Genomic DNA, 57,671 nt, shown 5'->3' on the forward strand with positions numbered 1-57,671 from the left:
ACCCGCTACGACAAACTCGCCATCGTCTACCGCGGCGCAGCCGTTCTCAACGCCATCGTCGCCTGGACCCGACGTTTGTCAGACATGCCCTAGTGGCGGCCTCGCCTCGCACGGTTCTGTGACCGTACGGCGCGCTTCGGGGAGCCGCGGCCGAATGGCTTCCGGCACGGCTGAGGCTTTCAGGTCCCGCCGAGTGCACTACGCGCCAATGCTGCTGCCGCTGGACTCACGACATCTCGCCGGGCTCGGGTGACGGGCTGGTCGGTCACGTTGCTCAGGACGTGGTGGACGGGGAGTTGGTGCAGGGGCGCCTCGGAGATAGTCCGACCGTCGGAGTAGCGCCAGCCGAATTCGGCCATCATCGCCGTTATTTTGTCGAATGGCAGTCTGGAACCGGCAGAAGCCGCCGCAAAGGCCAGCATCAGCAGGGTGGCTTGCTCCTCAAATTTCGCGTCGGATTTGGGAATCAACCGACCGGCTATATGCCCCCACAGTCTGTCGGCGTCACGCTCGGCCGTTACGCCGGCTTTGGTCAGCAAAAGCGTGCCCTTGTGCTTGCGCAGCAGCCCCAACCACTGCATGCCTTCGCGGAATCGCAGCAGTGGGTAGCATTGGACCTCGCGGTTGTGCTCGCCGATCCAATCATTCATTACAGGAACGACTTTCGACGCTTCCTCGACGTCAGCCGGCTTGAGGTATCCGGCGGCCGTCAACGGAATGCCGCCGTCTTTGGCGCGGTCCAGGAACCACTGATACGCCCGCAGGTTGTCGGCAATCGTGACCAGCGGTCGCGCACCGGTCAGCGTGAGCGCCGCCATCGTCAGGTCGTCGCCATACGGGGCGCGGGTGGGCCGATGAACCAGGTCGAGCAGGCGCGCGTCCATGCCTGCCTCACGCAGCACGAAGTACGCGCTGCCGAACCCCTTGTCGACCCGTTCCGGCTCGAACAGCGCGGGGGTCGGAGAGCACCTCGGAAAGGCTGTCGGCATCGACCAGATGCCCGCAGTCTTCTGGTGGCGCAGCTCGCTCACCGTCGACGACAACCGCTGCGGGACAGCTTGTCTGGGCGGGAATAACCTCTTCGAGACGTAACGTCAGCTCCCAGTTGTCCCCGTAATCGTAGAGGTAGTGCAGCACATCGCCGGGCTCACTGAGAGTTTCGTCGAGTCGAGTCTCGGCGGCGGGCAGGCCGCCGTCGTCTTCTGGCCACTCCTTGTTGTCCACGTCGTACGGGCAGAGGAACACCTGGCTTTGGTGGTCGAAGGCGCTACCGCCCAGTGAGAAGCGATGCAGGTGCGAATCGGTCCAGTCGAACGCCACCTGCAGGACCTGGTGCAGCAGGTCCAGAGTCAGGTCCGAGCGCAGGTCCAGCCGTCGCCAGATGGGGGATCGCTGTCATCGAGGTGCACCCGGACCCGGTAGACGACCACATCACGCCGTCGCGCGTGACGCAGATCGGGGCGCGACACCGACTCCGGCATCAGACGCAGGTACGGATCCTCGCTCGTACCGCCCACCTTCGAGCAGTCGCCGAGTCCATCGGGCACCATGTTGGTATGTCGTTGTCGGAGAGCGTGTTGCTTGAGGTGGCCGGTGACCGGAGCTACGCGCGAGGCGAGGACTACGTCCGCTACGTCCGAGGGCTCCGGATCACCGCCGAGAAGGCCTACGCGTCGGTCCAGGCCAAGCGGGTCTACGCCGTGGAGCTTGACTGGTCTGGTCCGCAACCTGACGGTTATTGCACGTGCCCGCACGCCGGCGATGGTAACTTCTGCAAGCACCTGGTCGCGGTCGGACTCGCCGTGATTGACGGCGGGGCCGTCGACGACGCCACGCCGGTGGAATCGGCGCTGAAAGCGACCGTGCAGGCGATGGATGTCGACGAGCTTCGCGAATTAGTCTTGAGCCTCGCCCACCGCGACGGCGAAGTGCGCCGCATGCTCGAGGTTCGTGCCACAGTCGTATCCGGTGATGACACGACCGCCAAGGCCGAGTTCGAAGTCTATGTGCGCAACGCCCTAGAGTTGCGCGGATTCGTCGACTATCGCGAGTCCTACGCGGTCGGGGAAGCGGCCAGTCAGGTACTCGATGAGCTTGAGCGCCACCTGAACGCGGGGTCCGCCGAGGTTGTGCGGCCGGCCCTGCTGTGCGCGTTGACCCTGCTGCGCACGATCACCGAGCAAGCTGACGACTCGTCGGGGGTGATCGGCGGTGAATGCGAGCGGGCCGCCGATTTGTACGTGCAGGCATGTCGCCTGGGTGCCCCAGACCCAGCCGAACTCGCGGAGTGGCTGGCGACGTTCCGCGCGACGTCGCCGGGATGGCCGACGCTGCTGCTCGCCGATTTCGTTGACGCATTCGACGACCATGCCCTCGAGATCTACCGCGCGGCGGTCGCGAAGTTGGACCGCCAGCACGCAGGTCGCGACCACTGGAGCCGGTTTGAAGTCGACAGCATGTTGCTGGAGCTCGCCGATCACGACGGCGACGTCGATCGAGCTATTGAGCTGCTGAACGAACGCGAGGATCCGCAGTACGGTGCGATCATCACCCGCTTGCGGGAAGCGGGACGTGACGGCGAAGTAGTGAGCTGGATCGATCGGGCGGTTGCCGAAGGCCGAATTAGCGGTCAGGGCGGCGGTAATGACTACTGGCTGAGCCCATTTGCCGTAGCCGAGACTTACCGGGGCCTCGGCCGCATCGACGACGCGATCGCCGTCCTGCGCAACGATTTCGTCAGGCGGCCTACGGTCCATGCCTTTCGATCGTTGCTGGACTTTGCCGCCACGATCGATCGCGCCGATACCGAACGCACCTGGGCGCTCGACCACGCGCGAGAACTCGCTTGTGGCTCTGGCTCGGGGTCGGTCCTGGTCCAGCTCGCCTTGAGCGAGGGAGACGTGGACGCCGCGTGGGAGGCTGCCGACCGTTACGGTCCCGGATGGGCATGGCAGGAACTCGCTACGCAAGGCGCGGAGGCTCGTCCGGTCGCCGCTGCCGATCTGTACCGCCCGCAGCTCGAGGATGACCTGCGACGTCCCAACACCAAGCTCTACCCGGGCATTGCAGCGACGCTCGCAACCATGGCCAAGTTGTATGAAAGAGGCGGTCGCAGTGCTGATTTCGCGTTGTACATCGCCAAGGTACGGCATGATTACGGCCGGCGCCCCTCGCTGATGAAAGCGCTCGAGGCGAAGGGGCTCTGCGCGACGTCACTCGACGGACGAGCGTGCGACCGCGAGCCGCGTCGATCGTAGGGACATCGTCAATCCCGTAATCGCCATTCTTGTTGCGCTACTGTTTGTCGCATTTACCGCCGCCAGCGTTTCGCCGAGCGCTCTCGCCGCCGTGGACACCTCCGTTGACGGGAGTGAAGTTCGGGGAGCAAGAACCGGTTGGGACTGAACTGCGCGCACAAGGGGCCAGGACGTGACAAGAGACGGATGGATGCCGAAACGGAGCCCGTGAAAACGCCCCACAAGCGAGCGCGGGCAGCCGTCGCCAAGCTCCTCGACATCATGCTGCTCTCGACGAAGCAGATGCGCTTCAGTGGCGGGGTGCTAATCGGATGTTGATGCGCGCGGGGTCCAGCGTCAGAGGCACCGGTTGGTGTGGGTGGAGTGTGGCATCGGTCGCCGCTGGACCCCGTTCGCTGAGCAGCGCCGTCAAAATAGCGGCGCCGAGTTGCAGCGCAAGGTCTGCTCCGGGACACCCTTGCGGGCCGTGACTGAAGAAGTTGAAAGACCACGAGGCGTGAGCGGCGCCCTCGGTCCAGGCGGTGGGATCGAAGTGATCGGCCTCGGGGAAGCGACTGGTGTCGCGGTGGTTGAAGGTGTTGACGATCATGACTTGCGTTCCTTGAGGAACTGTCTCGCCATCCCAGTCGGTGGCCTGGGTGAGGGTTCGCGCTAGCACGGGAGTACTGGGCCAGAGTCGCATCGCCTCGGACAGGCAGCCGACGAGGTAGTCGGAGCTATCCTGTTCGTCGATCCCGTTCTGTGCCTTGGCGACAACGGCGGGGTGGGTGGCCAGCAGCGCCAGACAACGCCAGAGGTTGATGGCCAGGGTGTCACCCATCGCGAACATCCAATGGATGACTTGATGGGTGGGATGAGTGATCTCGCTGGTGGGCGCCGCGGCGAAGAAGCCAACCAGGCTGTCTGCGTCTGCGGCTTGGACGTAGCGGTCCAGGGCGGCCAGGAAAGCGTCGAAGAGTTTGGGGTCGCCCTTACCGGGAGGGTTGGCCTTTCTCATCAGCGTCACTAGTTGAGTCGATAGTTGTGTGTCGTGTGTTGCGTTGTTGCCAAGGATGATTCGCCGAGCGACCCGTTGTATTGTGCGGTGGAATCCTGGCCAGTCAAGGTTGTCAGGCATAGACCTGGCTTCCTCGCGAGCGACCGCAAGGCAGCGCTCGGCGATCGCGCCGCTGCCGGTGGCGTGCGCTAGGACGGCGTTGGTGAATCGGCGGCGGTCCGACCAGTGGCTGCCCCGGGAGATGGTCAGCGCGTGTGGCTGAAACTTGTTCATCCCGGACAGTTTCGGTTCGGGGTCGGAGGCGAAAGGCTCTGGCGCGTGGGAGAGTACGAAGCGGATCTGATCGGGACCGAAGACGAGCAATGTCGGCTTGCCTGCCACGTTAACCCAAATCGGTCCGTCACCGTAACGACCGCGCAGTGCGATGAGCAGTCGGTGTACGCGGCCGGCGATCCCGGCGCGGTCTAGCGCGGCGGTCACACCGGGCCGGCGGCTAAAGAGGCCCTCGGCCAGATTGGGTAGCGCCACCAGCGTGGTGAAGCGCAGGCTCTCAGACGTGGTGGTGTGCGGGAAGGCGCGTGTGCGGCTCATCGACGGGTCGCTAGTAGAGGTGGCGGCGGTCGTCGTCGTGCCGCGGCGTGTTGAGGGCGGCGCTGATGTGGTCGAGCAGTGCGTGTCGTGCGGGCCTAGCCTCGGGGACTGGCAGTAGCGGGTAGACATGGATTGCCCCGGGCTGTTCGTGGTAGGTGATGCGGTCGGTGCCGATGCGCTCGCGTAACCGCCGGCAGTCGGCGAGGAAGATGTCGCGGTCGCCGACGTAGAGGTCGATCGGTGGAAGGTTGTGCAGGTCACCGAAGATGGGGCTGACTCGGTTGTCGTCCGTCGGTAGGTGTCGGGCCCATACCCGGCCGCACTCGCGCAGACCGGGAACCGCGAGCCAGGGGTCGCGCTTGGCGATGGTGGGTATGGCGGGATTGGTCAGTGCGATGTCGAGCCAGGGACTGATCAGGCTGAGTCCGAGGAGTGGGTTTGCACCTTCGTTGATGATCGTTTGGGTGGCTGCCAGCGCCAGTCCTGCTCCGGAGGAGTCACCGGCGATGTAGACAGGACCGTGTTGTGCGGCTCGGCCCGTCACCTCCTGCAGGAATTGGACCGCTTCCTCGGCGCAGTGTTGTGGCGCGAGACCGTAGAGTGGCACATGCACGGGGCGCCGTGTCGCGTCGGCGATCGCGCAGATGAGTCTCCAGTGCGCCGGCTTGATTTGGTTGACGTAGGCGCCGCCGTGGACGTACACCACTGATGGTCCGGCGGGGGGAATGGGCTGATTGCTGGTGGCTTGCACTGTATAGCAATCGAATCCATCGATGGTGTCGCGGTTCAGTTGGTAGCGGCCTGACGTGGCGAGTTGCGGGGGCGGTCCGCTGCTGGTCTTGGGCCGCTCGAGGTAGGCGCGCGCGCTTTGCGGCGTCGCATAAGTGCGGGGTCGGCGTATGAGGCGCCCGTAGGTCGCGATGGCGTGCATCTGCCAGGACATGAGTCTGGGTTACCGGGCGACGGCGATCTTGAACACGGCGCTGGTGATCGTTCCGAATGCGTTGTTGCCTCCGATGAATAGGCGTTTGGTGTCGTAGCCGGCGACGTCCTTCATGTTCTGGCCGCCGAAGCGGGCCGCGGCGCCGTCAGGCAGGACGACGTCGACGCCGAGCAGTCCGTGACGTACCGCGAGCCGTTCCGCACCGGAGGCGTTGGCGATCAGTTCTCCGACGGTGCGTTCAGGACGTTCGATGGGGATGGCAGGGCACGTCACACCTTGCTCGTCGAGTTTCCGCGAGAGTTCGCCCAGAGTGACTGCGGCGCCGACCACAAGGTTCAAGTTGCCGGTGTTGACCTCGACCGTGGTGTCGGCACCGTCGGCGGACGCGGCCGAACCAGGACGACGGTCTAGCGCGGCGCGCACCGCGGCCTCAAACGCGGGCAGCGCGGGTTCCTCTGGTGACAATTCGGGCAGCATGATGCCGGGGTTGAAGCGCTGTGTGGGGTCGAAGATCTGCTTGAGGGTGCGCTGGGCTGCGATCTCGATTGGGGTGAAGCGTTTGATCATGAACTGGATCTTCTCGGTACCGACACCGTGCTCACCGGTGATGGTGCCACCCAGTCTCAGTGCGGCTTCGATGATTTCGTTGTTGGCGGCCTCGAGAGCCGCGGCGGCTTTGGGGTTCTCCTTGTCGTAGAAGGTGGTCGGGTGTAGGTCGCCGTCGCCGGCATGTCCGGTGACGGCGATGAACAGCAGGGCATCGGAGTGCCGCTTGGCGGCATCCTGGATCGCCTGCTGCATCTCCGGGATGTGTTGGCGCGGGACGGTGACGTCGCCGATGAAAAAGCCTTTGCCGCTGCGCACGACGGCGTCCGGGGCATGCAGGCGCCCGTACCACAGCTTGGCGCGGGCATCGTCGTCATCGGCGCGGCGCACCTCAACAGCGTGTTCGCGTAGTACTTTTTCCACGATCTGGGCGTCGCGGTCGACCTCGTCGGCGGTGCCGTCGACGTCGATGAGCACGATGGCGTCGGCGTCGGTGGGATAGCCGGTGTCGGTGAACTGCTGCAGCCCGGCGATACCGGCGCGGTCGAGCCATTCGACCGCCGCGGGCACGGCCCCGGTCTGGATGATCGCGGCGATGGTTTCGGCCGCCTCCCGGGCGGTATCGAAGCTGCCCATCAGGCTGCGGGTGACCGGCGGGATGGGCCGCAGCGCAACGGTCGCCTCGGTCAAAATGCCCAGGGTGCCTTCCGACCCGATGAGCACACCCAGCAGGTCCGGGCCGTCGTCGTCGGCGCTGAACCGGACTACCGACCCGTCGGCGAGCACCGCCTCTACGGCCAGGACGTGGTTGTAAGTGACCCCATATTTGAGAGCGTGTGGCCCGCCGGCGTTCTCGATGATGTTTCCGCCGATTGTCGCCAGATGTGCTGATACCGGGTCCGGTGAGAACACCAGCTTGTGCGGGACCAACCGCTCCTGCAGATCGGAATTGATCACCCCGGGCTGCACCCGTGCGAAGCGCGCCTCCGGGTCGATGTCAAGGACTTGATTCATCCTCGTCAGGTCGATTACCACGCGATCGGAATCGGCAATGACTCCGGCGCTGCAATTCGACGCACCGCCGCGGGTCACCAATGAGACGTCGTGTTGGGCCGCGACTTTGACGATTGCGACGACTTCGTCGCGGGTGCGGGGGCGCAGCACCAAACCGGGCTGGCGACCGAACCCCCAGTAGTCTCTGGCATTTTCGGCCAGGGTGGCGGGGTCCGTGGCCACCGTGTCCCCGCCACCGAGTACTCCGGCGAACGCCGAGACGATCGTGTCGTCCATGAGAGTTCTCCTAGCTGCCGAATCCACCCGCGACGGGTGTGGTGCGCGCGTTGATGAGGGTGGGTCGGTCACGGTCGGCGATGCCGGCTCGGACCAACTCGTAGACTTCGTCGGAGCTGCCTGCTTCATGCGCATCGACGCCGTAGCTGGCGGCGGTTCCGACGATGTCGAGGCCCGGTATGTCGAGCCCGGGCACGTTCGGGGTCTTTTCCCAGACGCCGAATTCTTTGACCACCCCGTATTCGGCATTCGACGCCACCACCACGGTGAGCGGGACGTTGTAGCGCGCCGCACTCCACAGCGCGGTGATCGCGTAGTGGATTGAACCATCACCCATCAGCGACACGACCGGCCGATCCGGTGCCGCGATTTGCGCGCCCACTGACGCAGGAAGTCCCCAGCCGAGTCCGCCGCCCGCAGCAGACAGGTGCGACAGCGGCTGGTGCGGACGGATGCTTTCGGTCATGGGGATCTCGTTGCTGCCCGCTTCGCTGACCCACAGCGTGTCACCGGGGGCGGCGTGGCCGACGGCGGTCCACAGATCCTTTGGCTCGAGCGGCACCTGCGCCGATACCCGCTCTGGGACTGCGGCACGCGGTGTGGGCGCAGGGCGCTGGGTCGGTTTGACCGACGCGGCCAGAGCCCGCGCCGCGGTGCGGATGTCGGCGACGATCGCGTCCCCCATAGGGGCGCGGGCGGCTTCGTCGGGATCGTTGGTGATTTGGATCAAACTTGCGCCCTCGGGCAGGTACGGGCCGGGCACCAACGGGTAGTAGCGGAACACCGCAGTCCCGATCGTCAGGATGAGGTCATGGCCGGTCAGGATCTGCGAGATCCAGCCCGCACCCGGGGGCAGCGCTCCGTGATAAAGCCGGTGATTTTCGGGGAATCCGCTCCAGCCGGTCAATGGGGCGGTAAATACCGGCGATTCGGTGCGCTCAGCCAGTTGGATCATCGCGTCATAGGCGTCGTAGCGGTCGATGTCGCCGCCGACGATGATTGCTGGTGAGGTGGCGGCGTCTAGTCGCGCCGCGATTTGCTCGGCTAACTCGGTCGGGAAGCCGGTCGCGTGGGTGACGGTGCGGTCGCGCACCATGTTGATATCGGCGAGCTGGTCGTCGCTCAGTTCGATCGGCATGTCGTCCATCGGCAGCGAGACGAAAACGGGCCCCATTGGTGGGGTGGTGGCCAGGTGGATTGCGCGGGCCAGCACGGCGGGGGATTCGCTGGCGATCGCCGGCTCGGCAGCCCATTTGACGAAGGGCTTAGGGGTGGTGGTGGGTTCGTGGTTGGTCAGTAGGCAGTACTGGTTTTGCATGTTGCGGCGTTGGTTGCCCGCCGTGATGATCAGCGGCGTCTTGTTGACGTAAGCGTTGTAGATCTGGCCTTGCGCGTTACCCATGCCGGGCGCGGTGTGCAGGTTGACCACAGCGGGTCGGCGGGTGATTTGCGCGTACGCGTCGGCCATCCCGACCGGGATCATCTCCTGCAGACCCAGGAAGTAGCGGAAGTCGTCGGGGAAGTCTTGCAGCAGAGCCAATTCAGACGAGCCGGGGTTGCCGAACCAGGTGGTCAAGTTGTGTGAGCGGAACAGATCGAGGATGGCGTCGCGCACTGTGGTCATGGTTAATCATCGCTTTCAGGCCAAATTAGGGGAAGGATCAGTCGAGTTCGCCCGGCACGGGGTTCAGCGCCCAGTGCAAGGCGAAGTCGGCGACATCCTCCCACCCCGGTGCGCCGCAGGTGAAGTGGTCTCGCTGGGGGAACAGCTTGTACGCGGTGATTGCGGCCGAGTGTTTGGCGTTCTTGGTGTAGTTCTCGTGCTGCACTGCGGGCGGCAGGATGTGGTCGTGGCCGCCGGCGATGAAGAGTAGCGGCGCGCGATCGTCGTTGGCGAAGTTGTAGGTGGTGGCGGCGTTGTGCGTAACGTTGGCCAGGCCACCCTGGAACAGGATTCGCGCCGGCACCGGAACCGCGTAACGTTCGTAGGCGATCTCCGAATCAGCCGCGGTGAGTGTGTTGGTGAACGCGTAGTGGAATTGCTCTGCTGTGATGGGCACCGCCCGGTGCAGGTTGGCAGGGTTCTTCAACACCGGAAACGTAGCCCGGACCTCGGAGAACGGCAGCGCTTTGATGCCTTTGACCGCGGCACCGTCAATGCTCACCCCGGCTCGCCCGTAACCGGCGTCGAGCAAGAGCTGCACGAAGGTGCCGCCGAACGAGTGGCCCATCAAGATCGGCGGCTCGTCGAGCTCGTCAATCAGCGCCGCGAGGTGATCGAAGACCTCCCGCACCCCGAGGTCGGCCAGGGGTGCGGGATCCTCGCGCAGCGCGGCGACGCCGGCCGGACCGGGGGCCACACCGGGGTAGCCGGGGGTGAGCACGGTGAAGCCCTGAGCGCGGTAATGCGCAACCCAGTCTTCCCACGCCAGCGGCGTCATCCATAGGCCGTGGACCAGCACGATGGTCTGATCGGAGGTGGCGTTCACGAGAATTCATCTTGGTCACTGTGTGGGGGCTCGACAACGAACGGCAGCCCAAATTCGCGGTCGTGAAACCTGTGCTCGGGCACAGCGCCGCATGGCGTTCTACGATCCGGTACATGTTGCAGCAACGACCGCTGACTGCCCTCACTGATTGCGTTCGTCAACAGTCGGACATGATCGTGACGAAGGTCTTCACGCGTCTCCGCAAGGAAGTTCCCAACTACTTCCCCAGTGACGACGACAGCGGTAAGACCGTTCGGGACAACATCACCGATTACCTTGCCGAGATGCTGGATTGGATCGACCGTGGCACGGAACCAGGCCACGCCAGTTTTGATGCCGCAATTCGCTGGCGCGCCAGCCAAGGGCTGACGCTCGCCAATTTGTTGCACGCCTACCGTCTTGGGGCGGCGACCATCTGGGACGAGCTCGCCCATCTAGCAGACTCGGGCGAGATCGAAAGAGAAGCGCTGATCGGGGCAACACCGTCCATCTTCGCGTGGATGAACACGAATTCGCTTCGCGCGCATGCCGTTTTTCGTGAAATCGAGATCCGCGACGCGCGGCGTAACGAGCAAGTTCGAGCCGCCCTGCTCGACACGGTGCTGTTCAACGAATCCAGCATCGGAGCAGCGTTCTGGGACGCGGTCGCCGCCCTCGGTCTCCCACGGACAGGCCAGCTGACGGTAATCGCGGCCACCAGCGCCACGGCTTTATCAGTCGGGCACTCTCCGCCCGACATCGAGACGCTGATCTCCGCGCATCCTGCTGTTCAGGACTCGTGGTTTCGCCTCACACCGCAATCGCAACTGGGGATCGTATCGCTTCGCCGGAATCGCGCCGAAGCGCTGGACGGCATTGCCGGCACCATCTGTGCCAAGACGCCGGTCTTGATCGGGCTCAGCAGCCCCTTCACGAAAATCGCCGACTGCTCGAATGCCCGCGCCCAGGCACACGTCGCGTTGTCGGCATCATCGTCCAACCGCCCCACTACTCGTTACAACCGTGATGTCGTAGCCGTGTTGCTCGCTAGTGCGCCGGACGCCGCCACATCCGTAGTGACGGCCACCCTCGGACCAATCCTCGAGTTGCCAGACGACCGTCGTGAACCTCTTCTCACGACGGTCCACACCTGGCTACAGCTCGGTCAGTCCGTCTCGGCGACGGCCGACCAACTGCACTGTCACCGCAACACCGTCAACTACCGATTGCGCCGATTTGCCGAGCTCACCGGACGGCCTCTGTCCGACAATTTGTGGTTGGCGCAAGTCGCACTGGCGCTGGAAGCTGTCCGCACCTATCTCTGAAGATCAGGGGCGGGCACCGGCAACTTTCGTGTATTAGCGGGCGCCCCGGGCGGCTCGACCAAACAACCGGCGCATGTGTCGCGAGGGATGGCTCAGTGCCCGGCGGAGGTGAGCTGGTAATCCGCCTCGAGCAGCATCCATGCGCTGAGCTGTATCGAGAGATCGCGGCTCTCGTTCGGCCGGGACGGCCGTGACGTGTCCGCGGCCCGGGCCAAGGTTTCCAGACCTGCCGGCGCGGTGACCGGGCGGTTCCAATGCGCACCGAACAGCGGCAGACCGTTTACCTCGGCGCGGTTGCTCCAGGCCGCTCGCGCGGAGGCGTGCACGAGCTGCGCGGCGGTGGGGTCGCCCAGGGCCAGCGCGGTATGGGCGAGATAGCGGGCGAGGATGCCCATGAACAGGCCCGAGTCGTTCCCGGCGCGCCCGACGATCACGCCCCCGTCGGTGAGCCTATCCGCGGTAGCGGTGACCAGCGCCGCCGCGCGGTCGCGATGCTCTGAATTGGTTGTGCGCTGGGCTAACTCGGTCTCCAGCCCGATCGCCACGCCCTGACAGTAGGTCAGCAGGGTGTGGTTCACCAGCCCACTGCGCTCGTGTAAGCCATCGAAGATGAGGCCGCTTTCGCTGTCGCGCAGCCGGGTGTTCAGGAAATCGGCGAGTCGTTCGGCGTGCGCCAGCTCGCCGAGGCGGGCCATCGCGATGCCAGTCGGACCGATCCCGGAGGTGCTGTAGTAATCGTGCCCGATCTTCCAGGGGACCGCGCCGACGGCCGGGTTCCAGCCGTCGAGGAGGGCGGTCCGCAGCTTCGGAACGGCATTGCCGCACCGGACGCCGAGCAGCCTGTCGGCGCGTTCGAGCGCCAGCACCAGCCAGGACATGTCATCGCAGTACCCGTTCGTCCAGCTGGTGAGATTGCGGGTGTGAATGCCGCGCGCGATGGCGCTGATCCGGTCGATGCGTTCGGGCGTGCGTGCGCGGTACGCGGCATCCACCGTGCAGTCCAGCAGGTGGGCCTGCCACCAATAACACCAGCGCCCCAACAACAATCGATCGAATAGCGACGACGGCCAATGCAGCGTGCCCAGTTGCATCCCGGACTGCCACCAGAGCGTGCGCACGTGCCGCTCCATGATCGCCCGCTCTGCCAGGTCGGCCCGCTCGGCGAGCCTCGCGGGTCCGGGGGGCGACTTCTCGTTGATCGCCGCCGCCCGCGTCGGATGGGTCACCGAGGTGACCGCGACGGCGCCCGCGACCGCGAAGAACAGACCGCGTCGGCTGATCCCCTTGTTCGGGCGATCCATCCGCTCGGGCTCCCTTTGCTGGACCAGCGATGCCGGTCGGAGACGTGTCCCGGGATTCTATTCCGACACCAATGAAATTCCGAAGAGCCAGAAAACCCGGGCCGCACGTCGAGTCGATGAACGACGGTTCAACGGTGGGTCTGCGCGGTCGCCGGACCGGATCGCGCGGAGGTTCCCGACGCAGACGAGGGATAGCGACCGCCAGCCCGCCTTAGTGGCATAGACCCTGCTGCGACGCTAGCGAAAACGCCCGACGTCAGGGACTTTCGGCACTAGCCGGGCTGGGTTTTGGATGGATACCGTCGAAAGACCTTTCATGCTTTGTAGCAGGGTCAGCTGAGCGAACGGGCGGAAACCAATGTCTGTCAGCGAAACGGATTATGCCTTCGATCCCTTGAACGATCCGTACCCAGAGGAGTTCGAGTTCCTTCAGATCGGCTCGGCGATCAATGCAGATACCAATCAGCTCCTCGCCGGTGCCGAGGCATTTGATACTCAGCTTTTGCAAGACGCGCACCTGCTTGACCGTGCTCCGGGTAAGTCGGCGACCGATGTGTACGGCGACGGTTCGAGCACCGAGTCGCAAGACGCGTGGGCGTGGAGTGTATCGGGTTCCCTGACCCTGAACGCCGGGATTATTGATGCTTCGGCGAAGTTCTATATCCAGCAATCCCTCAACGCATGCCGGCGTTCATCGCAGATGAAGGTCTTCGGGCGGAGGGTTAATTCGACAATCACCACGATGAAAAAGGCCACGCACCAACAGCTGTTGGACTGCAGAACGAAACTGTTCGCCGAGAAGATGGACAGCGTCGTGAACACCGCCAAGGTTTTCAACGAGGCTGATCCCGCCAGCGTCGCAGCCCTGGTCGGTGCGCTGACCGACTTCTACGACACCTTCGGCACGGGTTACGTTGACGAGATCGATGAGGCCGCCGTGGGAATCTTCGAAGGCACCCTGAAAGGCAACAGTGTCGTCACCGAGGACACCTTCGGCATCGGCGGTGGCTTCTCGGTGTCGCTTCCGTTGGTCAGCGCCGGGATTGCGGCGGACTTCCTGAAGAAGCTGAAAAACGCCACCGCCGCGACGGATTTCACGGTGCGGGTTGCCGGCCGTCCGCTCGGCGGCAAGCCCCTGGTGTGGGCCCAGGACCAGGCCGACCTCTTTGCAAAGCTCGGCATCGACGGGTGCACCGATCCCAAGGTGTGGGAGGAGGTGTTCGAGAAGCCTTCCTTGTCGGGGATCCCGGATAATGCGCCAAAGGATCTGCCTTCGGGGCCGGGCATGCCGTCGGTCGGTTCCAAGGCAGGGGCGGCGGCAGCTCCGGAGACAGGCGCGATCAGGGATGCGATCAACACTGCGATCGAAATGATCCAGTACGACCGGTTAGATCCTGACATCCGGGAAAAGTACCCGGATCGCAAGCAGGCGCTGCAGGCCGAATTCGCCATGTTGCGAGGTCAGGCGCTGCTTACCGAGGAAATGATCAACGACCTGGCAGCCCGACCGCTGCGGTCGACCTCGGTGCCGCAGCAGGCGGGGGCTGAGGCGCGATCGCTACCGAATGTCGGTGCGGCCCCTTCCTCCCGCGCGACCGACGAGGGTGCGCCGGACGAACCGCCCGGATATGCCCCGCGAGCGTACGTCTACCAGCCCTGGTCGTATCGATTCCCGGAGCTTGCCGACATTGGCAAATTGTGCACCTCCGCCCAGGTCGTCTTCGGCCAAGCCCTGGTGTGGTTCTCGATCCGTGCCGTTTTCGCCCAGTACCTCGACTATTGCGCCCAGTACGAAAATATGCTTGGGCCAGCTATCACGGTTTCGGCCAACCAGTTCCGATACGCGTTGAAGAACGTCGGCGAATTTCTGACCGACAGGCTGAAAATCGATACGACGAAAAAAGACCTTTCCTTTGTCCAGCGTTTGGAAGAGCGACTGAAGCGCGAACTTAACGTCGATTCCCATGATCCAAACCGGTTCCCGATGTACAAACACTACGAGTTTTGGATCAAGAATTACGGATGGCTCAAAGAAATACCCTTCGGGGCGGTGGCCGTCGTCGAACACGACGGCAAATATATCTATCAGGAAAACCCGTATCCGGATTGCCCCTTGCGGCGCCGGCACGACGAGAACGAAACGACCAAAACGCTGGATACCTTCCCGTTGGCCGGGGAGTTGGTGCGGCTTAACGCTTATCGCCTCTATCCGATCATTTCCACCGACATCAACGGGGACCCCTACTTTATTTGGGTCGGGGAGCCGTCCCGGCTGACGGGCGATCATGACGACGCAGTCCTCAGGTTCAGCGGACTACTGTCTTTTTATCCGGAGCCGTGGAAACACCCATCCTACAAGCCGGGCAGCGCTGTCGGCGACTTCAATGAGACAACGTTGCCCATGCTGATCCAGCAGAGCAAAGAGGGGGCTGACGCCCTCGCCTGGGCTGAGAATGAATTTCCCAGATGCTTCCCCTGGCCCGCGGACGGCCAGCAGAAATTACAGGAGAGATGGGACAATCGCAAGGCGATGTACGGGATGAATCTGTACCCGGGCTTCGACACCGAGGATGGCTTTGGCACCCAACATCTGCTCGAGAAAGCCGCGCAGCTTGCCAAAGAAGCAAGCCGGTATGGGAAGGTCCTTCCCGACACAACGGGGGAATACGAAGACGGCTGGCCCTTACTCAAGTCCAATGAAGGGACGGTGACGAAGGCGGCATATTCGCAAGAGCACGGCGCGATCTTCTTTTGGGGACCAGGGCCACAGGGATGGGACCTCTTCGAACCACACGACATTCGCCTCGTCCCCATCAACTACGACGCGGTGAGAAACGCCAACGGCGTCAAACCCGGCGAAAACTCACCGTACAGCGTCAAGTCCGGCGGAGGCCCCATGTGGATGCAACCCAGGGCCGGCGAGCTAGTGACAAAGCTGAATGAACTCGCCGGCGATCAATCAGATTGACCGGGCCCTGAAGGCAACACCGGCATCCGCTCGGAGTTTTTCGGGACGGCTGAGTCGGGGCAATCGGCTTGCGCGAAATCTGGAAGTCGAACGAACCGTGGGGAATACAAGTCGAAATAGGAAATCGACTATAGCGACATAGGGATGGATTTACGGCCGCCGCTGCATCGGGTGTCTCGCGCTGAACAAGCAGAGTCACGCGAAGCTGTAGCTCACGCAGAATTAGCCTACGCGACTGTGGATTTGGTCTCTTCGTCTTCATTAATGCACGTGCCCCGGAGCTGAAGGGCTCAAGGCGATTATGAAAGGACTTTGGTCCCCGGCCCTAGGGTGCTAGTTCTCTATCGTCCGTAGTGCGCGAGATGTCCACTGGCACAAGGTGACAGATCGCGGTGGGTTTGTCGGCCGCCGAGTAGTTGGAACCGTTACTTACGAAAGGTCAACGAACATGCCATCGGAATCGCAGCGCAGTGCTTACGGCGACTTGGTGGAACAGGCTGGTGGGGAAGCTGACATCCCCGAACCAGTCAAACCCACGGGATCGGGATCGACTGGCGACTATGAAACAGAAACGTCCAGCGGTTCGGCCGCAGGTTATGAAACCGGGACGTCTACCGATACCGCCCAGGGGTACGAGACCGAGACATCGAGCGATACGACGAGCGGCGGGTCGGTCTCGACCGACGGCTGACTGTAACCCCGAGAACTGAGCTCCACTTTGGTTTGGCTCAAAGGTGAATAGTTGCCCGCAGCCTTGATGGATAGCAGTGCGCATGGGGTTAGGGCGATGGCGGTAAGGAAAAGGGAATGACATCGGAAGAGAACGCGGCCATGACGCCGATATCGGTAAAGCCCACGGGAGCGGCAGGAGATGACACAGATACGTCCTGCAGTAAGAGGAACGGAGGAACGGTCTCGGCCGGCAAGGCGATGAGCGTCGGCGCAAAGAGCGTTTCGAGGGGACAGCAGACGGTAGAGGAGTTGCTGCAACATGCGCGGCAACTCCGCGGTGCCGCCGCGACCTGCCGCAACAACATTGACAACCTAGGGTGGTCATGGTGCACCGTCACGATCGCGTTTGAAAACAGGACGGTCACGATAGAAGAAGCCGAAGCGTACGCCGCCGAACTCGAGCGCAGGGCATGGCAATTGGCGATGGCTCCGTTCAGCATCACCGTCGACAAGGAGACCGCCCGCCCGAACGACACCGTCACCTTCACCCTGGAAGGCAACCCCGTCGGCACCATGAGCTGGGACGGGGACGGCAACCCGGCGACCGGCACCGGTGACTCGTTCGCGACAACTTTCGCCACGCCTGGCGAGCACGTCGTCCAAGCGACGGTAACCACGGCATACGGAACCCGAACTAGCTCGAAACAGGTGTGGATCGAAGCTGTCATCAAAGAAGCCTCCGGACCGGCATGGGTAAGCCGCTTTCCGAGCAGCCAAAGTCTGGACGAGCTCATCGAGAAATCACCGAAGACGGGGCGTCCCTTTCGCAAGGACGTGGCCGATTTCATCGCGGCGCTGGAAAAAGGCGGTGCAAATGTGCCGGCAGGCGAAATATTCACCAAGCGCCCCCTCGAACGGCAGTACTTGATGTATCACGCATGGCGCGTCGCGCACGGCACCGAAAATCCTGCCGACGTGCCCCCGTGGCCCAGGGTCGACATCTGCTGGAACCACCTCAACGCGAACGGCGATTCGGACGAACCGGCCTCTCGCGCCGCGGCTGAGCGCATGGTGAAGGACTACCACATCAAGTCCATGCCTGCCGACCCAAGCGGAACGGGGGACAAGGTGCCCCGGCACGTGGAGGGACGGGCCGTCGACATGAACATCTCCTGGATCGGCGATCTCAGACTCGATGGCGAGGTAGTGCCGGGTGGGACCGGCGATCCCGAAAAGGACGTCATCAACGCCAAGCTGCTGGAAGTCGCGAGGCGGAAGTACGGGCTGATCAAAGGTGGCGGCAAGAGCGACTGGCCGCACTGGTCCGATGATGGTCGATGAACCGTTCGGCAGAAGTTTCAGGTGCCAACGAGCTGCACGACAGCAGGAATATCGCTGATATCAAACCACTGGGGCGAGACGGCGAAAGGTACGGAAGCTATTGCAACGCAGTCGCTTGCATATAATACCGACTAAGGGGATTTGATGAGCCAGCGTAGGGGTCTTCGCGTCGTTGTTGACGGCGACTTACCCAAGGAGGTGCTCGAGCGGATCAGCGTGGCGGTTCAACAAGCCGTACGCCATGAAGTCGCCAACATCGACCTGCTGCGGGAGTACACTGAATGTGCACCAAAGGGTGCCGAGCCCGATGGGACGAGCCCGCCCGATGAGCCGCCGGTCATGGGAATCGTTTTGGCCGAACCAACCTGAATACAAAGCATGACCAGGGAGCGAGCGGTCCCACCCCGTCAGGCCCAGGGCGAACTGACCTGTCCGAGTAGTAACTGCGTTGCGGGAAACCTTGCCATCGGAATCGTTGGGCCGGATCGCACGGTTATGCATATTCACCCGCCGCTAGAAGTGGACGACGACTTTGTCGTACGGGCCTTCGCCGCAAGTCCGCAAGCGCCTGAATCGCGCTTGAGGTTTGCGGGTCCATGCATCACTACGTCATGTCTGCAGTGGACCGGCAGCCGGTGCTCCGTGGGCGATGCAGTTGCCGCTGCATCGCATCCGGATTCGAACCCTCTGCCGGCATGCTCGATACGCTCGACGTGCAGGTGGTGGTCACAAAACGGCTCGGCCGCCTGCCGATCATGTTCACTAGTGATCCACACACCGCCTGTGATCGGCGCGGGGCGAGTCGCACGGACGAAAAGGTCGAATCTGCCGGCCTTTCCGGGGTCGGGTGCCGCCGTTACCGAGACCCCAGACCTGGCTGCAACGAGCCCGACTGCTCCTCTTGCTCCCGAGGTTCGTGGACGATCATTTGCTACCAATCAGCTGCGGAGTCAATGATTCCGGGATGTTCAGAAGTTCCAGCTGGACAACGCCGAAGGCAAAGGCGTCGGCGATCGATTTGCCGGCGCCGAGGGCCTGATAGAACCCTGCGGCGAATGCGACCGCCGCGGGATCTCCGATCGCCTTCTTCATGCCCACCACGTAGGGCACCGCCCGAGCTATTGCTTCAGCTTGCTCGGCCGAGAAGCACGCGTTGAGCAGTACGCACTCCACTCCTCCTGCGGTGCGGAACAGGGCCGCAAGCGCCTCGGGCGCGACCGCCTGCATCTCGCCGGTGAGGGATTCCAAACAAACCGCTCCCGCCGAGGTGCCGTGGCCGGAGAAATGCACAATCCTCGGGTTCTCCTCGAGTATCGCCTGGGTCAGATCGGCAACTCGAGCCGCGAAACGCTCCACGAGTCGGTATCGGTCTCGGTAACGGGCGGCTTGCAGCATTTGCTGAATACCGCGCAGCTCCTCCCCGAGCTGAAGATGAGATGCGTCGGTCGGTTCAGCGGCCACAAACAGTACGGTGATCTTCTCCTGATCCGGGGTGTAAGGAGCCGGTTCTGCTGTGTGCTTGGGTTCGAGCGCGGCGTTCGCTCGTGTCCGACGCAGCGCGATAATCGACCCCACCGATGTGATCAACGTTGCAATCGAACTTATCACCGCAGCAAATGTATTGACCCCAACGCCGCCGTTCTTGAACGCGTCAAAGGAACCAGCCTTATTGGCGCCTTCTTTGGCGTTGTGGGCGATTATGCTGACGGGGATTCGTCCGTCCAGGCCGACAAGGTCGACTGACTGGACGCCGATACTCATGCCATGGCCGCCCACGGCGTTGGCGGTTACCCGCCACGTCCAAGATTGCTTCGTCTGGGACCGCTCGATGTGAAAGGGGCCTGCTATGTCGATGTCGGGTGATTCGGAAGTCGCCTGGGCGGATACATCGTTTGGCAAGTCGCCGATTGGACACGGGGTGATGACGAGCTTGACTTCGGCCCCTTCGCCGACGACAAGCTCCGCCGGCGCTTTGAGGTCCCAGCAGGTGGGCAGATTGTAAGTGCCCCTTGAGTCCGGGGGTTCGCCCGGTGCCGGCGGGATTTTTAAGATGTTCGGTTCGATTACCCCACGCTGCTCGGCGACCGCGGGCGGTGGGTGTTCCCGGTGATTCAAGGTCAAGACGACGAGAAGATAGGTTCCAGCCCCAATAAGTATCGCGAACGCGATCACCAGGACACGGCGAAGCAAGGACAGTGGACCGCGCAATCTCGTACTCACCCCGCTCGTTCGTGGATCAGTGATTTGGGATTCGTGACAAATGGGTTGCGGCGGACACGCGTGGCGGGGGAGTTCGCGTCCGGCATCCTCATCGATTCGGGGGTCATCGGAGGCTCGGGTTCAAGTCGACGTTCCGGGCGGCTTGAGGCTCACTCGGCCAACGGTGTTGTGAGCAACATGTTTTCGACTCCGTCGCCGTAGGCGAACAGGTTTGGTTGCTGTGTGAAGGGCAGCCGCGCCTTGACCGCTATATGCAAGTCCTGATAGTTGCCGGTGAACGCGCCAGCTCCCCACGCATTCAGGAACGACTCGGTGAAGGCTCCGTTCGTGGTGCCATCCATCGACGTCTGCCAGTCTTGGCATCCCGACATGAGGATGACTTTCACATGCGATTTCGGCAGCGCCAGGCAGGCGCCCGACAAACTGCGCTTTTCGTACTGGTCACGGTGCGCTTTGAATTCGGCGAAAGTCACCGTGGTGGGTGCCCACTTCACCCTCGGCGCGCTAATCTCGGCGCCTCGCATGGTCGGCTGCGACTCGACCATTTCCCGGCGACCGACTAGGGCTTCTCTGGTTATCGTGCCGCTATGACAGCTGTCCGAAAGCACGAAGATTCGGACTCCGGGGGCGAACTCGCTTAGCGCACCGTAGATCTCGTCATCGAGAAGCTGGGTGTCATACAGCACCCAGGTCTCGTCCATGGTGTCCGGGACGTCGCCGCTCTGCGTGGCTTCATCGCCGTCGAGATCAGGCACTTGTCCACCATGACCGGAATAGGTCAAGAAGAAGAAGCCACCGCTGGGAAGTTCAGCCGCTGCCCGACGGATGCCCGCTTCTACAGCAGTGACTGTGGCTTCGCGGGTGAGTAGTACGGCCGGTTCGAAGCCCCTGCCTCGGGCGACGTCGGCCATCGCTTTAGCGTCGGCTTCGCACGCCCTCAGCTCTCCGCACCACCCTCCATAGCTCGCAGGGTCAACCTGGTTGAGGCCGATGTGCAGCGATCGGCGTTTCGTTGAGTCCACGTGACCTCCGTTCGAATGGTGAGTTCGGTTGGTTGAGAAGTGCGACCGCGACCGAATTACGCATCGCCTGAGCTCCCGGCCGCGCCGCGGTGCTGCCGGACTTCCCACCAGCGTTTCCTGGCCTCGTTCGCCTGCTTTTGTACAAAGATCGCGGCAGTCCCCGTTGCGATGGAGCCCAGCGCCACCACCATCGCAACGATGAGCTGGCTCCGGTCCGGATGTGCCGTCAGCCGCCAGATCGAGACCACCAACGAGACAGTGACTGCCGCAGTCAACGCAAGGACGAGCAGCTGAGATATCGCATAGATCGCGTACTGAGTGATTTGGATGATCGCGAGCTGGCTGTCTTGTTCCGGGCCAATGCCGACGCCTCGGAGCTTGACTTCGCCGGGTTGCCCCCCGGCGGGGTATGCCCGTGCCAAATGCTCACGGAACGACGCGTCCTGGTCCTCGACCATTGCTCACCTCAATCACGCAGCGTCGCATGGCAAAAAGCGTAACCGCGATGCGCGTCCGGCGACAGACCTCGATTCCAGCCAGAACAGGCACCTCGAATTTCGCCGAAAGTCTGGACAGCCTCCAATTGTCGCCGCGGGGTCTTTGGTCCCTAGTAGCGCAGCGTCAGGTATGACACGCTGAAAATGCCTGCAGTGTTCCTGAGGGGGTACAATGATGCGGCTCATCGACTTCTCCGCCAACAATATCCCACCGGAGCAGATAAAGGCTGCCGGCTATGACGGCGTAGTAGCCTACGTGTCGGAATCGCGACCGGGCGCTCACTTTGGCGCCAAGCCATTGTCCCGCGAGTATGCGGATGCGCTTCGCACGCAGGGCTTGGAGATCGTCAGCAATTTCCAATACGGCAAGCCCGGCGATCCGACGCCCTCGGACTTCACGCGAGGCTTCGACGGTGGTGTTGCCGACGCCGCAACGGCCATGCGCTTGCACGCCGCCGCAGGAGGTCCGGACACCGCGCCGATCATGTTCACCATCGATGAAGACATTGACCTCTCCACCTGGAATGCCGTTGCTGTCAAATGGTTCCGGGGGATCAATTCCGTTCTGGGCGTCGAGCGGACCGGCATCTACGGCCATGCGCGCGTCTGCGCATGGGCGATCCAGGACGGGGTGGTGGGCCACTCGACGACTCCCGGGCGGCATTGGGTATGGCAGACCAGGGCGTGGTCGTGCGGCGGTCGAGAACCGACTGCGGTGTTGTACCAGGACGTGATAGACACCGCGTCGAATCCGGGCCCCGTCGTGGGTGGGATGCGCGTCGATGTGAGTGAGGTACTGGCAGATGATTTCGGCCAATGGAGTCTCCATCGCGCAACGGCCCCTCGGTTCGAGGAGAGCAAAGAAATACAGAGCCCGTATCACGGTTCGCGCGACGGCGTGGGGGTGCGATGGTTCGTTTTGCATACCGAAGACGGGGACAGCAGGTCGGCGCGTAATCTCGCCCGATATCTCGCGCACAATGACAGCGAAGTCTCTTATCACTACACGGTCGACAATGAAGGTTGTCTGTACAACATCGTCGATACGGACGAATACGCCAACTCCGTCTTCCAGCCGGGAAATTCCAAGTCCATCAATTTGGCTTTCGCGGGTTCATGGGCGGGCTGGTCGCGGCAGGAGTGGTTCGACCGCATGCAACGCGGCATCGACGTAGCTGCCTACGTCGCGGTGCGCGACACGCGCCGCTACGGGTTGCAGACTCGCGTCATCAGCCCCGAAGAAGCGGTGCAGCAAACCGGAATCACTGATCACAACGGGGTGCGGATCGCGACTGGTACCGGAAACCATACTGACGTCGGTCCTGGTTTCCCGTGGGATTACTTCAGGGAGAAGCTCGCCGAGTACTCCGGAGAAGCCGCGGCCGCAAAGGGCGCTCCGACATTTGGCGTACCGGCCTTTCCCGGCACACCGGTCGTGGCGGGCGCGGCCGGCAGCCGCGTCATCGCGATCCAGGATCGGTTGAACACCGTGGCCGACGCCGGCCTGCTGGTCGACGGTGAGTTCTCGGCGTTGACGGGTCAGGCGGTTCGCGACTTCCAGAAGAATCGCGGGCTGCTTGTCGACGGCGAGGTGGGCCCGACGACCTGGACCGAACTGTTCACGGGTCGGGTCGCCCAGGTAGGGAGCGAGCGCGCGCTGCGGGCCTTCGCGCCGACCAAAGACGTTACGGGCCCGGGGATCACCAGCTCGGTCGCGATGGAGGTGGCCGACCTCGGCATCATGCGGTGGGATCCCGACCGGCAAGCGATCGCCGCGATGTTCGGTGATAACTTCGAGCGCCTGGGACCAGACGGGCGATGGCAGGGCGAGTGGCAGTCGCCCTCGATTGTGATGTACGACAGGGACTACAACGTCTTGGGGATACCCGAGGCGGGAAACTGCATCGGCACCGGCAGGCGTCGACAGCTGTGGCCTTACCAGCACGACAATCCGGAATACAGCACCATTCTGCCCTGCGACTTCATCAAGATCGGGGACTGGTGGCACGTCGCGGCCATGGTGACCAAAGGTCTCGGCAACGAGCTGCGCACGGAGTTCCATCGCAGCCGCGATCTGGTCACCTGGCAGGCATACCCCGAGCTGTCGCTGCCCCACCGCCCGCAGCCGATCCATCCCGGCAACGTCATGCTGACGTTCGACCGAATCGGGGACTGGGTCTACATTTTCGGCACCGGTGGGCTGGCTCGCAACAAACCGATCTGGATGTGGCGGAACCGGGCCAGCGACTTCCCGCTGGGCCTTTGGGAGCCATGGGGCTGGGACGGCTATCGCTGGGGCTGGGGCATCCGCAACGAGGACACCCCGATACTCGAGGGCGAGTTCGGGGAGCTGAGTTTCCGCCACCTGCAGGGCAACTGCGTGCTGTCCTTCTTCGATCGCGCAGGCTACAAGCAACAGGTCAGGACGGTGCAAAACCCCGAAGACGACTGGCGGTTCGGCGCCAACGTCGTCGACTACGTCAGGGGTGAACAGATCCCAAACCCGTACGGCGGCTATATCTCACCGCTGAGCCGCCTCAACGAACCCGACGGCATGCACTTCTTTGTCAGCCAGTGGGACGGCCAGCACGATTGGCCGTACCGGGTCTACCTGGTGAAGGACGCGTTGCACGCGAGAGGGCGGCTCGCCGAAGAGCCGGTCCGTGGCCCGCGCGCCAAGTCGATCCTGCCGCCGTCCGAAGCGGACCCGGACCGGTTCCCGCTGCCTGCCGGTTGCTACTGGGGCCCGGTGTACGGCCCGGAAGAGTCCTGGTCCAACGTGTCCGGCACTGAGTCGAAATCGTCCAAAGACGCCCTGACCCGCTGGCAGGAGGCCGTCGGGATTGCCGGGACGGGCGTCTACGACAACGCCACCAAGGAGGTCGCCGCGCGGCTGCAGGCCCTCAACGGATGGCGCCCGGTCACCGGCACCGTGTCCGAGCGTGAGTGGGACGAAGTCATCCGCACCGGCTGGCGGCCACCCACACCGGTCGCGGCGACGCCCGGCACCGTCCAAGCCCCGGCCGGCTACCAGATCAAGTGGCGGTCGGGGCCGGGCTACTCGGAAGGGCACGGAGCGTATCTGCGAATCTATCTGCACACCACCGAAAATCAGGATTGGATGGCCAGCGCCGAGGATGTGGCCGACTACCAGTCCGGGAGCCAGGACGGCAGCTACCACTTCCTGATCGACGACGACCACATCATCAACACCGTGGCCACCAAGGACACGGCGTGGGGGGTGCGCAAAGACAACGTGGTGAGCGTGCAGATCGCAATGGTGGCGACCTCGGGAACAGTCGGATGCTGGGGATCCGAAAGTCGGTCAGAGGAAAACCCCAATGTCGAACACCAGCCGAAGACAAGGGATCAGTGGTTGGCTCACGACAAGATGCTCGACATGGTCGCCTTCACGATCGCCACCGTCGCCGCGGGGTACGACATCCCGCTCGAGTGGCTCGACGTCGAGGCCGTGGGAGCCAACCGCAAAGGGGTCAGCAGCCACTTCAACTACTCCTACGGATCGGTTCTCCTGCATGGTGAGCAGGACAGCGATCACTGGGACGTCCCGCACACCTTCCCCCACGATGTGGTCCTGGACGCGGCCAACACCTATCTGGGACTGATCAGGGACCCCGATCGGTTCCCGCTGCCGCCCGGACACTATTGGGGACCGCTGGACGGGCCGGCCGAGTCGTGGTCGAACACCTATGGCGGCGAACCGCAGTCGTCGAAGGACGGGCTGACGCGATGGCAGCAGACCGTCGGTATCACGGCGTCGGGCATCTATGACTACGCCACTAAGCGCGCGGCAACCCGGTTGCAGGAGGAGCGCGGCTGGGCCGTCACCGGGCATGTGTCCGAACGTGAGTGGGAAGAAGCGATCCGCAACGGCTGGCGACTGGCGGCGACCAAGGGACTACGGGCCGTGCCACCGCCCGACGTCGACCCCGGACCGCCGGTGAGCCGCGCGGAGAAGATCAGAGACGTTACCGGACCGGGCTACACCGACGGTTTCGGTATCGGCGGAACGGATCTCGGCGTGCTCGCGCGGACTCCGTCGGGTCGGATCTTGGCGGTATTCGGCGACACCTTCATCGAGAACCGTGCCGGTGGCCCCGGGTGGCGCGCCCCCGTCGCGCTCTTCTCCGACACTAAGCGCCTCGACGAGGGCATCACCTGGAGTGACGCCGCCGGCGGCGACCGGAACTGGGCGTGCCAACTCTGGCCGTACTCGCACGACCCGTATTCGACCGTCCTGCCCTCCGACATCCTCACGCTGGGTGACGCCATGTACATGCATGTCATGGGCAATCTGGGTCGCTTCGGCAATGTCTGCTTCACCGAGATTTGGAAGTCCATCGACGACGGCCACACGTGGTTCCGCCCCGGCACCCAGCTGTGGGACCCCGGCCGGCACGGCGGACGCGCTCAGCTCTGGACGTGGGACGTCGGGGACGACGGCTGGGTCTACGTGATCTCCACCGGTTTCCAGCGCGACAAGCCGATCATCCTGCGCCGGGTCCCGGCGGAGCCCGACAAGATCATCGACTGGAACGCGTACCAGGGATGGGGTATCGGTCCCGACGGCAAATGGAATTGGGGCAACGAGCCGACGCCAGTGCTCGACGGACCGGGATTCGACCAGTTCGGTGAGATGTGTCTGCGGCGGATCAACGACCAGTGGGTCCTCGCCTCCTTCATCGACGGCATGCCGGGCAGAATCGATGTCCGGGTCTTTCCCAATTTCGACCACACCAACCTCTATGACGCGCCCAATATCAGCCCGATCCACGGATGTGACTGGGGCCAGGAGGGACCGGATGCGGTCGCTCAGCTGTATGGCCCCTCGATCATCCCCGGCTCGCGCTTGGACGGCGGCTTCCACATCCTGCTCAGCCAGTGGCACACCGATCCACCCGGATGGCCCTACCACGCCATGCAATTCAAGATCCCGCTACCAGGCACCCGTTCGCTAGGCAGCTCGACCCGCACCACCGCTGCTGCGCCGGCCGCGGGAACGACGCGGCCGCTGCGCGAGGGGAACGGCGAGGTCAAGTCGCGCTCGCGAAGCGTCGCCAAGGCCGCGGAGCATCGCGGTACGGGAAGGAAGACGCCCGCGCGGGGCAGCGGACGCGGATCGAAATAACGGCATCCGAACCCCCTGTGTTGCGCGATATCTCGAGATGTCCTGAAGAAGGCTCGACCGGCCGGCTCTCAGTTCTCGGTCCGGGCGCGCATGTCGGTAGCCGTTAGACGGCGCCAGCGGCGTATGTGTAGCCCTTCGGCGGGATGAGACTCGTAACCTGGTCGAACCAGCACCAATAGCCGAAAGGTTGAAAGCCCGAGTCGGCGATCCACACCGCCTCAGCTCCCGGAGTGTTGTCGTAGCCCATCGCGGCGACGTAGTGATAGATGGTGCCACCGTGGTACAGCGGCGATCTGCTGCCTTTCGCACCCTGCGGATAATTCGATGGCGGAGCGACCCAGTTCATGATCACACCCCAACCGGAGTCGATGCTGCGGACCAGGTCGCGCCATAACCGATCGCGCTGGGCCGCGGTCGGCGGGTCGCATGGCAAGTAGACGGACATGTATCCGGCGTCCGGTACCCTGCGGTCAAGGTCTTGTTCGATCAAGCCGACGTAATCTGTTCCGTTGGCGTTGGTGCCGATCGAGAGCGCCAGGTCTCGTTCCGCGACAATGATTCCGCGCGAGTTGAGCACGACCTGTGTCGCAGCCGGGCCGCACCAGAAGCCGGTCTCCTGCGGGACGATGCTGTGGTCGTAAGGCAGCACTTTCTCCACACCGACGGCAGCGGCCGGGACGTCGCGCATCATCGGCGCCACAGTCGGCGCCGGTCCGTCGGACGTCACCGGCGACGACGGATACGTCAGCTCATTCCATGTTCGCGACGCCGCTGGGTGCGTCTGGAGGCCCCGTGTCGCCGGCGCGGGAGCTCGCAGCGTCGCCGCCGACAGCAGTGGCGTTGCCGCCGACTGCCTCGCAACGGGTGAATCGAGCTTGGCCAACTCCAGGCGGACCTCGCCGGTTTCCTGAAGCCGCCTCAGCAACACCATGGCACCGCATTGCTGGCTGACGGCCGTATCCGACCACTGTCCGTCACCAACGTACTTACCGCTCGTGTATTGGTTGCTGTAACTCCACAGGTACGGGGACTTCACTTGCGGGTGGTAATGGCGATAACCGAAGCCGTTGAACTTCTCGAACAAATATGCCAAGTGTTCAGTTGACCAGTCCGTCACCTCAGTGAGCCCGTCGTATCGCATTGCGTCGGCGGCGCTTTCCTCCCAGGTGAAGGGGGGATTTCCCGAGGAGGGGCGCCCCGCCGGCACATGTACGGTGCGACCCGTCAACGGGTCACCGTTGTGCAGGTGTCTGGCAAAGTCCCCACCGGCTTCGAGGTTGTGAATGATTGCGATCACAAACCATGGGACTTTCGTCATGCCTTCGACGATGCGGTACCTGTCCTTTTGGCTGACGATGCGTTCAACGATCGAATCCGCTTCGGCGAGCTTGTTCTGGCGAATCGCCATCGACGCCCACAGGTCTGAGTATTCGTCCTTCAGGTCGGCAAAGTTCAGCTCACCCCTACTTCCTACCGCGGCCGCCGCGAAGGCGCGGTAGTCGAGATCAGCAGGCCTGAAGACGTACTCTTTCTTGAATTCCTCGATCTCGCGGTCTTTGTCGGCCAAGAATTTATGGAAGGCGGATGCCGTCGCACCGTCCCTCGCGGTGCCAGAAGGTTTCTTCGCGTTCGTGGTGCTTGTGGTCATCGTGTCCTCACCCTTCCTCCGCGGCTAGTGCGACGTGCAATTTCAGCGCGCTGTTGGGACCGGCGAACGCCTCGATGAGCCGATCGTCCGACCGGTTGAGGGTGACCATTGCACCGTCGTCGCGTAACTCCCGCAGAGTTGCTACTCAGTTGTGCTCTGGGCATTCGAACACAGTCGACGGGGCGGTTGGTAGGGGCCGAAAGTCCTTAATCAATAGGCGCATTCGAATGTCATGATGAGCCGATCTTGGCTTCAGTGCCCGACACCGTTGAACCCGGCATCGGTAGGGCGGCGGCGCGCGCCTTCATCGCCGTCACTGATCGGAGGTTCGAGACGCGGGCACAGCCAGTGCCGCACCCATCGGTCGGCAGATTTCACGATGGTTGCGGTTGAGCCAAGTTATTGCAGCTTCACCGGTGCGACAAGGGATTCATGCCGGGCGCTTGGATATAGTGGTATCTGCTATGACCAGACAGGGACGTTACGTGAAGCGTTGGCGCACAACGCTTCACGCGGCTACGTCGGCATTGATTGCCGCCACCCTCGGACTTGCTATCCCTCCCGTAGCGCAAGCCGCCGCGGTGTCGGCGACGTTGTCGGTGAGCTCGACTTGGCAGACCGGTTTCATCGCCCATTTCACCGTCACCAACTCGAGCATGGCGCAGCTGTCCGACTGGCGGATCGATTTCGACATGCCCGCGGGACAGTCCGTCTTGCACACGTGGAACAGCACCATCACCCAGTCCGGCACGCACTTCGTGCTGACCCCGGCGAACTGGAATCGCATGATCCCACCCGGCGGGTCAGCCACCGGTGGGTTTCGAGGGGTGTTGAGTGGCACGTATTCACCGCCGACGAATTGTCTGATCAACGGGCAATACTGCACCTAGGGCGCCCACCGGCTTCGAAAACGCGATGTGAATTCGAAGTGGCCGCGGCGTGACGGTTCGGCATAGGGTGCGGCGAATCACCGAACGTGAGCGGTCGGCCCGGTTATGAATCAACGGTGAGCAACCACCACGTCAACCTGACCCCGCAGGAAGCCTCGTTGATCGGCGAGAGCCATCCCGAAGCCCTCGCCCGCATGGACGAGCAGTCGCTGAAGGAATTGCAGAGCCGACTCAGGCAGGCACGCGAGAAGAACTTCAGCCTGCTGCGGCGCCAGGGCGCGGCGCGGGTGCAGGCCGAGGGCGCGCGCGGCACCGCCCAGCCCGCCAACGAAAAGCGCGGCGAAAAGGTGGAGGTGTTCGACGAGGCGCTGGCCCGGGTGAGCCAGCGCCTCGACGCGGTCGGAGCGGGCGACTAGGGGAGACGTGGGGCGGCGCGGTGTCCGTCGCCCGTCCCTTTCGTCGAGGGTGCGGTCACGGGACCTTCGGCACTAGATGTTGCGAGGCGCGCGGGGTTAGCTTGCCGTCGGAAGCGGCGCGATGGGCGCGGCGGCGGCTGATTAGCGATACACGTGGCGAGGAGACTCATGAACCGTCTTCGTGACACCGTTTCCCACCGCCCGCGACCTGCCGCTCCTGTCCTCGCGATATAGAACTCTAAGTGAGTTGGCATGAGGTCCAGCCGTTTCTGGTGGCTCTGGCAATAGGTCTGCTGCTCGGTTTGGAGCGTGAACGCAGTCACAGCCGCAAGCTCGCCGCCGGTTCCCGGTCATTCGCGCTCCTGTCGTTGGTGGGGGCCGTGGCCGCGAGCTTCAACCAGTGGACCGTGCTGGCCGGGATGGTCGGCGTCGGCGCGTTGCTGGCCCTCGCGTACTTCCGCACCAGCGAACGGGACCCCGGAACTACCACTGCGTTCGCGGCGCTCGTTGCCTATCTGCTCGGCGCGCTCGCCTACACCCGTCCGACGGTGGCGGTGGCGATTGCCGTCGTGGTCGCGGCGCTGCTGGTGTCCAAGAGCCGCATCCACCGCTTCGCCCGCGAGATTGTCAGCGACGTCGAATTAGAGGACGCGATCAAGTTTTTCGTCGTCGCGTTCGTGATCCTGCCGCTGCTGCCGGATCGGCGGCTGGGGCCCTACGGGGTGCTGGACCCGGCGAAGGTCTGGCTGCTTGTGGTGCTCCTCACCGGTATCGGCTGGATCGGCTACATCGGTGTTCGAGCCCTGGGGCCAGCACGTGGCTTGTTGGTCACCGGGTTGGCCGGTGGATTCGTCTCGGCGACGGCGACGACCGCGTCGATGGGCCGGCTCAGCCGCACGGCCACCAGCCTGCGTGCGCCATTGGCCAGCGCACTGCTCGCCAGCCTCGCCACCCTCATGCAGCTCCTGGTCGTCATCGGGCTCGTCGACGTCGAAGTCTTGCGCCGCCTCTGGCCCCCGGTAGTCGCCACCGCGGTCGTACTCGCGGGTGTCGCAGCGCTGGTCTATCGAGGCGCGTCCCGGATCCATCAGCAAGAAACTGCCGACCGCGCCACCGTCGCGGCGACGAAGACGACCCGCCCTTTCGCCCTGCGCCCTGCCCTCATCCTGGCCGCGGTGCTCACCTTCGCCCTGCTGGTCGGGCGGTGGGGCGCTGACATGCTCGGCCCGAACGGCGTGGTGCTTGCCACGTTCGCCGCGGGCCTGGCCGACGCGCACGCCGGTGCGGTCGCCGCCGCCAGCCTGGCCGCGAAGGGCGACATCACCGTGAACACCGCGCTGATGGCGATCGGTGCCGCGCTAGGTTCCAACCTGATCGTCAAGGCGGTGCTGGCCTTCACCGCCGGCGGTCGTCGCTTCGGGCTCGGTTTTCTTGCCGGGACGGCCATTCCGGCCGTGGTCTTCGGCGTCGCCTTGGCCGGGGTGATGGCCGCGATTTGAGCGGAGGCGCGGTCGCCCGACGCCACACGCCTCCCGCCGGGCGGGGGATCATGTTCCAATCCGGCGACCGATGGGCCTTCGTCCCGCCGTGGAGGGTACTGCGACCCTAGCCGCTGCTCGGCGTGACTGCTTCACTCGCAGCAGTGGTTTCGCCGTAGACCGTGCAGCGGTCGCAGGCGCTGATTCACTCCGAGAGGATTTGTGATGGCGGCAGGCGCGCGTGCAGGCGAGGTGCAGCCGCGGACCTCTCGCACTCAGGTGTGCGGCCTCGGCCGGTCGCGTGGGCTGATGGCCGCCATGTTGATCGCCGGTGCTTCATTAGCCAACGTGGTGGGAGTGGTCCCGGCGGCGCGCGGTGACGCTACGGACGACGCGTTCATCGCGGCGATCAAGGCACACGGCATCGACCACGAGTCGGACAAAGCCGTGATCGCGGCCGGTCATTTGGTCTGCCACCAGCTCGATATGGGCAAGTCGCAGGACGAGATTGCGACCGATGTGATGAACAGCAGCGGTCTGGACGCCGAGCATGCGGGTTACTTCGTTGCCGTAGCGGAACGCGCATACTGCCCGCGCTATGCGGACATCCCGTCATGACGATTTGGCGGCGCGTTGTTCGCCCGGCCTGGCTCACAACTCACGAAGCGACCGGGCGATCCGACCCGTCGCCCAAAGGCCGTAGAGCGCGGCCTTTTTGGAAACGAGACCCGACACCGGCGCGAGGACCACATGGCGCATCCCGACGGCGCCGAAGGCGCGTAGCTTGGTCGTCACCTGTTGCCGTGAGCCCCATAGCAGGGGCCCTTCGAACATCATCTCGATCGGCACGGCCGCGATCGCTTCGTCCATCGCACGACGGTCGTAGCGGTCAGGCACAAAATCGACAAGTGCATTGAAACGCTCCCCGAACGGGTGCTGGGTACCGAACTGCCGCCACAACTCGGCAGGAGCCATGAGCCCCAAGGCGCGGATCACTTTGGTGCCGAGCATCGCGCGGGCCTCGCGTTCGGAGGCTGCCACCACCATGAACCGATGCAGCGCGGGCGTGATCGCTCTGGGGTCCCGGTCCGCCTCGATGGCCGCGGCGCGTACCAGCGCAAGCTTCGACGCGTATTCTTCCGGCGACGCGACCGCGGTGGGATACCAACCGTCACCGTAGCGTCCGGTCAACCGCAGCATGCGCGGACCGTGCCCGGCGACCCAGATTTCGGGCGCCTTGCCGGACGCTGGTTTGAGATCCATCCTGGCCCCGTCGAGCCGATAGTGCCTGCCGGAGAAGGTGATCGCCCTGCGCGCCGAGAAACACATGCGGATGATCTGGAGGGCTTCCTCCAAGCGCGCGACCGGCTGCGTCGGGTCGAGGCCATACGGATCGATGTTCATGCGTTCGCCGGCGCCGATGCCGAGAATCGGTGCACGCTCGCGGGAACGGACTGAGCATGGACATTGCCGAACTCACCGCCACCGGGCCCGGGCCGCGACGCCATCGGGTGACGTCAGCTATCTCGATGTCGGGCAGGGCCGTCCCACGCTGTTCATCCACAGCGTGCTGACCAACGGGCTGCTTTTAGCCCGTCGCGATCGCCGCTCGCCAAGGGCTCCTGGCGAGGGCCGGTCCTCGCATCGCGAGGAGCCGACGGCTCAAGCTGTATGGGCTGGCCGCCGGTTACCGGCATCCCGGCCGGCTTGCGCCGGAGGTGGTCGACGCCTACTACGACCCCGTCTTCGGCACGATGGAATCCAGCCGTGCCTTTGCCCGCCTCGCGGTAGCCATTTCGTCAGCCGATCTGGCCGCCGTCAGGTTACGGCTGTCCCAGCTTCGCGTGCCCACGCTCATCGTGTGGGGAACCGGCGATCCGTTCTTTCCGCTCGAGTGGGGGGAGCGCCTCGCCGCGCTGATCCCGGGCGCGACGGGAATCACCACGCTCGACGGGGCCCGCATGCATTTTCCCGACGAGCGTGCGCCGGAATTCTTGCCGCTGCTCTGCGAACACTGGGCGGCGCATCAATAGTGCGCCGGGTGTCGTACCACGGGGATTGCGTTGCCAGGAAATCACTTTCGTCGCGAATCTGGGCGCCTGCGCGAGGTCGCCGAGCGAGGCGGCCGGCCGCGCATGTGGTCGCGGACGCGGCTCATGATGTCGCCGAGGGTCTGGACGTCCCGATCGGAAAGCGATCCGTACAGGAGGTCGCGCACCACGTGGATATGGCCGGGAAGCACTTTGGCCACCCGAGCGCGACCGGCCTCGGTGATCTCAACGACCGTGGCGCGCTGGTCATCGGGACTCACGTGGCGGGTGATGAGTCCGGTCTTCTCCAACAGCCCGGCCTGATGGGTGAGTCCGCTGCGGCTGTAGACCACCCCGTCGGCGAGGTCGGTCATCGTGAGTGGACGTTCGGCGGCGGCCAGTTCGGCCAGGATCTCGAACTGCACGTAGCTGATGCCACCCTCGGCCCGTAATTGCTCTCGTACCGCGTATTGGAGCAAGCTGGCGGCTTCGGTGAGGGCAAAGTAGGTGCGCATCTGCGCGGGCTGCAGGACTTCGGCCATCACCCGATTCTATGCTTCGAGCTCGAAGCACTGGGCTGGTCTGTAACCCGCGCGCATAAATCGGATGCGAATAGCGCGGTAGCGATTTGACGTTTTCGCTATTCTTCGTATTCGTGCTGCTCGGAACGCGCGTCGCCGGCGGCCTTGTAAACACACAGAAATGAAGGGAAATCAGATGCCCTCACTTCGCTGGCGGGCGGGACTCGCCGTCCTGACGATGGGTGGCGCCGCCCTGGTTGGGAGCGCGGGAATCGCCGTCGCGAACCCCGCCGACGACGCATACCTGGCCCAACTGCGCGCGGTCGGCATCACGTGGCCGCTCAAGACGGAAGAAGCCCTCATCGGGGAAGCGCACCTCATCTGCTACGACCTCACCTGGGGATGGACGCCGCAACAGATCGCCGACGACATTCACGCCCACCTGGACGCCAGGGGCGTCACCTTGTTGGACGTCGGGACCATGGTCAACGCCGCGCACAATACTTATTGCCCCGGCAACGTCTGTGACGCCCCAACCCTTTGCACGTGACGGCGGAATGCGCGGCCGCATCTTTTGAGCATCCAAAGGTTGCGGCAGCGCATCAAAGCCGCGTCGTGATTCGTCGCAAGGGAAATGATTTGGGGTTATCCCGTCCCGGTAGTGCCATGGTTGCCGAACAGCAGCCCGCCGGTGCCGCCGGCACCGCCCGTCCCATGGCTGAGGCCGCTTCCCCCGTTGCCGCCGTCGCCGCCGTTGCCGACCAATTCGGCGCTGCCGCCGTTACCGCCGTTGCCCCCGCCGCCGTCACTGTTCCCGCCGGCCCCGCCGTCGCCGCCCCTACCCCCGTTGAGGCTTTGGCCACCGTGGCCGCCGAATCCGCCGTTGCCGAACAGCGCGCCCGCGGCTCCGCCGTTCCCGCCGTTGCCGCCGTGGGGACTGCCCTGGTCGCCCGAATCGCCACCGGCTCCTCCGGCGCCGCCGCTGCCCGACATCAGGCCACCGTGTCCGCCGCTGCCACCGTTGCCGCCGTTGGCCTGAGCGCTCGCGCCACCGGCACCGCCCGCGCCGCCGTCACCGTTGAAGAACCCGCCCTGCCCGCCGGCGCCGCCCGCGCCGCCGTCGCCGTGGGCGCCGCCACCGCCCACGCCGCCGGCTCCACCGTTGCCGAACAGGCCCGCCGAACCGCCGGCCCCCCCGATGGCGCCGGCTCCAGGCGAACCTCCGGCTGCGCCGCCGTTGCCGCCGGCGCCGAAGAACAGCCCGCCCGCCCCGCCACTCCCACCGTTCCCGGCCTCGGCGCCTCCGCCGCCCATACCACCGTTGCCGAAAAGGCCGGCGGCGCCGCCAGCGCCGCCCGCCGCACCGGCGGCGGTGCTGTTTCTACCGTTGCCACCGTTGCCCCAGAGGATGCCGCCGGCCTGGCCGGGCGTCCCGATGCCCTGTGCGTTCGTGACCCCGTTGACGCCGTCACCGATCAGCGGCCGCCCGAGCAAGGTCTCGGTGGGCGCGTTGATCACCCCGAGCACCTCTTGCCCCAAGGTTTGCAGCTGGTTCGTGCTGGCGGCCTCGGTGAAGCCGTACTGGGCTGCGCCGCCGTTGAGCAGCTGCACGAACTGCTGATGGAAGGAGACGGCCTGAGCGCTGAGCGCCTGATAGGCCTGCCCGTATTGACCGAAGAACGACGACACCGCCGCCGACACTTCGTCCGCCCCTGCGGCCAGGATGCCCGTGGTCGGGGATGCCGCGGTCGCGTGTGCCGCGGTCAGCTCACCGCCGAGTTTCTCCAAATCCGCGGCCGCTGACGCGAGCAGCTCGGGACTCGCCAACAGATGAGACATTTCACCCCTCCGATTCGACGGTCTCGGTCCCGCCTTACGCGACGGGTGTTGCCGTCGCCGCGGCGCCGGCAGGACCGCAGGAGAAACGCTAGAAACGGATCCCACGCGGTTCAATCAGGGGAATCCCTAAGGTTGTGTGCGGTACGGCGAGTATCAGCAGTCCTGCGCTTGCACCCAGCCGACGGCCGAGCTGATCCGTTCGGCGGGCGCGCCGGCGTCACCGCACAGTTGCGCGACTATCTCGGCGGACTCGGCAGTGAAGACGCCGAACGCGTAGTCGTCGGCAGGCACCGCCATCGCCGCGAGCAGCCGCACCTGCCGGCCGCACGTCGACAACGAGTTCGCCTGCTCACTGAGCCGATCGGTCATGGCGCCAATCGATTGGGCCGCCCCCTGCAGCCCATACCACTCCACGAGGAACCGCGGGTTCTCAGCGGTCGTCATTCGACCACGGTATATACGGCACCGGGCGGTTGCCATCGGGGTTTTCCCTAGTCTGTGCCGGAGTTGACTTCCCGTTGCAGGGCCAGGTGGATCTGCGCCCGGGAGCGAATGTTCAGTTTCCGATAAATCCGGCTCAGGTTGAATTCCACCGTCTTAACGCTGATAAACAATGCGGCGGCGATGTCGCGATTGCTCATGCCCGAGGCGGCCAGCTCGGCGACGCGCTCTTCGGTCGTCGTCAACTGATGGCCGCCGCGCCTGCCCGAACCGCCCCGTGCCAGTTCGGCTTCGGCGCGGTCGGCCCACGCCCAGCTGCCCAGCCGCCGGAAGGTCCGCGACGCCTCGTCCAGGACCGCGGTGGCCGCGTCGCGGCGGCGCTGGCGACGGTGCAGTTGCCCGAGCAGCAACTGGGTGCGTGCCCGTTCGAACGGCATGGGTAGCCGCTGGTGTTCATTCATTGCGCTCTGGGCGACGGTCACGGCGGTGGCGGTATCGCCGCGCCCCGCCAGCAGCATGGCGCGGCAGCGCGCGCCGGTCGCCAGCATCCATGGGCGATCGAGCCGGCGCCCGTTGCGCTCCAGAGCCGCGATGAGCGGCTCGGCGTCATCGAGGCGGCCCAGACCGATCATCGCCTCGACGGCGTCGGGCAGGTACGGGGCGACATAGATTTCGGTCGCGTGTGGCGCCTCACCGAGGTCACGCAACAGCGGTTCGAGCGTGGTCACGGCCGCGGCGTGGTTGCCCGCGGACACCTCGAGGAAGCCCAAAATGGTTGTCGGCCATACGGTCACCAAGCCGGGGGAGTCACAGCGCGCGCCGACCGCGAGCGCCTGGCCGGCGTCGCGCCGGGCCTCGGGCTCGGAACCGGTGTACGCGGCGACCGCAGCACGCAGCATGAGCGCCACCGCGAGCGGTAAGTCCCGGCCCAGGAGTAGCGCACGCTCCATGGCGTCGTCCGCTATCCGACCCGCCTCGGCGAAGTCTGCCCGCCAGACCTCGTTGAGACCGCTGTGGAAGGCGAACATCATGAGTTCGCTTTCCTCGCCGCGCTCGATGTAGCTGTGCCTGATCGTGCGCAACTGCAGTCGCGCCTGGTCCAGGCGGCCCGTTGCGGCCAGAACAATCGCGTCCTGGACCCGGGGGCGCAGCAGCGCCGAGACAGCGGTGCGCGAATCCTCCAAATCGAGCGCGCGTTGCAGGCCGGGCTCGTCGACACCCTCGCCGAGCAAAAAGCGCACCTGCACCCGCATGCTCAGGGCCTGGCTCAAGAGGTCGGGCTGACCGTGCGCCTCGGCGGCGGCGACCGCGTCCTCCACGCTGGCCGCGGCCCGATCACGCCGGCCGATATTGATGAAGGCGAACGACAGGGGAACCAAGATGAGGGTCCGTAACGCCAGATCGTCACCGACGTCACCCAGTGCGCGGTCGAGCAATTCGGCGGCTTCGCGCGAACTGCCGTCAAGCAGGCTCCACTGCCCGAGCAGCCGCAGCGCCTCCGCGCGCAGCGGCGGGGGCGCCGGTCGTTCGACGGTCTGCTCGAGCACCGTCCGGGCACGGTCCGCGTCACCCGCGCTGAAGTGGTGGCTCGCCAGCCGAATTCGGCGTTCCGGGGAATCCGCTCCCAGACCGATGGCCAGTTCCAGCAGCTCGGCGGCAGCGGCGGGGGCTCCCCGGCGGCGTGCCATTTCCGCCGCGAGGTCAAGAGCTTCGACCGTCCGGGGATCGCCGGTCGCATCGGACAGCGCGAGGTGGCGGGCGCGCAACTCGGGTTCCTCGACCAAATCGGCAAGACGGCGGTGCATTTCGCGACGCCTGCCGGGCGGCGCGGCGGTGTAGACCCCGTGCGCCAGAATGGGGTGGGTAAATCGAAGCCGCTTTCCGTCGATCGACACCACCTCGTGTGCCTCGGCCGCGGCGAGCGACCGCACCAGCCGGTCCGCCGTGCATTTGGTGGCGCGGGCCACGATCGGTACCGCCGGATCGGCAAGGCTCGCCATGGCAAGCAGGACGTCTTCGGCGCCGAGCCGGCTGATCCTCGACCGCACCAGCTCGCCCAGGCTGCCCGGCAGGCTCAACCCAGCCGGGTGGCCCTCGGGGCCGAGCTCGCGTGCCAGCTCCAGCGCGAAAAACGGGTTGCCGCCCGCTATTTGGTGGATGCGCAGCAACGTAGGGCGAGCGACCGACCGCCCCAGCCGAAATAGCAAGATCCGGTGCAGCTCGCCAACACCGAACGGCCGTAACCGCATTCGACGGACGGCGCCGGGGATGGGCAGCTGGACCCGCGCCGCCACATCTTCGCTCCGGGTCGTGCAGACCATGCCCGCCCCCGCGGGCAGCCGCCGAACGGCATACGACACCGCGTTGGCGCTGGACGTATCGACCCATTGCAGGTCATCGATCGCGATGACGACGGTGTGTTCGGCCGCGAGCCGGGCGACGACCGTGACGAACGCCGCGGCCACGGCCCGGGGATCAATGTCGTCCGCATCGACCGGGTGGCGCAACAGTGCGCCGGCCAGGGCTCGCTGTTGCGGTGCCGGCAGGTCTGACCAGACCGAGTCGTCGACATCGCTCAGCAGATCCGCCAGCGCGGTGTACGCCAGCACCGACTCGGCGGCCGCGGCCCGACAGCTCAGCGTGCGAAAACCCCTTGCACGGGCCCGCTCTACAGCGTCCACCCACACCGTCGTCTTGCCGATCCCCGGTTCACCCTCGATGACGAGGGCACCCGACTGGTGCGGGACCGAATCGAGGAACTCGGTAACGGCCTGTTCCTCGGCATGCCGCCCGATGAACGTTTCCGCCATGTCGATTTCCCCCGCCCGGCGTCACACGACCAAGCCGGCGGGACCTGGGCCCAGGCAAATCGTCACGGGCATGATTCTGCCTCAGAAACGCGCGGGAGTGGCAAACTCGCGGCGGATCGATCTGCCGGCGGCACCCGTTGCCGGGCAAGTTGGCAACACGCGCTGTCACCCAGCCGAATCCGATGTGACGCAGCTCCCACCGCCATAGGGTGGGCGTATATGCGAACCGCATTTCATTCGCAACTCGAGGCTCTGACCGCCGCAGTCGCCGACATGTGTGCACTGGCCGGGGCTGCGATGCAGTGTGCCACCCAAGCGCTGCTGGACGCCGACGTGATGCTGGCCGAAGGTGTGCTGACCGACCACAACAAGATCATGGACAACGGTCTGCACGCCCAGCAAAAGGCGTTCACGCTGCTGGCCCTCCAAGCGCCGGTGGCCGGCGACCTGCGAGTCGTCGTCGCCGCCCTGAAGAACGTCGCCGACGTGCAACGCATGGCCGCGCTGGCGCTGCACGTCGCCAAGGTCGTCCGTCGCCGGTACCCGTCGCCAGCCCTGCCGGCGGAGGCGAACCGGTACTTCACCGAAATGGGGCGCATCGCCGTCGATTTGAGCAACAGCGCCAGGCAAGCGGTGCAAGCCCGTGACCCGGTGGTGGCCGCTCGGTTGAGTCGCGACGACGACGCCATGGACGAGTTGCATCGTCAACTCTTCACCTTGCTGACCGACCGCCAGTGGAGCCACGGCATCGCCCCGATCGTCGATGTCACCCTGCTCGGCCGCTACTACGAACGCTTCGCCGACCATGCCGTCGAGATCGGACGTCGTGTCATCTTCCAGGCCCAAGGAGAGTCGATGGTCGCTTCCGGAGTCGTCGGAAGGGTTGTGCGGTTCCTGCGCGCGGGCTACCCCCAGGGCGTCCCGGCGACCGATACGTTTCCCCTGCTGGCCCTTCTGCGGCGGCGCCTTACCGACGGGGAAGTCGTGCGAATCGGCGAGGAGCTTGTTCAGCACGGCGACTTAGCCGCCGACACGACGACCATCGAGGTCATGGTCAACAAGATCACCGACCAACTGCCCACACCCGAGGAAGTCGAACGCGTCAGGCGCTATCTCGAAAATCGCGGTTGGCCGAACAGCGCGGACTTCCAGGCCTCGAACGGGTAACCCGTCAACGCTTAATACTCCGCGGCGGTTTCGTATATGTGTCGATCTCGAGTCGAAGCTGTTGCGCCTGAGCGCAATTGTGCCGCCCCACTGGTCCGCACTCCAACCACCGAGGCGCACGCCGATGGCCGGTCTGCTCCGGTGGCACTTTTCGTCAGTGTGCCCGATAGTCGTATGAATCAATGACGACCAGTGTCAACACAGCTCGGAGCAGCAATGCCGCACACGACAACGCCTCGGCCCAATGACGACGACAGCCGGATCGACCCGGGGGAACTGAGCAAAGGCCCCGAGCGACCTCGCTGAGCGGCCGGAATTTTTCCGAGATGGCTGAGATCTTCCAATTCCATCGCGAAATTATCGTCAGCGGTGACGATGCGCTCTCCAAGACGATCGCCGAGGAGCTCAGGGGAGCGGGGGCGCGAATCATCAGGATCAACACCGCGGCCGATCTGCTGGGCGCCGGGGTGCATCGGGCCCGGGCGGTGGTCTGCGCGGGTCCGAATGACGCCGTCAATCTCGAAATCGCGTTGCTGGCACGCGAGTACAGCCCCAACGTTCGGGTGGTAGCCCGCCTGGCGAACGACGTGCTCCGCGAGGCGGTGACCGCCGTGAACGGTCCCGGCGCCATCCTGGACGTCGCCGATCTCGCGACTCCCTCGATCGTCGAGGCGGTCCTGTCGCGCAACGCGCATCAATTCGACACGGCCGGAATCGAATTCGTCGTCTGGGGGTCCGAGGCTCCCTACGACGCGACGCTACGGGAGATCTATGCCGACCTGGCACCCGTGGCGGTGGTCCACGGTAAGAACTCGCCTGTCCCCGGGGAGGTAGTGCCATGCCCCGGCCGGGATCTGCGGGTCTACACCGGTGACTGGACGTCGATGATCGGCGCCAAGGACGAGTTGGAAGCGCGGGGCATCACGCTGCCCCCAGCAACCGCGACGCGCTCCCGGCACTCCCGGATGCGGCGCGTGGTCGATGCCGCGCGGGCCGTGCGCGACGACGTCAACCCGATGCTCTTCCCCTCGCTGGCGTTCGCGGTGCTCCTGACGCTGGGCGCAACCACCGTGGTGCGGTTCGGTTACCAGCGCCCGAGGATGTCGTGGATCGACGCGCTCTACTTCGCCTCCGAAACGGTCACGACGGTCGGCTACGGTGACTTCAGCTTCGCCCAGCAGTCCACGTTTCTTCGCCTGTTCGCCGTCGCGGTGATGTTCGGCGGCGTCATCATCACGGCCCTGCCCGTCGCCTTCCTCGCCGACCTGTTGCTGTCGCGCCGCTTCCTTCAGACAGCCGGGCTGCGGCGGGCCCGCCACATGCGCGACCACGTCGTCGTCGTCGGCCTCGGTTCCGTGGGCATCCGCGTGGTGAGCGATCTGGTCGCAGCCGGATACGACGTCCTGGTGATCGAGCAGGACGAGAACAACCGCTTCCTGCCGAGCGCGGCGGAGCTCGACGTGCCGGTGATCTTCGGAGACTCGACGATGCGGCAGACACTGGAGTCCGCACGGGTCGATCGGGCCCGCGGCGTGGCGGTGGTGACCCACGACGACATGGAGAACATCGAGACGGGCATCGTCCTGCTGGAGATCTTGGGTTCCGACACCAAGGTGCCGATCGTCATGCGCGTGCAGGGCCGGGCGCTGGGCGCCGCGGTGAACGCGCGCTTCGGCTTCGAGAACGTGCGGTCGATCGTGGACCTGGCGGCACCCTGGTTCATCGGAGCGGCGATGGGCTTGCAGGTGTTGGGGACGTTCTGGGTAGGGCAGCGCTCCTTCATGGTCGGCGGGATGGTGGTGGCGGCGGGCAGCGAACTCGATGGGCTGCGGATGGTGGAGCTGTCCACCCAGACGCGCGTCATCGCCATCACCCGTCCCGAGGGGCCGATACGCCTGCGTCCTCGCCGCGACGCGCGGTTGGAGGCCGGTGACACCGTTTACCTGATCGGTCCCTACCGCGAGCTGATTGCGACGCTGCGCAAGGGCCAGCCGCCGGCGATGACGGCGATTGGCGGTGAGCGCGCGGCCACCCTGGCGGCGGCGCGTTCTCAGCACGGGCGGGTGGCGCGCCCGCCGCGATGGGCGCAGGACGCCGAGGTCTGACCAGGCACGGCCGGGGCGGCATGGTCAATTGCCCACTCAGTGGCCCGGCGGTAGCGTCGTAGCTGGTCCGGAGCACGAGAAGTGGGCGGGGCAGTGCGATGCACCTCATCTGGTTGGACGTCGGCGATCTGATCGGGGCGGCCGGCGGCGACCCGTGGGCGGTCAACCAGAGCTTGCAGGCGGGCAACCCGTTTCAGATCTCGCAGCTGGCCGAGGCGTTTCATGCCGCGGGCCGGTGCTCCGCCGAGGCCGATCACGCGTTCGACCAAGCCCGTCTGCGTTTCGATGCAGCCTGGAATCATCGCAATGGCGATCATCCGATCAACGGCTCCGCCGAGGTGCAGCGCCTCACGAAAACCCTTGGCCTGCAGTCCGATCAGCTGCCGAAGATCGGCACGGATCTGGAGGGCATCGCCGGAACGTTGGCCGCGGCGCAAAGGGACGGTACCGCGCAGATCGCAGCGCTGGAGCGGCAACTGGGGCTCCTCGACAGGCTCGTCGGCGCGGCGCGCAAAGATCTGGAAGATCCCGCCCTGGACGCCACCAGCCGGGCTCAACTGCGATCGCTGATCGCCGACGCGAAAGCCGACGCCGCCGACGACACTCGAGACGCGCTGCGGCAGCTGACGTCCATCCGCGACACCTACACGAGATCGCTCCGGCTGGCGCAGGCCACCGGCAACCTCACCCCGCAAGACGCCACACTCGTCGGCCAGTTCAAACCGGCGGGCTTCGGGGACGGCCAGGGACCCCCGCCCGCCGACCCGAGGATCACAGGTCCCGCGGGCACGCCGCAACACGAGCAGAACGTCTACGACCTCCAAGACCAGTTCCAGGACGGTCAAGGGCCGACATTCGGTGGCGATCCCCGGGACGGCTTCCCGCGCAGCCCCGCCTCGCAACTGGCTCAGGGACCGCCGGGCACCCGGCCGCTGCCAACCGGAACCGCGCTCGGGCCCGACGGCCATCGGTACGCGTTCTTCAGCAACCCGGACGGCACCGACATCCCCGGGTTCAACCAGTACGCGACCAACGGGTCGGTGTGGGATTTCACCGATCCCAACCATCCCGTGAGCCTCGGCGACCTGCCCGGAATCTTCCAGGCCAGCGGCGCCTACGACCCCGCCACGAAACAGATGGTGATCGTCGGCAACACGAGCAACCGGGTGGGCGACACCAACCGGGGGCTGTGGGTGTCGGCACCGATCGACCCCGCCAAACCCAACGGCTGGGTCAACTCCCTACAGCGGGTGGGAGACGTCAGCCTCCCCGGTGATCGCGAAAGCCAACTGGTTGCACTCCAGGGTGGTGGATTCATGCTGGTCGGTGCGACCGAATTCGGCCCGGTCCAAGGCATCGCCGCGGCCACGCCCCAGGGATTGACGAGCGCCGCCCCCGTCACGCTCATGGATCAGGACCGGCTGCCCTCCGTCTACGGCCCCACGGTCACGGGTACCTCGCTCAACCCGGCGACGGGACTCGAGACGATCCAGCTGCGACTGAGCACCTGGCCTGGCGGGGTCTACGACCCGAACACGTGGACGACCACCTTCGACGTCCAGCACTAGAAAGGTGATGCGTTGTCCATCAAAGCAACAGCGATGTCGGTGACGACCGCGATGCTGACGGTCGTCGCAGTCACCGTCGACGACGCGGGCGTCGCGGGGGCGATCCCGCCCGGATTCCCCGATCTCGACGCATTTCAGGCCGTGGACCCCGCGCCGTATGTGCTGCATTTCGGTCGTGGTGGCGGTGGCGTCTTCTTCGCCACGCCCGATGGCCTGCAATGTGGGTGGGCGTCGCTGGCCAACGGACCCGGCGACCACGTCAGCGTCGGGTGCGACGGGCCGATACCCGGCTTGCCGGACGGCGCGCCGCGTGGCCGGGACGGCTGCGAGAGGGTCGGCGTCGCGGGCACCATGGCGTCGGACCTGGGCCCCTACGGCTTTCGCGACGGCGGCTGCCCCGCGATCACGGCGCCAGTGCTGAACGCCGGCCAGAAGTTCACCACCGCAAACACCACCTGCCTGGTGGGCGCGGACCGCCTGACCGCCTGCATCGATCCGATCCTCAACCGCGGGTTCGTCCTTCAACCCGCCGGCTCGTGGACCTTCTGAGCCGGGCCGCCCCGCGCCGCTCACCGCGTAGGATTTGCCGCATGGGGAGCGGGCGCGGATTCAGGCCGGCCGCGGCGCTGTGCGCCGCGGCGCTCGCCCTCGCGCCAGCGGCTGGGGCCGACCCCAATTCCCCCTCCTACAACCAGGGCAAACAGGCCGTCGATATTCAGGTCTACCAGCACCACGTCCAGTTCCCTCCCGGGACCGACTGGCAGGCGTACTGCCAGAAGGAGCTCGGCAACGTCACCAAGAGCGGGCTCATGCCCCGCGTGGATTCGCCGCCGGACTTCGTCGCCGGCTGCCAGGACGAGGGCCGGGCCCTCACAGGTTCGTAGCGGGCAACCCGGCTCACACGTCGTAATACATGGCGAATTCGTATGGGGTGGGCCGGAGGTTGAACGGCGCGATCTCGTAGTCCCGCTTGTAGTTGATCCAGGTGGCGATCAGGTCGGGGGTGAAAACGCCTCCCTCGGTGAGGTATTCGTGGTCCTCTTCGAGGCGGTCGATCACCGCGGACAGCTGCGTGGGCGCCTGGGGGATGTCGGCGGCCTCCTCGGGCGGCAGCTCGTAGAGGTCCTTGTCGATGGGCGGGGGCGGCTCGATCTTGTGCTTGATGCCGTCCAGTCCGGCCATCAGCATGGCCGCGAACGACAGATACGGGTTGCCCGACGAGTCCGGACAACGGAATTCGAGCCGCTTGGCCTTCGGGTTCCGGCCGGTGATGGGGATGCGCACGCAGGCCGAGCGGTTGCGCTGGCTGTACACCAGGTTGATCGGGGCCTCGTAGCCCGGGACCAGACGTTTGTAGGAGTTCACGGTCGGATTGGTGAAGGCCAGCAGCGAGGGGGCGTGGTAGAGCAAACCGCCGATGTAGTGGCGGGCAATGTCCGACAGGCCGGCGTAACCGGTCTCGTCGTACATCAGCGGAACGCCGTCCTTCCACAGCGACTGGTGGCAGTGCATTCCCGAACCGTTGTCGCCGAACAGCGGCTTGGGCATGAACGTGACGGTTTTGCCTGCCCGCCAGGCGGTTTGCTTGACGATGTACTTGTACATCTGCAGATCGTCGGCGGCGTGCAGCAGCGTGTTGAACTTGTAGTTGATCTCGGCCTGGCCGCCGCTGCCCACTTCGTGGTGGCCCTTTTCCAGGGAGAATCCGGCGTTGGTCAGGTGCGTGAGGATTTCGTCGCGCAGGTCGACGTAGTGGTCGGTGGGCGCGACGGGGAAGTACCCGCCCTTCGGGCGGACCTTGTAGCCGAGGTTGGGGCTGCCGTCGGGTTCGGTCTCCGCGCCGGTGTTCCACCAGCCGGACGTGGCGTCTACCTTGTAGAAGGAACCGTTGATGGTCGAGTCGAAGCTCACCGAGTCGAAGATGTAGAACTCGGCCTCCGGGCCGAAGTAGGCGGTGTCGGCGATGCCGGAGCTGATGAGGTAGTTCTCCGCCTTGCGGGCGACGTTGCGGGGGTCGCGCGAGTACAGCTCGAGGGTGAACGGGTCGTGCACGAAGAAGTTGACGTTCAGCGTCTTGGCGACGCGGAACGGGTCGATGGTGGCGGTCTCCGGGTCGGGGAGGAGCAGCATGTCGGACTCGTGGATCGACTGAAACCCGCGAATCGAGGAGCCGTCGAACGCCAGGCCTTCCTCGAACACGTCCTCGTCGAAGACGTAGATCGGAATCGTGAAGTGCTGCATGGTGCCGGGGAGGTCACAGAACCGGACATCGACGTACTCGACACCTTCGTCCCTGGCGAGCTTGAAAATGTCGTCGGGCGTCTTTTCGGACACGGCATGCTCCTTCTGCGTGGTGCGCGGCGCCCTCTCATCTACGCACGCCGCGCCACTCTCCGCATCCGGGCGAGGTCCACTGTTGGCCGGGAGTCGCCGCCCTGTGCGCGCCAACGCGGCCGAGGAACCCGTCGAAGCCGCCCGCAAAACCGTTGCGCTAGTGCGTTTTCCGGAGATCTTCGAGTGAATTCCTGAGCCCGCCGTCCATCCGGATCTGCACCGCCGCAACCGCGAACATCACGGCCGCGGTCAAAAGGTGCACCACCGCGTCGGTGGTGTTGTTCGGGAAGGTGAAGACGTAGGCGCCTCTTTGTGCATGGATGAAATGGATACTACGCGCGGTAGTAGATCGTGGGCAATGGCGGTTTCCGGCCCGGGGCGGGGCCGGTCAGTTCCGGCCGGGGAGTTTCATGACCGTCCGCACGATCGGCAAGAGCGACTTCTGCCAGAGGCTGGACGGGATGCCAAGGGGCGGGTCGAGGTTGAACACCCGGGCCGCGGCGATCGTTTGCGACTCCGTGTACTTCAGCAGGCCCTCCGGGCCGTGCCTGCGGCCCACGCCGGACGCACCCATTCCGCCCATCGGCGCGCTGAGGCTGCCCCAGGCGAACGCGTAACCCTCGTTGACGTTGACCGTCCCCGACCGCAGCCGGGCCGCGATCTGCTGGCCCTCCGCGGTCGAACCGGCCCACACGCTGGCGTTGAGACCGTATTCGGTGTCGTTGGCCTTCTCGACCGCGTCGTCGACGTCGGCGACGGGATAAACGGACACCAGCGGGCCGAACGTCTCGTTGGCCGCGCACTCCATCTCCGGCGTGACGTGGGTGAGCACCGTGGGCTCGTAGAACAGCGGTCCGATGTCGGGCCGCGCCGTGCCGCCGGCAATCACCTTGGCGCCCTTGGCTTTCGCATCGTCCACGTGGTCGTTCACCGTCTCCAGCTGGCCCGCCGAGATCAGGCTGCCCATGTCGACCGAGAAGTCGTATGCGGTGCCGAGCTTCATGTTCCGCACCGCGGCACCGAACTTGCCGATGAAATCGTCGGCGATGTCCTTTTCGACGTAGATCCGCTCGATGGAGATGCACAGCTGGCCCGCGTTGGAGAAGCACGCGCGGGTGGCCGCCTTCGCGGCCTTGTCGAGGTTGGCTCCCCGGGTGACGATCATGGCGTTCTTGCCGCCGAGTTCGGCGGAGAAACCGATCAGCCGGCGGCCCGCGTGCTCCGCGAGTTGACGGCCGGTCGCGGTCGAGCCGGTGAACATCAGGTAGTCGCAGTTGTCGATGATGGCGGTGCCGACCACCGAGCCCGGACCGGGCACGACCGCGTACAGCGCTGGCGGCAGGCCGGCCCGGTAGAGCAGCTCGGCGCACGCCAGGGCGCAATACGGGGTCTGGCTGTCCGGCTTGAGCACCACCGCGTTACCCGCCAGCAAGGCCGGCACCGAATCGGAGGCCGTCAGCGTCATCGGATAGTTCCACGGCGAGATCACCCCGACCACGCCCTTGGGCTGGTAGCCGACGGTGGTCTTGCCGATCGCCGGGAGCAGCGCCTGCACCGTGCGCGGTTTGAGCAAATCGGCGGAGACGCGGACGTAGTAGTTCGCGTTCGCCATCAGGTCGACGATTTCCTCCTGCGCCGCCCATCGGGCCTTGCCCGCCTCGGCCTGCAGCAGGTCCATCAGGAAGTCGCGGTTGGCGATGACCAGGTCGCGGTAGCGGCGGATCACCTCGATGCGGTCGGTGACGGGGCGGCTCGCCCATTCCGCCTGCGCCGCCCTGGCCTCGGCAAACGCGGCCTCGACGTCGGCGGCGGTGCCGATCGGAATGGTGGCCAGCGGCTTACCGGTGAAGACCTCGTCGATCGTCTTGGTGTCGCGTGCGGCGACGTCTTTGATCGCGGCCAGCTGACGGAGGCGATCGAAGGCCTCGGCTGACGGTGCAGGCATTGTCGTTCCCTCCGCAGAAGTCCTGGCGCCCAAAGGGCCAGCCTATAGCGCGCGGGCCCGGCGCTCGAAAATAGCCGACCGGTCAACTACCATCGTTGACGTGCCCCGCCCAGCCAACCCGGACGTCCGTCGCCGCCTGCTGGCCGCGGGTCTGGGCATCGTGCATGCACGCGGGTTTGCCGCCAGCGGGGTCAAGGACATCACCGACGCGGCCGGCGTGCCGAAGGGGTCTTTCTACGCATATTTCGCCAGCAAGGAGGCTTTCGCCGCGGCGATCCTCGAACATTATTGGGCCGACATCGAGGCGCGGATCTTGCCCCTCCTCAACACGGAGGGATTGGCGCGGGGGCGGATCACCCGCTTTTTCCACGCGCTGGCCGACGAACACGAGGCCGGCGACTTCCTCCTGGGATGCCTGGTCGGCAACCTGTCCCTCGAGCTCGGCGGTACGAGCGAACCGGTTCGCGCCGAGCTTTCCCGGGTTCTCGGTCGCTGGGATTCCGCCCTCACGGCATGCGTCCGTTCGGGACAGGGGGCCTCCAATGACGTGCGGGGCGACCTGGACGCGGGGGAGCTGGCGTCTTTGCTGATCGAGGCGTGGGAGGGCGCAGCGCTCCGGGCGAAGGTAACCCGCAGTCGCACGCCGTACGACCGGTTCGAAGCGGTGACCATTCCGGCACTGCTGCTGCGCTGACCTGTCACCCACACCGGCGGGCATTGAGATCTCGTAAATAGACGACCGGTCATGTATATTGGCGTCAGGCGCCCCGCTCGCCCTTCCGACCGCGCAAGGATGGCCCCTCATGACCGAACCGACCGACCTCGCCGAGCCGGGTGAGCGAGCGCTGCCAAGCTCGGACTTCACACTGAATCTCCGGCACGTGGCGCTCGTCATCACCGATCCGCAGATCGACTTCTTGAGCCCCGCGGGCGCGGCATGGCCGGTAGTCGGTGACAGCGTCCGCGACAACGACGTCGTGAATCACATCGCCGAGCTGCTCCGTGCGGCCAAAGCCGCGGACATAACCGTCGCCGTCTCGCCGCACTACTTCTATCCGACGGATCGGCAGTGGCGGTTCGGGGATCCGCTGGAAAAGTTCATGAGCGCCGTCGGCATGTTCATCCGCCAGGGTGCGTACACCACCGACGGGTTCGCCGGGTCCGGCGCGGATTTCCTGCCTGAGTACCGCGACCACATTCATGACGGGCGAACCGTCATCGCCTCTCCGCACAAGATCGTTGGTCCAGAATCGAACGATCTCGTGCTGCAGCTCCGCAAGCGCGGCGTGAACCAGGTCCTGCTGGCGGGGATGGCCGCCAATCTGTGCGTCGAGGGCCATCTGCGTGAACTCCTCGAGCAGGGCTTCGAGGTCGCTGTCGTCAAGGACGCCACGGCGGGCCCACGGCTGCCCGAAGGCGACGGCTACCTCGCCGCCCTGGTGAACTTCCGATTCCTCGCCAGCGCGGTCTGGACCACGGCCGAGGCGGTCGCCCTCCTGGCAGGAGGGCAGCCGATCAACGCATCACCTGTCAACAAGGAGGCCGAAATATCATGGCGCAAAACGAAAGTCTGAGACAGCGCACCTTTACCCTCAACGGCGGCGGTGAGATGCCGGCACTCGGCTTCGGCACCTCGCTCTCCGATCGCGCGGAGACGCGAAACGCCGTCAAGACCGCGGTGCGGGTCGGGTTTCGGCATCTCGACGCCGCCGAGCGCTACCGAAACGAAGCGGAAGTCGGCGCGGCAATCAAAGAGTTGATCGCCGACGGGACCGTGCGCCGCGAGGAGCTGTTCGTGACCACGAAGCTGTGGAACAACAACCACCGACCCGAGCGGGTCAGGCCCGCACTGCAGGCCAGCCTTGGCAGGCTCGGCCTGGACGCCGTCGACCTCTACCTGGTGCACACCCCGTTCGCCTTCAAGCCGGGCGATGACCAGGATCCCCGCGACGCGCGCGGGGCCGTCATCTACGACGACGGGGTCACGCTGGAGGAAACCTGGGGCGCCATGGAAGCCCTTGTGGACGAGGGGCTCTCGCGAGCGATCGGCCTATCCGACATCGACGCCGCGGGCACCCGGAAGATCGTCGACACCGCGCGGATCACGCCGGCGGTCGTGGAGGTCGAATCGCACCCCTATCACCCGCAATGGGACCTCCACGAATTCTGCGCTAGACATGGAATCATCCTCTTGGCGTTCGCTTCGCTGGGGCACGCGTTGGAACCGCGACTGCTCGACGACGGCCTGATCGTCTCGCTCGCTCGGCGCCTCGGCAAAACCCCCGCGCAGGTACTGCTGGCATGGGGCATTCAGCGCGGCAGCGCTGTGCTCACGTCATCCGTCAAACCCGCGCGCATCGGCGAGAACTTCGACGTCACGGCGCTACCGGTGAGTGCGATCCACGAAATCAACGATCGGCTCGAGACCCGGTTCCGATTCAATTCCGTTGTCGATGCGGGACAACCGGGGTTCGTAGAGGTCCCTTGAGCCTCGGGTATGCCTACCCGCGCCGCGCCTTGCGGCGCGAACGCGTCGCGACCCCGCCCGGTTGATTCTCGCCATTGGTCGCATCGGCGACCGCCGGATCGCGTTGCCGCTGTGCGGCACGCAGGATTGAGCAGGCGGTCAGAAACGCCGGCTTGTCTCGATCGGCGGCCTCGATGGGCAGGTTCGCGGCGCTGCGCAGCAACATGACGGCGAGCGCGCTGTAGGTCGCGTACGGGATGATCAGGAGGTTGGCGCAGCCGTTGCCGCCGCCGATGGTCATGACGTGCTGGCGCTTCTGTTCCCATCCCGGCCAATTGAAGTCGGGCGGTCGCTGAAGCGGCGGCCAGTTGACATTGATCGAGCTGATCTCGCCGAGCATCGGCGTCAACACCGTCACAAGCTGGGGTAGTTCATTGGTGATGCGATCCACCCGGGGCCACCAGGCGCCGTCGATGTCGCGACCGAGTTCCCGCGCCACCGACAGCCGGACGGGGTTGGGCACGCTCCGGCTTCCCAGCGAGCGGGTCATCGGGGGAATCGCCGCGGGCGCGGGGCGCGCCGGACGAGCGCGGGGACGGGCGAGTCAGGGGCAAGAGCTCGTTGCGCGCTCACTGGAGGGGACCAGTCCATGAACGTTCCTTCGTGGTCGGCGTCGTTCTCCCCGCAGTCGCGGGGCGGACGGAGAATCGCATTGCCCGGGGGTGTCATCCGCGCCATGAGCGGTAGACCACAGCTGACAACGAAACGGCTCAGGTGTGACGGTACGCCACCGCAAACCTCGTCGGCCCGAAGAGGCGCGTCAAACGGGCTGAGTACGGGACCCTGTTGACTTGCCGGGGGCGTGGGCGTCGGCCCCTCGCCGATTGGGGGCGCGAGCTCACGGACTCGATTCGCCGCCGGCCGAAGCCGGAGAACGACGCCGCCTCAGGCATTTCCGGCCCGATCAAGATGAAGTGTTGCCCAACCTTCGGTGCGAGTGTGCGACGGCCACGCCAACTCGTCGGCGATCCAGGCAATTTGCAGGTAGGGTGACGACAACAATGTGAGGATGGGTACATGGCAATACAGAACTGGTGCGACGCACCCGAGATCCATCCGTCACAGGTCCGGGTCGGCGACATCATCGGTACGCTGCGTCCCACCGAACTGCGCCTAGAGGTGAAGCTGATCAGCGGTCCGCAGACGACGCCGCGGCAATGGACGTTCTTCACCCGCGACGACAACGGTCATCAGCGGACGAATACGTTCGGCGAGGACGAGCGGGTCCGCAGGTACGCCAAGGCATCCTGAGGGTTTGCATCCCGAATAGCGTTGCGCGCTAGGCGATTAACGCCCGATCGGTCACTCAGGCGGCGTCGGGTTCATGCTGGCGATGAAATAGGTTTCGTGCCCGGTGGGGTACCCGCCGCCATCGGTGGCGATGTGAACGTGGTCGTAGTGGTTGGCGGTTTCGTTGCCATAATCGGCGGTCCAGCTTCCGGAGGTGGGTCCGGGATAGATCTTCTGCCGCCAGATCACATGGTTGATTCCCCACCGTTTGGCGTTGGCCAGCGCGTACCCGGCGATCTGGTCTCCCAGCTCGATGCCTTCGGGCGTGCCGTGGTTCGGGATCATCACATCGATCGCCAACCCTTTCGGATGCCACGGCAACGGGTCCTGCCGGTATCCGTAAATGGTGGTGATCTGCGGGAACAGCACGCTGATGGCGCGGGCCGCCCAGATGGTCTTGATCTGCAGCCCCTGCTCGGACGCAACGCCGGTCGGTAGCGCCAGCTGGAACTGCTGCGCGGCGGCGGGCGCGTTGCCCGCCAACTGATTCACCTCGGCTGGGCTGGCGGTGGGCACCGGACTGGCCGTCGGCGGTGCGGCGCTCGGCGGCGCGACCGTTGCGGCGGCCGCAGACGGCGCCGGACTCGGGAGGTGGTGCGGATGTTCGGTGGTCTGCGCGTAGAGCATGGCGGCGGATACCACGACCGAGACCGCGGCCGCCAACCAGCGACCTCGGCCGTCGGCTAACACCACCCGGCCCACGAGCAGCAGCTTAACGGCCTGATTGACCGGTGTGGCAATCTTCAGCCATTCCTTAGCTTTATTGCGTCGGACCCACGGGGAGGGCAATCCCCGGTCGGCCCGGCCGCAAAGATGCACATCGTCTCCAAAGGGGCCCAGGTCATGGGGCAAGGATTCGATCGGCATCGCGGTGTCCGACGCGCAAAGGTCGCTGCGGTTCTATCGCGATGCGCCCGGCCTCGACGTCTTCTTCGATGTCGAATTGGGTGGTCTGCCAACGGAAGTCGCGACCCGGGAGTCCGGCGTCCGTGGCCGGATCATCGAGGACGCGCGGGCTAAAAGAACGGATTGCTGTTCGACTGCCACTCGGCCGATTTCGGCCGCTCTCCGTAGCGCCGAATGTAGTCCCCGTGCATCTTGGCGTCCTTCTCCCGCCTGACCACGTCGACCAGATTGGGGTCCAACCCATGCTGAGCCAGACGGTGGCGGCGCCAGACCTTGTTCATCGCGAGTGATATCAGCAGCGCCCAGATGTAGATGGGCACCGTCATCTCCGTGTGCACGTACAGGGACGCGGGCAGCAGCCAGAACGGCGCGAGAAGGATGAACGGCGGGATCGCCGCCATGAGCATGAAGCGGCGGACGGCTCCCTCGCCGGCCAGGTCGTGCGCGACCCAGTCGCGCATGCTGTCCGGAAGGCGTCGAAAGCCGTACACATACAGCACGTACTGCCAGACGTTCGGTCGTGAGCTTGCCATGGCGGTTCCTCGGGATCGACTTCTCGAATCCATTTACCCATGACCGCCGAACTCACCCAATGGTCAATGGTCACCAACGCAGCGTCCCGATGGCGATCCCCAGAGAGTCCCTAGGGCCTGAGCGGCGAAGGCGCGCCGCACTCTTAGCCGCGGCACTACCCCCGCACAGCTCATACACAACAAACAAAGCTTTTCTATGGATAGTTCGCTGAGGTGCTGTCCGGCAAATTCCCCCGGGCTGGACAATGGCCGCTCACCACGGCGCCCGCCAACAGGTGGGCGATACACCGAAAGGACCGGATCGATGAAGCGATCACCGTCACCGCCGGCCGCGCGGCGAATCGGGGCGATCGCCGCCGCCCTGACGATCTTCCCCGCGCCGCTGCTGTCGGCCGAAGCCGCGGCGTCACCGTTCGCGCCCCCCGCGCCGCCTGCGCCGATAGCTCCGCCGCACACGCAGGCCCCGCCAGCGCCCCCCGCTCAAACACCACAGGCTCCGGCGCATCCCGCTCCGGTGCAGGCACCGGCCCCGGCCAACCCCGCGGCAACCCAGGCGTCACCTCCCAAGGCGACCACCCAGGCGCCGACGCCGCAGGCGACCACCCCGGCGGCGACCGCCGCGCCCGCCCCACGCACCGGCGACGCGCCCGCGACGACGACCGTCGGCAAGCCGTCGGCGACGGGCCCGGCCACGTCCACCCCGCCGCCGTCCGACACGCCGCCGGTAACGACAACCGCCGCCCCGGCCGTCGGGACCGTGACGGCCGCGCCGGGCGGCCAAAGCACCGGCGCCGCGCCGGGCGGGCAAAGCACCACTGGCGCCGCGGGCGGCCGGCAGGCCGTGGTGAACGGCTCGGCCACCGCGTCCGTCGCCGTGGCCCCCAGCCCCCAGGGGATCCCCGCCGCGCACGCGGCGGTGGAAGCGGCCAAGGTCGCTCCCGCCACGGCGATCGACGCGGCCAATCCGCCGGCGATGCGCGGCGACGCCGACTTCAGTGGCCAGGTGCAAGCGGCCGTGCGAATCGACGCCGACCATGACGCCGAGGCCTACCGCCCGCGGCATTGGGACTACATGGATTACGACGAGTACCACCGGCCCAGCTTCTACAACCCGACCACCACGGACATGAGCTTGCGGTACTTCTACGACGGCGACTACCGCACGGTTTACGTGCCGGCGGGCGGCCGGATTGTGCTCAACATCGCGACGCCCGGTGTGTTCCCGTTCACGGCGGTGGTTGGCGCCTACGTGACGGTCGGCAGCTTCGACGGCGGCGCATGGCTGCCGCCCGCGGGCTGGGTCGGGCCGCCTCCCGTGGACTGGGCGCCGTGGCAGCCGGTGACCTATACCGGGGTGCCGGTGGACTTCGCGAACGCCGGCCAGAGCGTACTGGTGGACCGGGTCACCATGGTCGGGCACGACGACAGCCTTCCCGCGGGGCAGCAGGACGTCTTCATGCTGAACGACTCGACCCTCGCTCGGGGCGAGGTCGCCCCGGGTCCCGCCGGCGGCCCGCCCCAGGTCACGTTGCAGCAGACTCAGCCCCTGCCCGGCGTGGGGCCGTGGGACAACGGGCAGCAGTACGTCAACACGGCCCTGCAGAAGCCGCCTCTTCCCTCGGGCAACCACGTGCCCTGGGTGATCGGCGGTCTCGCGGCGGTGCTCGCCCTCCTCGGCGCGGTGGCGGCGTGGATTTGGCGTCATCCGCGGGGTGAACACGCGCTGGCCGGCGCGCCCACGGAGCTTCTTCGTGCGCAGTCGCCGGATGACTGGATCCCGACCAGTGGCGAGGATCCAATCGATATCGACGCGCGCACAACGGAATTGCGGCCGGTCGCGTCGGCACGCTGAGCCGACGCGCTCAGCTCACTGGGTCACCGGCAACGGCGGCAGCAGCCAGATCACCGAAGGGTCGATGGTGCCCTTGTACTGCGGGCAGTAGGCCGCCACCGATACGCCCATGAAGAACCCCGCCTGCCTCGGCGACAGGTTGGCGTCCCTCCGCACCTTCATCGCCAGGAAGCTGGACGTCTCACCCCGGTCGAGGGCACCGCAAACGGAGTGGGCCATGCCGATCGCGCTGTCGCGGTCGGAGATCGGAATGCCTTGCTTCGCCAGGGCGTCAATGAACGCGTCATCCATCGGGTCGGCGGCAGCGGGAGCCGCCAATAACGTTGCGGCGGTGGAAACCAGGACCGCGCAGGCCGCGCACCACTTCCCGCGCCGAACGATCGAGTGGCTCATGCTTTCCTTCTCGGGCCGATCCGCTTCGAGTCAAGACCGGCTTGGATGAACATTAGCCGAAGTCGGCTCACCCTTCTCGGTGAGCGCGACGATTTCTCGAAGTGATGTGACGACAACGGCCGTTGTCCCAGGTCGGCGGGCGGCGCCGGAGCGCTTTGCCGCTGCTAGCGTCTGACTTGCCCTGGCCGTCGACCGATCGCCACAGCGAGACGAGTCGAACGTTCTGACGCATGGGCGGCACCCACGGAAGAGGACCATGCAACCTGCTGGATTTTTGTCGCGTGAAAGAACCGTCGCCGATGCCGGCTGGAACCGGTGGCTGGTTCCACCGGCCGCCCTTTCGATCCATTTGGCGATCGGCAGTGTTTACTCCTGGAGCGTTTTCAAGCTTCCGTTGCACGAAACACTACACGCCTCAGGGGTTTTGAGCGCCCTCCCGTTCACGCTGGGCATTGTGATGCTGGGAATGTCGGCGGCCGTCTTCGGCACGGCGGTCGAACGCCGCGGCCCGCGCTGGGCGATGTTGGTCGCGACCGCGTGCTTCAGTGGGGGACTGCTGGTCGCCGCGGGCGCGGCGGCGCTGGGCCAGATGTGGCTCATCATCGTCGGTTACGGGGTGATTGGGGGCATCGGCCTCGGAATCGGTTATATATCACCGGTTTCCACGCTGATGAAATGGTTCCCAGACCGGCCGGGCATGGCCACCGGCTTTGCGATCATGGGGTTCGGCGGCGGCGCGCTGATCGCCTCGCCCTGGTCGTCACAGCTGATGAAGTGGTTCGGCACCGGACGCCACGGGTTGGCGGCCACCTTCCTCACGATGGGCGTGGCCTACGCCGTGTTCATGACCATGGGGACCCTCCTGGTGCGGCTCCCACCGGCGGGATGGGAGCCGCGCCTGGTCCATGGCGCTGCCACCAAGAGGCCGCCGCGCGCGGCGGGTCCGGACCGCACGGCCAACGAGGCGATCAAGACGCCGGAGTTCTGGTTGTTGTGGGTCGTCCTGTGCTTCAACGTCACCGCCGGAATCGGCATCCTTGAGCGCGCGGCGCCGATCTACCGGGATTACTTCCCGCACGGCGGGTCGGCGGCCGCGCTGACCGCGGCCGCGGCGGGGTTCGTCGCGATGCTCTCGCTGGCGAATTCAATGGGCCGCATCGCCTGGTCGTCGGCATCGGATGCGATCGGACGGAAGAACGCCTACCGGCTCTATCTGGGTCTCGGCGCGGTGCTCTACCTGGGGCTGATCCTGATCCAGGGCGCGAGCAAGCCGCTCTTTCTGGTGACCTGCATTTTGCTGCTGTCGTTCTACGGGGGTGGGTTTTCCACGGCGCCGGCCTACCTGCGCGACCTCTTCGGGTATCGGGAAGTCGGCGCCATCCACGGCCGGTTGCTGACCGCCTGGTCGGTCGCCGGCGTCCTCGGGCCGATCATCGTGAATGCGATCGCCGACAACCGCATCGCCGCGGGCGTCGTGGGCCCCGACCGGTACCGGTGGTCATTCATGGTGATGGTGGTCCTGCTGCTCATCGGGCTGGCGTGCAACGAGGCGATCCGGACCCCGCGAGCCCCGGCGACCGCCCTGGCCGAGCCGAGTGAGCCTGAGCCCGCGACGATGACGTCCGGCGGGTCGATGGAGGAGGCGCAATGACCGAGCACGTTCCGGCGGCACCGCGCAACACGGCGCTGGGCCTTATCGCCTGGTTGTGGGTGGGCGTGCCCTTCACGTACGGACTCTACGAGCTGGTGGTGAAGATCCCCGCGCTCTTCACCCACTGATCACCTGACCGTGCGGGCAGAGCGCCGGGGCCCGAATCCGCCGCCAGACGGCGACGAGGCAAGGCCACGCGCCCGCGGGTAGGGTTGAAAAACGTGTGTGGAGTGACCGGTGAGGTGAGACTCGACGGCCAGGTCCCAAACCTCGCGGCGGTAGCAGCCATGGCCGACGTGATGGCACGACGGGGTCCAGACGCGGCGGGCGCCTGGTCACAGGGCCGAGTTGCCCTCGGTCACCGTCGGCTGAAGATCATCGATCTCTCCGAGGCCGGGGCCCAGCCGATGGTCGACGCCGAGCTCGGTCTGACGATCGCCTGGAACGGTTGCATCTACAACTACCGGGAGCTCATGCGCGAGCTGGCCGGGCATGGCTACCGGTTCTTCTCGCACAGCGACACCGAGGTGCTGCTCAAGGCCCACCACCATTGGGGCGACGACTTCGTCACGCACCTGCACGGCATGTTCGCCTTCGCTGTTGTCGAACGCGATAGCGGACGCGTGCTGCTCGGCCGCGACCGGCTCGGCATCAAGCCCCTCTACGTGACCGAGGACAGTCACCGGATCCGCTTCGCGTCCGCGTTGCCGGCCCTGCTGGCCGGTGGCGGCGTGGACACT

General features: G+C 65.5%; 49 protein-coding genes and 3 pseudogenes (1 of these 52 running past the window's edge). 28 read left to right on the plus strand and 24 right to left on the minus strand.

Annotated features, from left to right (window positions below):
• Window positions 1–179: 179 nt before the first annotated feature.
• A complete protein-coding gene (locus SKC42_RS15550; protein ID WP_330965193.1) occupies window positions 180–884 on the minus strand; it encodes a hypothetical protein in 705 nt (234 codons plus the stop codon).
• 7 nt (window positions 885–891) lie between these two features.
• The gene (locus SKC42_RS15555) at window positions 892–1,383 is read right to left on the minus strand and encodes a plasmid pRiA4b ORF-3 family protein (protein ID WP_330965350.1); all 492 of its coding nucleotides are present in this window, start codon (window positions 1,381–1,383) and stop codon (window positions 892–894) included.
• Between the two features lie 173 nt (window positions 1,384–1,556).
• On the opposite strand from SKC42_RS15555, the gene SKC42_RS15560 reads away from it, so the two are divergent.
• Window positions 1,557–3,257: an SWIM zinc finger family protein gene (locus tag SKC42_RS15560; protein ID WP_330965194.1), complete on the plus strand. Its 1,701-nt coding sequence runs from the start codon at window positions 1,557–1,559 to the stop codon at window positions 3,255–3,257.
• 289 nt (window positions 3,258–3,546) lie between these two features.
• Here the strand turns inward: SKC42_RS15560 and SKC42_RS15565 are convergent, their stop codons facing one another.
• Genes SKC42_RS15565 through SKC42_RS15585 form a run of 5 tightly spaced genes read right to left on the minus strand, consistent with a single transcriptional unit; the run spans window position 3,547 to window position 10,113 of the window.
• Window positions 3,547–4,845 (minus strand): cytochrome P450, encoded by a 1,299-nt coding sequence (locus tag SKC42_RS15565; RefSeq protein ID WP_330965195.1) that lies wholly within the window; start codon window positions 4,843–4,845, stop codon window positions 3,547–3,549.
• A 10-nt stretch (window positions 4,846–4,855) separates the two neighbouring features.
• Window positions 4,856–5,788, minus strand: a complete 933-nt coding sequence (locus tag SKC42_RS15570) for an alpha/beta hydrolase (RefSeq protein ID WP_330965196.1) — start codon at window positions 5,786–5,788, stop codon at window positions 4,856–4,858.
• 9 nt (window positions 5,789–5,797) lie between these two features.
• A complete protein-coding gene (locus tag SKC42_RS15575) occupies window positions 5,798–7,624 on the minus strand; it encodes an FAD-binding oxidoreductase (protein ID WP_330965197.1) in 1,827 nt (608 codons plus the stop codon).
• A 10-nt stretch (window positions 7,625–7,634) separates the two neighbouring features.
• Entirely contained in the window at window positions 7,635–9,248 is a 1,614-nt protein-coding gene (gene mdlC / locus SKC42_RS15580) for a benzoylformate decarboxylase (RefSeq protein WP_330965198.1), read from the minus strand.
• A gap of 37 nt (window positions 9,249–9,285) precedes the next feature.
• Window positions 9,286–10,113: an alpha/beta hydrolase gene (locus SKC42_RS15585; protein ID WP_330965199.1), complete on the minus strand. Its 828-nt coding sequence runs from the start codon at window positions 10,111–10,113 to the stop codon at window positions 9,286–9,288.
• Window positions 10,114–10,226: 113 nt separating this feature from the next.
• Between SKC42_RS15585 and SKC42_RS15590 the strand changes: the two genes are divergently transcribed.
• The gene (locus tag SKC42_RS15590) at window positions 10,227–11,417 is read left to right on the plus strand and encodes a PucR family transcriptional regulator (RefSeq protein WP_330965200.1); all 1,191 of its coding nucleotides are present in this window, start codon (window positions 10,227–10,229) and stop codon (window positions 11,415–11,417) included.
• A 92-nt stretch (window positions 11,418–11,509) separates the two neighbouring features.
• On the opposite strand, the gene SKC42_RS15595 is transcribed toward SKC42_RS15590, so the two are convergent.
• Window positions 11,510–12,718 (minus strand): glycoside hydrolase family 76 protein, encoded by a 1,209-nt coding sequence (locus SKC42_RS15595; protein ID WP_330965201.1) that lies wholly within the window; start codon window positions 12,716–12,718, stop codon window positions 11,510–11,512.
• A gap of 358 nt (window positions 12,719–13,076) precedes the next feature.
• On the opposite strand from SKC42_RS15595, the gene SKC42_RS15600 reads away from it, so the two are divergent.
• From SKC42_RS15600 to SKC42_RS15615, 4 genes are all read left to right on the plus strand, one after another.
• Window positions 13,077–15,686: a hypothetical protein gene (locus tag SKC42_RS15600; protein ID WP_330965202.1), complete on the plus strand. Its 2,610-nt coding sequence runs from the start codon at window positions 13,077–13,079 to the stop codon at window positions 15,684–15,686.
• A gap of 448 nt (window positions 15,687–16,134) precedes the next feature.
• Complete coding sequence (locus tag SKC42_RS15605; protein WP_330965203.1) at window positions 16,135–16,377, plus strand: hypothetical protein; 243 nt, start codon at window positions 16,135–16,137, stop codon at window positions 16,375–16,377.
• A 116-nt stretch (window positions 16,378–16,493) separates the two neighbouring features.
• On the plus strand, window positions 16,494–17,699 hold the full coding sequence (locus SKC42_RS15610; protein ID WP_330965204.1) for a PKD domain-containing protein: 1,206 nt from the start codon (window positions 16,494–16,496) through the stop codon (window positions 17,697–17,699).
• Window positions 17,700–17,843: 144 nt separating this feature from the next.
• Window positions 17,844–18,068, plus strand: a complete 225-nt coding sequence (locus tag SKC42_RS15615) for a hypothetical protein (RefSeq protein ID WP_330965205.1) — start codon at window positions 17,844–17,846, stop codon at window positions 18,066–18,068.
• Window positions 18,069–18,623: 555 nt separating this feature from the next.
• Here SKC42_RS15615 and SKC42_RS15620 read toward each other — a convergent pair.
• The 3 genes from SKC42_RS15620 to SKC42_RS15630 form a co-directional block, all read right to left on the minus strand.
• Entirely contained in the window at window positions 18,624–19,871 is a 1,248-nt protein-coding gene (locus tag SKC42_RS15620) for a CHAT domain-containing protein (protein WP_330965206.1), read from the minus strand.
• Window positions 19,872–20,068: 197 nt separating this feature from the next.
• Window positions 20,069–21,049, minus strand: a complete 981-nt coding sequence (locus SKC42_RS15625; protein ID WP_330965207.1) for a caspase family protein — start codon at window positions 21,047–21,049, stop codon at window positions 20,069–20,071.
• Window positions 20,998–21,399: a hypothetical protein gene (locus tag SKC42_RS15630; protein WP_330965208.1), complete on the minus strand. Its 402-nt coding sequence runs from the start codon at window positions 21,397–21,399 to the stop codon at window positions 20,998–21,000. Before SKC42_RS15630 ends, SKC42_RS15625 begins: the two co-directional genes overlap by 52 nt.
• A gap of 211 nt (window positions 21,400–21,610) precedes the next feature.
• Here SKC42_RS15630 and SKC42_RS15635 point away from each other — a divergent pair.
• Together SKC42_RS15635 and SKC42_RS15640 are read left to right on the plus strand one after the other, a co-directional pair.
• Window positions 21,611–22,270, plus strand: a pseudogene (locus SKC42_RS15635) (DUF1906 domain-containing protein); the annotation flags it as partial.
• Window positions 22,271–22,342: 72 nt separating this feature from the next.
• Window positions 22,343–26,587 (plus strand): DUF4185 domain-containing protein, encoded by a 4,245-nt coding sequence (locus tag SKC42_RS15640; protein ID WP_330965351.1) that lies wholly within the window; start codon window positions 22,343–22,345, stop codon window positions 26,585–26,587.
• A 103-nt stretch (window positions 26,588–26,690) separates the two neighbouring features.
• Here the strand turns inward: SKC42_RS15640 and SKC42_RS15645 are convergent, their stop codons facing one another.
• Window positions 26,691–28,235, minus strand: coding sequence for a C39 family peptidase (locus tag SKC42_RS15645; RefSeq protein WP_330965209.1), 1,545 nt, complete (start codon window positions 28,233–28,235; stop codon window positions 26,691–26,693).
• 464 nt (window positions 28,236–28,699) lie between these two features.
• On the opposite strand from SKC42_RS15645, the gene SKC42_RS15650 reads away from it, so the two are divergent.
• The 4 genes from SKC42_RS15650 (at window position 28,700) to SKC42_RS15665 (ending at window position 31,637) form a co-directional block, all read left to right on the plus strand.
• The gene (locus SKC42_RS15650; protein ID WP_330965210.1) at window positions 28,700–29,125 is read left to right on the plus strand and encodes a cellulose-binding domain-containing protein; all 426 of its coding nucleotides are present in this window, start codon (window positions 28,700–28,702) and stop codon (window positions 29,123–29,125) included.
• A 116-nt stretch (window positions 29,126–29,241) separates the two neighbouring features.
• The gene (locus tag SKC42_RS15655; protein WP_330965211.1) at window positions 29,242–29,541 is read left to right on the plus strand and encodes a hypothetical protein; all 300 of its coding nucleotides are present in this window, start codon (window positions 29,242–29,244) and stop codon (window positions 29,539–29,541) included.
• A gap of 242 nt (window positions 29,542–29,783) precedes the next feature.
• Window positions 29,784–31,040: an MgtC/SapB family protein gene (locus SKC42_RS15660; protein ID WP_330965212.1), complete on the plus strand. Its 1,257-nt coding sequence runs from the start codon at window positions 29,784–29,786 to the stop codon at window positions 31,038–31,040.
• A 288-nt stretch (window positions 31,041–31,328) separates the two neighbouring features.
• The gene (locus SKC42_RS15665; protein ID WP_330965213.1) at window positions 31,329–31,637 is read left to right on the plus strand and encodes a DUF732 domain-containing protein; all 309 of its coding nucleotides are present in this window, start codon (window positions 31,329–31,331) and stop codon (window positions 31,635–31,637) included.
• Window positions 31,638–31,670: 33 nt separating this feature from the next.
• Here the strand turns inward: SKC42_RS15665 and SKC42_RS15670 are convergent, their stop codons facing one another.
• Window positions 31,671–32,423 (minus strand): LLM class flavin-dependent oxidoreductase, encoded by a 753-nt coding sequence (locus SKC42_RS15670; RefSeq protein ID WP_442932160.1) that lies wholly within the window; start codon window positions 32,421–32,423, stop codon window positions 31,671–31,673.
• A 314-nt stretch (window positions 32,424–32,737) separates the two neighbouring features.
• On the opposite strand from SKC42_RS15670, the gene SKC42_RS15675 reads away from it, so the two are divergent.
• Window positions 32,738–33,052, plus strand: a complete 315-nt coding sequence (locus SKC42_RS15675) for an alpha/beta fold hydrolase (protein WP_330965214.1) — start codon at window positions 32,738–32,740, stop codon at window positions 33,050–33,052.
• 41 nt (window positions 33,053–33,093) lie between these two features.
• On the opposite strand, the gene SKC42_RS15680 is transcribed toward SKC42_RS15675, so the two are convergent.
• A complete protein-coding gene (locus SKC42_RS15680; protein WP_330965215.1) occupies window positions 33,094–33,591 on the minus strand; it encodes a MarR family winged helix-turn-helix transcriptional regulator in 498 nt (165 codons plus the stop codon).
• Between the two features lie 175 nt (window positions 33,592–33,766).
• Here SKC42_RS15680 and SKC42_RS15685 point away from each other — a divergent pair, with 175 nt between their 5' ends.
• The gene (locus SKC42_RS15685) at window positions 33,767–34,120 is read left to right on the plus strand and encodes a DUF732 domain-containing protein (protein WP_442932162.1); all 354 of its coding nucleotides are present in this window, start codon (window positions 33,767–33,769) and stop codon (window positions 34,118–34,120) included.
• 95 nt (window positions 34,121–34,215) lie between these two features.
• Here the strand turns inward: SKC42_RS15685 and SKC42_RS15690 are convergent, their stop codons facing one another.
• The 3 genes from SKC42_RS15690 to SKC42_RS15700 form a co-directional block, all read right to left on the minus strand.
• The gene (locus SKC42_RS15690) at window positions 34,216–35,409 is read right to left on the minus strand and encodes a PE family protein (protein ID WP_442932164.1); all 1,194 of its coding nucleotides are present in this window, start codon (window positions 35,407–35,409) and stop codon (window positions 34,216–34,218) included.
• A gap of 153 nt (window positions 35,410–35,562) precedes the next feature.
• A complete protein-coding gene (locus SKC42_RS15695) occupies window positions 35,563–35,853 on the minus strand; it encodes a hypothetical protein (protein WP_330965216.1) in 291 nt (96 codons plus the stop codon).
• A 47-nt stretch (window positions 35,854–35,900) separates the two neighbouring features.
• Entirely contained in the window at window positions 35,901–38,660 is a 2,760-nt protein-coding gene (locus tag SKC42_RS15700) for a helix-turn-helix transcriptional regulator (RefSeq protein WP_330965217.1), read from the minus strand.
• A 219-nt stretch (window positions 38,661–38,879) separates the two neighbouring features.
• On the opposite strand from SKC42_RS15700, the pseudogene phoU reads away from it, so the two are divergent.
• The 6 genes and pseudogenes from phoU to SKC42_RS15730 form a co-directional block, all read left to right on the plus strand.
• Window positions 38,880–39,512: pseudogene (gene phoU, locus SKC42_RS15705) on the plus strand (phosphate signaling complex protein PhoU); the annotation flags it as partial.
• A 3-nt stretch (window positions 39,513–39,515) separates the two neighbouring features.
• A complete protein-coding gene (locus SKC42_RS15710) occupies window positions 39,516–39,827 on the plus strand; it encodes a DUF3349 domain-containing protein (RefSeq protein WP_330965354.1) in 312 nt (103 codons plus the stop codon).
• Window positions 39,828–40,153: 326 nt separating this feature from the next.
• Complete coding sequence (locus tag SKC42_RS15715; RefSeq protein ID WP_330965218.1) at window positions 40,154–41,932, plus strand: NAD-binding protein; 1,779 nt, start codon at window positions 40,154–40,156, stop codon at window positions 41,930–41,932.
• Between the two features lie 98 nt (window positions 41,933–42,030).
• Window positions 42,031–43,500: a putative alpha/beta hydrolase gene (locus SKC42_RS15720; RefSeq protein ID WP_330965219.1), complete on the plus strand. Its 1,470-nt coding sequence runs from the start codon at window positions 42,031–42,033 to the stop codon at window positions 43,498–43,500.
• 12 nt (window positions 43,501–43,512) lie between these two features.
• Complete coding sequence (locus tag SKC42_RS15725) at window positions 43,513–44,049, plus strand: hypothetical protein (protein WP_330965220.1); 537 nt, start codon at window positions 43,513–43,515, stop codon at window positions 44,047–44,049.
• A gap of 41 nt (window positions 44,050–44,090) precedes the next feature.
• Window positions 44,091–44,384 carry a hypothetical protein gene (locus SKC42_RS15730; RefSeq protein WP_330965221.1) on the plus strand — a complete coding sequence of 98 codons (294 nt, stop codon included), beginning with the start codon at window positions 44,091–44,093 and terminating at the stop codon, window positions 44,382–44,384.
• Window positions 44,385–44,397: 13 nt separating this feature from the next.
• On the opposite strand, the gene glnA is transcribed toward SKC42_RS15730, so the two are convergent.
• The 3 genes and pseudogenes from glnA to SKC42_RS15740 form a co-directional block, all read right to left on the minus strand.
• The gene (glnA, locus tag SKC42_RS15735; protein WP_330965222.1) at window positions 44,398–45,834 is read right to left on the minus strand and encodes a type I glutamate--ammonia ligase; all 1,437 of its coding nucleotides are present in this window, start codon (window positions 45,832–45,834) and stop codon (window positions 44,398–44,400) included.
• Between the two features lie 157 nt (window positions 45,835–45,991).
• Window positions 45,992–46,138: pseudogene (locus tag SKC42_RS27765) on the minus strand (DUF4383 domain-containing protein); the annotation flags it as partial.
• Between the two features lie 84 nt (window positions 46,139–46,222).
• Window positions 46,223–47,779, minus strand: coding sequence for a succinic semialdehyde dehydrogenase (locus SKC42_RS15740; RefSeq protein ID WP_330965223.1), 1,557 nt, complete (start codon window positions 47,777–47,779; stop codon window positions 46,223–46,225).
• A 100-nt stretch (window positions 47,780–47,879) separates the two neighbouring features.
• Between SKC42_RS15740 and SKC42_RS15745 the strand changes: the two genes are divergently transcribed.
• The 3 genes from SKC42_RS15745 to SKC42_RS15755 all read left to right on the plus strand — a co-directional run bounded on the left by SKC42_RS15745 (window position 47,880) and on the right by SKC42_RS15755 (window position 50,267).
• Window positions 47,880–48,473 (plus strand): TetR/AcrR family transcriptional regulator, encoded by a 594-nt coding sequence (locus SKC42_RS15745; RefSeq protein WP_330965224.1) that lies wholly within the window; start codon window positions 47,880–47,882, stop codon window positions 48,471–48,473.
• Between the two features lie 109 nt (window positions 48,474–48,582).
• Complete coding sequence (locus SKC42_RS15750) at window positions 48,583–49,353, plus strand: cysteine hydrolase (protein WP_330965225.1); 771 nt, start codon at window positions 48,583–48,585, stop codon at window positions 49,351–49,353.
• Window positions 49,332–50,267 (plus strand): aldo/keto reductase, encoded by a 936-nt coding sequence (locus SKC42_RS15755; protein WP_330965226.1) that lies wholly within the window; start codon window positions 49,332–49,334, stop codon window positions 50,265–50,267. Before SKC42_RS15750 ends, SKC42_RS15755 begins: the two co-directional genes overlap by 22 nt.
• A 13-nt stretch (window positions 50,268–50,280) precedes the next feature.
• On the opposite strand, the gene SKC42_RS15760 is transcribed toward SKC42_RS15755, so the two are convergent.
• Window positions 50,281–50,796: a DUF5994 family protein gene (locus SKC42_RS15760; RefSeq protein ID WP_330965227.1), complete on the minus strand. Its 516-nt coding sequence runs from the start codon at window positions 50,794–50,796 to the stop codon at window positions 50,281–50,283.
• Between the two features lie 527 nt (window positions 50,797–51,323).
• Between SKC42_RS15760 and SKC42_RS15765 the strand changes: the two genes are divergently transcribed.
• Window positions 51,324–51,557: a hypothetical protein gene (locus tag SKC42_RS15765; RefSeq protein WP_330965228.1), complete on the plus strand. Its 234-nt coding sequence runs from the start codon at window positions 51,324–51,326 to the stop codon at window positions 51,555–51,557.
• 51 nt (window positions 51,558–51,608) lie between these two features.
• Here the strand turns inward: SKC42_RS15765 and SKC42_RS15770 are convergent, their stop codons facing one another.
• Window positions 51,609–52,463, minus strand: a complete 855-nt coding sequence (locus tag SKC42_RS15770; protein ID WP_330965229.1) for a glycoside hydrolase — start codon at window positions 52,461–52,463, stop codon at window positions 51,609–51,611.
• Window positions 52,464–52,612: 149 nt separating this feature from the next.
• Window positions 52,613–53,035: a DUF5313 domain-containing protein gene (locus SKC42_RS15775; protein WP_330965230.1), complete on the minus strand. Its 423-nt coding sequence runs from the start codon at window positions 53,033–53,035 to the stop codon at window positions 52,613–52,615.
• A gap of 304 nt (window positions 53,036–53,339) precedes the next feature.
• On the opposite strand from SKC42_RS15775, the gene SKC42_RS15780 reads away from it, so the two are divergent.
• Window positions 53,340–54,887, plus strand: a complete 1,548-nt coding sequence (locus tag SKC42_RS15780; protein ID WP_330965231.1) for a hypothetical protein — start codon at window positions 53,340–53,342, stop codon at window positions 54,885–54,887.
• 15 nt (window positions 54,888–54,902) lie between these two features.
• Here the strand turns inward: SKC42_RS15780 and SKC42_RS15785 are convergent, their stop codons facing one another.
• Complete coding sequence (locus SKC42_RS15785; RefSeq protein WP_330965232.1) at window positions 54,903–55,280, minus strand: DUF732 domain-containing protein; 378 nt, start codon at window positions 55,278–55,280, stop codon at window positions 54,903–54,905.
• Window positions 55,281–55,536: 256 nt separating this feature from the next.
• Between SKC42_RS15785 and SKC42_RS15790 the strand changes: the two genes are divergently transcribed.
• The 3 genes from SKC42_RS15790 to SKC42_RS15800 all read left to right on the plus strand — a co-directional run.
• Window positions 55,537–56,931 (plus strand): OFA family MFS transporter, encoded by a 1,395-nt coding sequence (locus SKC42_RS15790; RefSeq protein ID WP_330965233.1) that lies wholly within the window; start codon window positions 55,537–55,539, stop codon window positions 56,929–56,931.
• A complete protein-coding gene (locus SKC42_RS15795) occupies window positions 56,928–57,059 on the plus strand; it encodes an MFS transporter small subunit (protein WP_330965234.1) in 132 nt (43 codons plus the stop codon). Before SKC42_RS15790 ends, SKC42_RS15795 begins: the two co-directional genes overlap by 4 nt.
• A gap of 93 nt (window positions 57,060–57,152) precedes the next feature.
• On the plus strand, window positions 57,153–57,671 hold the 5' portion of the coding sequence (locus SKC42_RS15800) for an N-acetylglutaminylglutamine amidotransferase (protein WP_330965235.1). The gene runs 1,287 nt beyond the window's last position; the window shows 519 of its 1,806 coding nt (coding positions 1–519); the start codon lies at window positions 57,153–57,155; its stop codon lies off the right edge, out of view.

The sequence above is a fragment of the Mycobacterium sp. 050134 genome (genome assembly GCF_036409085.1).
Taxonomy (GTDB): Bacteria; Actinomycetota; Actinomycetes; order Mycobacteriales; family Mycobacteriaceae; genus Mycobacterium.

Coding starts and splice junctions, on each gene's coding strand:
- SKC42_RS15550 (WP_330965193.1), bottom strand. CDS start 884: ATGGACGCGCGCCTGCTCGACCTGGTTCATCGGCCCACCCGCGCCCCG.
- SKC42_RS15560 (WP_330965194.1), top strand. CDS start 1,557: ATGTCGTTGTCGGAGAGCGTGTTGCTTGAGGTGGCCGGTGACCGGAGC.
- SKC42_RS15565 (WP_330965195.1), bottom strand. CDS start 4,845: ATGAGCCGCACACGCGCCTTCCCGCACACCACCACGTCTGAGAGCCTG.
- SKC42_RS15570 (WP_330965196.1), bottom strand. CDS start 5,788: ATGTCCTGGCAGATGCACGCCATCGCGACCTACGGGCGCCTCATACGC.
- SKC42_RS15575 (WP_330965197.1), bottom strand. CDS start 7,624: ATGGACGACACGATCGTCTCGGCGTTCGCCGGAGTACTCGGTGGCGGG.
- mdlC (WP_330965198.1), bottom strand. CDS start 9,248: ATGACCACAGTGCGCGACGCCATCCTCGATCTGTTCCGCTCACACAAC.
- SKC42_RS15590 (WP_330965200.1), top strand. CDS start 10,227: ATGTTGCAGCAACGACCGCTGACTGCCCTCACTGATTGCGTTCGTCAA.
- SKC42_RS15595 (WP_330965201.1), bottom strand. CDS start 12,718: ATGGATCGCCCGAACAAGGGGATCAGCCGACGCGGTCTGTTCTTCGCG.
- SKC42_RS15600 (WP_330965202.1), top strand. CDS start 13,077: ATGTCTGTCAGCGAAACGGATTATGCCTTCGATCCCTTGAACGATCCG.
- SKC42_RS15605 (WP_330965203.1), top strand. CDS start 16,135: ATGCCATCGGAATCGCAGCGCAGTGCTTACGGCGACTTGGTGGAACAG.
- SKC42_RS15610 (WP_330965204.1), top strand. CDS start 16,494: ATGACATCGGAAGAGAACGCGGCCATGACGCCGATATCGGTAAAGCCC.
- SKC42_RS15615 (WP_330965205.1), top strand. CDS start 17,844: ATGAGCCAGCGTAGGGGTCTTCGCGTCGTTGTTGACGGCGACTTACCC.
- SKC42_RS15630 (WP_330965208.1), bottom strand. CDS start 21,399: ATGGTCGAGGACCAGGACGCGTCGTTCCGTGAGCATTTGGCACGGGCA.
- SKC42_RS15645 (WP_330965209.1), bottom strand. CDS start 28,235: ATGACCACAAGCACCACGAACGCGAAGAAACCTTCTGGCACCGCGAGG.
- SKC42_RS15650 (WP_330965210.1), top strand. CDS start 28,700: ATGACCAGACAGGGACGTTACGTGAAGCGTTGGCGCACAACGCTTCAC.
- SKC42_RS15665 (WP_330965213.1), top strand. CDS start 31,329: ATGGCCGCCATGTTGATCGCCGGTGCTTCATTAGCCAACGTGGTGGGA.
- SKC42_RS15670 (WP_442932160.1), bottom strand. CDS start 32,423: ATGAACATCGATCCGTATGGCCTCGACCCGACGCAGCCGGTCGCGCGC.
- SKC42_RS15680 (WP_330965215.1), bottom strand. CDS start 33,591: ATGGCCGAAGTCCTGCAGCCCGCGCAGATGCGCACCTACTTTGCCCTC.
- SKC42_RS15685 (WP_442932162.1), top strand. CDS start 33,767: ATGCCCTCACTTCGCTGGCGGGCGGGACTCGCCGTCCTGACGATGGGT.
- SKC42_RS15690 (WP_442932164.1), bottom strand. CDS start 35,409: ATGTCTCATCTGTTGGCGAGTCCCGAGCTGCTCGCGTCAGCGGCCGCG.
- SKC42_RS15695 (WP_330965216.1), bottom strand. CDS start 35,853: ATGACGACCGCTGAGAACCCGCGGTTCCTCGTGGAGTGGTATGGGCTG.
- SKC42_RS15700 (WP_330965217.1), bottom strand. CDS start 38,660: ATGGCGGAAACGTTCATCGGGCGGCATGCCGAGGAACAGGCCGTTACC.
- SKC42_RS15710 (WP_330965354.1), top strand. CDS start 39,516: ATGGTCGCTTCCGGAGTCGTCGGAAGGGTTGTGCGGTTCCTGCGCGCG.
- SKC42_RS15715 (WP_330965218.1), top strand. CDS start 40,154: ATGGCTGAGATCTTCCAATTCCATCGCGAAATTATCGTCAGCGGTGAC.
- SKC42_RS15720 (WP_330965219.1), top strand. CDS start 42,031: ATGCACCTCATCTGGTTGGACGTCGGCGATCTGATCGGGGCGGCCGGC.
- SKC42_RS15730 (WP_330965221.1), top strand. CDS start 44,091: ATGGGGAGCGGGCGCGGATTCAGGCCGGCCGCGGCGCTGTGCGCCGCG.
- SKC42_RS15740 (WP_330965223.1), bottom strand. CDS start 47,779: ATGCCTGCACCGTCAGCCGAGGCCTTCGATCGCCTCCGTCAGCTGGCC.
- SKC42_RS15750 (WP_330965225.1), top strand. CDS start 48,583: ATGACCGAACCGACCGACCTCGCCGAGCCGGGTGAGCGAGCGCTGCCA.
- SKC42_RS15755 (WP_330965226.1), top strand. CDS start 49,332: ATGGCGCAAAACGAAAGTCTGAGACAGCGCACCTTTACCCTCAACGGC.
- SKC42_RS15760 (WP_330965227.1), bottom strand. CDS start 50,796: ATGACCCGCTCGCTGGGAAGCCGGAGCGTGCCCAACCCCGTCCGGCTG.
- SKC42_RS15765 (WP_330965228.1), top strand. CDS start 51,324: ATGGCAATACAGAACTGGTGCGACGCACCCGAGATCCATCCGTCACAG.
- SKC42_RS15770 (WP_330965229.1), bottom strand. CDS start 52,463: ATGCCGATCGAATCCTTGCCCCATGACCTGGGCCCCTTTGGAGACGAT.
- SKC42_RS15775 (WP_330965230.1), bottom strand. CDS start 53,035: ATGGCAAGCTCACGACCGAACGTCTGGCAGTACGTGCTGTATGTGTAC.
- SKC42_RS15780 (WP_330965231.1), top strand. CDS start 53,340: ATGAAGCGATCACCGTCACCGCCGGCCGCGCGGCGAATCGGGGCGATC.
- SKC42_RS15785 (WP_330965232.1), bottom strand. CDS start 55,280: ATGAGCCACTCGATCGTTCGGCGCGGGAAGTGGTGCGCGGCCTGCGCG.
- SKC42_RS15790 (WP_330965233.1), top strand. CDS start 55,537: ATGCAACCTGCTGGATTTTTGTCGCGTGAAAGAACCGTCGCCGATGCC.
- SKC42_RS15795 (WP_330965234.1), top strand. CDS start 56,928: ATGACCGAGCACGTTCCGGCGGCACCGCGCAACACGGCGCTGGGCCTT.